The sequence below is a fragment of the Oceanobacillus bengalensis genome (assembly GCF_003628445.1).
GTDB lineage: Bacteria > Bacillota > Bacilli > Bacillales > Amphibacillaceae > Oceanobacillus > Oceanobacillus bengalensis.
Window position 1 is genome coordinate 115,343 of record NZ_RBZO01000003.1, and the last position, 57,671, is coordinate 173,013.

General features: G+C 36.5%; 53 protein-coding genes, 2 tRNA genes, 3 pseudogenes and 2 other annotated features (1 of these 60 cut by a window edge). Of the genes and pseudogenes, 4 read left to right on the forward strand and 54 right to left on the reverse strand.

Annotated elements, in window-relative coordinates:
- Window positions 1-64: 64 nt before the first annotated feature.
- The 29 genes and pseudogenes from yajC to D8M05_RS03405 form a co-directional block, all read right to left on the reverse strand.
- A complete protein-coding gene (gene yajC, locus D8M05_RS03265) occupies window positions 65-325 on the reverse strand; it encodes a preprotein translocase subunit YajC (RefSeq protein ID WP_121128603.1) in 261 nt (86 codons plus the stop codon).
- Between the two features lie 31 nt (window positions 326-356).
- Window positions 357-1,496 (reverse strand): tRNA guanosine(34) transglycosylase Tgt, encoded by a 1,140-nt coding sequence (tgt, locus tag D8M05_RS03270; RefSeq protein ID WP_121128604.1) that lies wholly within the window; start codon window positions 1,494-1,496, stop codon window positions 357-359.
- Between the two features lie 15 nt (window positions 1,497-1,511).
- The gene (gene queA / locus D8M05_RS03275) at window positions 1,512-2,540 is read right to left on the reverse strand and encodes a tRNA preQ1(34) S-adenosylmethionine ribosyltransferase-isomerase QueA (protein WP_121128607.1); all 1,029 of its coding nucleotides are present in this window, start codon (window positions 2,538-2,540) and stop codon (window positions 1,512-1,514) included.
- Window positions 2,541-2,575: 35 nt separating this feature from the next.
- Window positions 2,576-2,773: a DUF2905 domain-containing protein gene (locus tag D8M05_RS03280; protein WP_121128609.1), complete on the reverse strand. Its 198-nt coding sequence runs from the start codon at window positions 2,771-2,773 to the stop codon at window positions 2,576-2,578.
- Between the two features lie 2 nt (window positions 2,774-2,775).
- Window positions 2,776-3,774 (reverse strand): Holliday junction branch migration DNA helicase RuvB, encoded by a 999-nt coding sequence (gene ruvB / locus D8M05_RS03285; protein WP_121128611.1) that lies wholly within the window; start codon window positions 3,772-3,774, stop codon window positions 2,776-2,778.
- Window positions 3,775-4,280: 506 nt separating this feature from the next.
- Window positions 4,281-4,886: a Holliday junction branch migration protein RuvA gene (ruvA, locus tag D8M05_RS03290; RefSeq protein WP_121128613.1), complete on the reverse strand. Its 606-nt coding sequence runs from the start codon at window positions 4,884-4,886 to the stop codon at window positions 4,281-4,283.
- Window positions 4,887-4,979: 93 nt separating this feature from the next.
- Window positions 4,980-5,714 carry a YebC/PmpR family DNA-binding transcriptional regulator gene (locus tag D8M05_RS03295; RefSeq protein ID WP_121128616.1) on the reverse strand — a complete coding sequence of 245 codons (735 nt, stop codon included), beginning with the start codon at window positions 5,712-5,714 and terminating at the stop codon, window positions 4,980-4,982.
- A gap of 131 nt (window positions 5,715-5,845) precedes the next feature.
- Window positions 5,846-6,379 carry a YhcN/YlaJ family sporulation lipoprotein gene (locus D8M05_RS03300; protein ID WP_121128618.1) on the reverse strand — a complete coding sequence of 178 codons (534 nt, stop codon included), beginning with the start codon at window positions 6,377-6,379 and terminating at the stop codon, window positions 5,846-5,848.
- Between the two features lie 73 nt (window positions 6,380-6,452).
- The gene (gene nadE, locus D8M05_RS03305) at window positions 6,453-7,193 is read right to left on the reverse strand and encodes an NAD(+) synthase (protein ID WP_121128620.1); all 741 of its coding nucleotides are present in this window, start codon (window positions 7,191-7,193) and stop codon (window positions 6,453-6,455) included.
- A 470-nt stretch (window positions 7,194-7,663) separates the two neighbouring features.
- Entirely contained in the window at window positions 7,664-8,569 is a 906-nt protein-coding gene (gene safA, locus D8M05_RS03310; protein ID WP_245985171.1) for a SafA/ExsA family spore coat assembly protein, read from the reverse strand.
- A 171-nt stretch (window positions 8,570-8,740) separates the two neighbouring features.
- The gene (gene pheA / locus D8M05_RS03315; protein WP_121128624.1) at window positions 8,741-9,595 is read right to left on the reverse strand and encodes a prephenate dehydratase; all 855 of its coding nucleotides are present in this window, start codon (window positions 9,593-9,595) and stop codon (window positions 8,741-8,743) included.
- Between the two features lie 26 nt (window positions 9,596-9,621).
- Window positions 9,622-10,905 (reverse strand): GTPase ObgE, encoded by a 1,284-nt coding sequence (obgE, locus tag D8M05_RS03320; RefSeq protein ID WP_121128626.1) that lies wholly within the window; start codon window positions 10,903-10,905, stop codon window positions 9,622-9,624.
- A gap of 11 nt (window positions 10,906-10,916) precedes the next feature.
- Complete coding sequence (locus D8M05_RS03325; RefSeq protein WP_183072689.1) at window positions 10,917-11,423, reverse strand: Spo0B domain-containing protein; 507 nt, start codon at window positions 11,421-11,423, stop codon at window positions 10,917-10,919.
- Window positions 11,424-11,523: 100 nt separating this feature from the next.
- The gene (gene rpmA, locus D8M05_RS03330; protein WP_121128630.1) at window positions 11,524-11,814 is read right to left on the reverse strand and encodes a 50S ribosomal protein L27; all 291 of its coding nucleotides are present in this window, start codon (window positions 11,812-11,814) and stop codon (window positions 11,524-11,526) included.
- A gap of 14 nt (window positions 11,815-11,828) precedes the next feature.
- On the reverse strand, window positions 11,829-12,161 hold the full coding sequence (locus D8M05_RS03335) for a ribosomal-processing cysteine protease Prp (protein WP_121128632.1): 333 nt from the start codon (window positions 12,159-12,161) through the stop codon (window positions 11,829-11,831).
- An 11-nt stretch (window positions 12,162-12,172) separates the two neighbouring features.
- Window positions 12,173-12,481: a 50S ribosomal protein L21 gene (gene rplU / locus D8M05_RS03340; protein WP_121128634.1), complete on the reverse strand. Its 309-nt coding sequence runs from the start codon at window positions 12,479-12,481 to the stop codon at window positions 12,173-12,175.
- 12 nt (window positions 12,482-12,493) lie between these two features.
- Window positions 12,494-12,669, reverse strand: a sequence feature (ribosomal protein L21 leader region).
- Window positions 12,670-12,735: 66 nt separating this feature from the next.
- Entirely contained in the window at window positions 12,736-13,596 is an 861-nt protein-coding gene (locus tag D8M05_RS03345) for a site-2 protease family protein (RefSeq protein WP_121128635.1), read from the reverse strand.
- Window positions 13,580-14,350, reverse strand: a complete 771-nt coding sequence (locus D8M05_RS03350; protein WP_121128637.1) for a M23 family metallopeptidase — start codon at window positions 14,348-14,350, stop codon at window positions 13,580-13,582. The genes D8M05_RS03345 and D8M05_RS03350 overlap by 17 nt, the downstream gene beginning before the upstream one ends.
- Window positions 14,351-14,876: 526 nt before the next feature.
- Window positions 14,877-15,677, reverse strand: a complete 801-nt coding sequence (minD, locus tag D8M05_RS03355) for a septum site-determining protein MinD (protein WP_121128639.1) — start codon at window positions 15,675-15,677, stop codon at window positions 14,877-14,879.
- Window positions 15,670-16,356 carry a septum site-determining protein MinC gene (minC, locus tag D8M05_RS03360; RefSeq protein WP_121128641.1) on the reverse strand — a complete coding sequence of 229 codons (687 nt, stop codon included), beginning with the start codon at window positions 16,354-16,356 and terminating at the stop codon, window positions 15,670-15,672. Before minC ends, minD begins: the two co-directional genes overlap by 8 nt.
- 72 nt (window positions 16,357-16,428) lie before the next feature.
- Window positions 16,429-16,956, reverse strand: coding sequence for a rod shape-determining protein MreD (gene mreD, locus D8M05_RS03365; RefSeq protein ID WP_121128643.1), 528 nt, complete (start codon window positions 16,954-16,956; stop codon window positions 16,429-16,431).
- Entirely contained in the window at window positions 16,953-17,834 is an 882-nt protein-coding gene (gene mreC / locus D8M05_RS03370; RefSeq protein ID WP_121128645.1) for a rod shape-determining protein MreC, read from the reverse strand. The genes mreD and mreC overlap by 4 nt, the downstream gene beginning before the upstream one ends.
- 12 nt (window positions 17,835-17,846) lie before the next feature.
- Complete coding sequence (locus D8M05_RS03375; protein WP_121128647.1) at window positions 17,847-18,887, reverse strand: rod shape-determining protein; 1,041 nt, start codon at window positions 18,885-18,887, stop codon at window positions 17,847-17,849.
- A 221-nt stretch (window positions 18,888-19,108) separates the two neighbouring features.
- A pseudogene (locus tag D8M05_RS03380) lies at window positions 19,109-19,312 on the reverse strand (JAB domain-containing protein); the annotation flags it as partial.
- Window positions 19,313-19,417: 105 nt separating this feature from the next.
- A pseudogene (locus D8M05_RS03385) lies at window positions 19,418-21,230 on the reverse strand (reverse transcriptase/maturase family protein).
- Window positions 21,231-21,405: 175 nt separating this feature from the next.
- The gene (gene ltrA, locus D8M05_RS03390) at window positions 21,406-23,226 is read right to left on the reverse strand and encodes a group II intron reverse transcriptase/maturase (protein WP_121128649.1); all 1,821 of its coding nucleotides are present in this window, start codon (window positions 23,224-23,226) and stop codon (window positions 21,406-21,408) included.
- Window positions 23,227-24,296: 1,070 nt separating this feature from the next.
- Window positions 24,297-24,782 (reverse strand): annotated as a pseudogene (gene radC, locus D8M05_RS03395) (RadC family protein); the annotation flags it as partial.
- A 200-nt stretch (window positions 24,783-24,982) separates the two neighbouring features.
- Window positions 24,983-25,870: an SPOR domain-containing protein gene (locus D8M05_RS03400; RefSeq protein ID WP_183072690.1), complete on the reverse strand. Its 888-nt coding sequence runs from the start codon at window positions 25,868-25,870 to the stop codon at window positions 24,983-24,985.
- Window positions 25,871-26,168: 298 nt separating this feature from the next.
- The gene (locus tag D8M05_RS03405; protein ID WP_121128655.1) at window positions 26,169-28,814 is read right to left on the reverse strand and encodes a valine--tRNA ligase; all 2,646 of its coding nucleotides are present in this window, start codon (window positions 28,812-28,814) and stop codon (window positions 26,169-26,171) included.
- Between the two features lie 51 nt (window positions 28,815-28,865).
- Window positions 28,866-29,100 (reverse strand) — a binding site (T-box leader).
- Window positions 29,101-29,290: 190 nt separating this feature from the next.
- On the opposite strand from D8M05_RS03405, the gene D8M05_RS03410 reads away from it, so the two are divergent.
- Complete coding sequence (locus tag D8M05_RS03410; protein WP_342772231.1) at window positions 29,291-29,488, forward strand: hypothetical protein; 198 nt, start codon at window positions 29,291-29,293, stop codon at window positions 29,486-29,488.
- On the opposite strand, the gene D8M05_RS03415 is transcribed toward D8M05_RS03410, so the two are convergent.
- The 7 genes from D8M05_RS03415 to hemA form a co-directional block, all read right to left on the reverse strand.
- A complete protein-coding gene (locus D8M05_RS03415) occupies window positions 29,485-30,489 on the reverse strand; it encodes a protein kinase family protein (protein WP_121128659.1) in 1,005 nt (334 codons plus the stop codon). The genes D8M05_RS03410 and D8M05_RS03415 overlap by 4 nt on opposite strands.
- 82 nt (window positions 30,490-30,571) lie before the next feature.
- On the reverse strand, window positions 30,572-31,657 hold the full coding sequence (gene spoVID, locus D8M05_RS03420) for a stage VI sporulation protein D (RefSeq protein WP_121128661.1): 1,086 nt from the start codon (window positions 31,655-31,657) through the stop codon (window positions 30,572-30,574).
- Between the two features lie 706 nt (window positions 31,658-32,363).
- Window positions 32,364-33,632, reverse strand: coding sequence for a glutamate-1-semialdehyde 2,1-aminomutase (hemL, locus tag D8M05_RS03425; RefSeq protein WP_379543146.1), 1,269 nt, complete (start codon window positions 33,630-33,632; stop codon window positions 32,364-32,366).
- A gap of 42 nt (window positions 33,633-33,674) precedes the next feature.
- Window positions 33,675-34,661, reverse strand: coding sequence for a porphobilinogen synthase (hemB, locus tag D8M05_RS03430; protein WP_121128665.1), 987 nt, complete (start codon window positions 34,659-34,661; stop codon window positions 33,675-33,677).
- A gap of 1 nt (window position 34,662) precedes the next feature.
- On the reverse strand, window positions 34,663-35,436 hold the full coding sequence (locus D8M05_RS03435) for a uroporphyrinogen-III synthase (protein WP_121128667.1): 774 nt from the start codon (window positions 35,434-35,436) through the stop codon (window positions 34,663-34,665).
- The gene (hemC, locus tag D8M05_RS03440) at window positions 35,436-36,365 is read right to left on the reverse strand and encodes a hydroxymethylbilane synthase (protein ID WP_121128669.1); all 930 of its coding nucleotides are present in this window, start codon (window positions 36,363-36,365) and stop codon (window positions 35,436-35,438) included. The genes D8M05_RS03435 and hemC overlap by 1 nt, the downstream gene beginning before the upstream one ends.
- A gap of 163 nt (window positions 36,366-36,528) precedes the next feature.
- Window positions 36,529-37,902 carry a glutamyl-tRNA reductase gene (hemA, locus tag D8M05_RS03445; protein WP_121128671.1) on the reverse strand — a complete coding sequence of 458 codons (1,374 nt, stop codon included), beginning with the start codon at window positions 37,900-37,902 and terminating at the stop codon, window positions 36,529-36,531.
- A 234-nt stretch (window positions 37,903-38,136) separates the two neighbouring features.
- Here hemA and D8M05_RS03450 point away from each other — a divergent pair, with 234 nt between their 5' ends.
- Entirely contained in the window at window positions 38,137-38,619 is a 483-nt protein-coding gene (locus D8M05_RS03450; RefSeq protein WP_121128673.1) for a LiaI-LiaF-like domain-containing protein, read from the forward strand.
- Window positions 38,620-39,185: 566 nt separating this feature from the next.
- On the opposite strand, the gene yihA is transcribed toward D8M05_RS03450, so the two are convergent.
- From yihA to D8M05_RS03520, 13 genes are all read right to left on the reverse strand, one after another.
- Window positions 39,186-39,767: a ribosome biogenesis GTP-binding protein YihA/YsxC gene (gene yihA, locus D8M05_RS03460; RefSeq protein WP_121128677.1), complete on the reverse strand. Its 582-nt coding sequence runs from the start codon at window positions 39,765-39,767 to the stop codon at window positions 39,186-39,188.
- A 3-nt stretch (window positions 39,768-39,770) separates the two neighbouring features.
- Entirely contained in the window at window positions 39,771-42,086 is a 2,316-nt protein-coding gene (gene lon / locus D8M05_RS03465; protein ID WP_121128679.1) for an endopeptidase La, read from the reverse strand.
- Between the two features lie 251 nt (window positions 42,087-42,337).
- Window positions 42,338-43,615 (reverse strand): ATP-dependent protease ATP-binding subunit ClpX, encoded by a 1,278-nt coding sequence (gene clpX, locus D8M05_RS03470; RefSeq protein WP_121128681.1) that lies wholly within the window; start codon window positions 43,613-43,615, stop codon window positions 42,338-42,340.
- Between the two features lie 347 nt (window positions 43,616-43,962).
- The gene (gene tig / locus D8M05_RS03475) at window positions 43,963-45,249 is read right to left on the reverse strand and encodes a trigger factor (protein WP_121128683.1); all 1,287 of its coding nucleotides are present in this window, start codon (window positions 45,247-45,249) and stop codon (window positions 43,963-43,965) included.
- A gap of 136 nt (window positions 45,250-45,385) precedes the next feature.
- On the reverse strand, window positions 45,386-46,363 hold the full coding sequence (locus tag D8M05_RS03480) for a DUF3196 family protein (protein ID WP_121128685.1): 978 nt from the start codon (window positions 46,361-46,363) through the stop codon (window positions 45,386-45,388).
- 121 nt (window positions 46,364-46,484) lie between these two features.
- Window positions 46,485-46,558: transfer RNA gene (locus tag D8M05_RS03485), tRNA-Arg, on the reverse strand.
- A gap of 5 nt (window positions 46,559-46,563) precedes the next feature.
- A tRNA-Gly gene (locus D8M05_RS03490) sits at window positions 46,564-46,637 on the reverse strand.
- Window positions 46,638-46,842: 205 nt separating this feature from the next.
- Window positions 46,843-47,352, reverse strand: a complete 510-nt coding sequence (locus D8M05_RS03495; protein ID WP_121128687.1) for a metallophosphoesterase family protein — start codon at window positions 47,350-47,352, stop codon at window positions 46,843-46,845.
- On the reverse strand, window positions 47,345-47,947 hold the full coding sequence (locus D8M05_RS03500) for an XTP/dITP diphosphatase (protein ID WP_121128689.1): 603 nt from the start codon (window positions 47,945-47,947) through the stop codon (window positions 47,345-47,347). Before D8M05_RS03500 ends, D8M05_RS03495 begins: the two co-directional genes overlap by 8 nt.
- An 18-nt stretch (window positions 47,948-47,965) precedes the next feature.
- Entirely contained in the window at window positions 47,966-48,715 is a 750-nt protein-coding gene (gene rph / locus D8M05_RS03505; RefSeq protein WP_121128691.1) for a ribonuclease PH, read from the reverse strand.
- A gap of 196 nt (window positions 48,716-48,911) precedes the next feature.
- Window positions 48,912-49,994, reverse strand: coding sequence for a GerMN domain-containing protein (locus D8M05_RS03510; RefSeq protein WP_121128693.1), 1,083 nt, complete (start codon window positions 49,992-49,994; stop codon window positions 48,912-48,914).
- Window positions 49,995-50,091: 97 nt separating this feature from the next.
- Window positions 50,092-50,919, reverse strand: a complete 828-nt coding sequence (racE, locus tag D8M05_RS03515) for a glutamate racemase (RefSeq protein ID WP_121128695.1) — start codon at window positions 50,917-50,919, stop codon at window positions 50,092-50,094.
- A gap of 31 nt (window positions 50,920-50,950) precedes the next feature.
- Window positions 50,951-51,337 (reverse strand): MarR family winged helix-turn-helix transcriptional regulator, encoded by a 387-nt coding sequence (locus tag D8M05_RS03520; protein ID WP_121128753.1) that lies wholly within the window; start codon window positions 51,335-51,337, stop codon window positions 50,951-50,953.
- Window positions 51,338-51,686: 349 nt separating this feature from the next.
- Here D8M05_RS03520 and D8M05_RS03525 point away from each other — a divergent pair, with 349 nt between their 5' ends.
- Window positions 51,687-51,911 (forward strand): helix-turn-helix domain-containing protein, encoded by a 225-nt coding sequence (locus tag D8M05_RS03525; RefSeq protein WP_121128697.1) that lies wholly within the window; start codon window positions 51,687-51,689, stop codon window positions 51,909-51,911.
- 129 nt (window positions 51,912-52,040) lie between these two features.
- Here D8M05_RS03525 and D8M05_RS03530 read toward each other — a convergent pair whose 3' ends face one another.
- The 4 genes from D8M05_RS03530 to D8M05_RS03545 form a co-directional block, all read right to left on the reverse strand.
- Complete coding sequence (locus D8M05_RS03530; protein WP_121128699.1) at window positions 52,041-52,487, reverse strand: acyl-CoA thioesterase; 447 nt, start codon at window positions 52,485-52,487, stop codon at window positions 52,041-52,043.
- Between the two features lie 190 nt (window positions 52,488-52,677).
- Window positions 52,678-53,442, reverse strand: a complete 765-nt coding sequence (sdhB, locus tag D8M05_RS03535) for a succinate dehydrogenase iron-sulfur subunit (RefSeq protein WP_121128701.1) — start codon at window positions 53,440-53,442, stop codon at window positions 52,678-52,680.
- 20 nt (window positions 53,443-53,462) lie between these two features.
- On the reverse strand, window positions 53,463-55,214 hold the full coding sequence (sdhA, locus tag D8M05_RS03540; RefSeq protein ID WP_121128703.1) for a succinate dehydrogenase flavoprotein subunit: 1,752 nt from the start codon (window positions 55,212-55,214) through the stop codon (window positions 53,463-53,465).
- A gap of 29 nt (window positions 55,215-55,243) precedes the next feature.
- Window positions 55,244-55,864 carry a succinate dehydrogenase cytochrome b558 subunit gene (locus D8M05_RS03545; protein ID WP_121128705.1) on the reverse strand — a complete coding sequence of 207 codons (621 nt, stop codon included), beginning with the start codon at window positions 55,862-55,864 and terminating at the stop codon, window positions 55,244-55,246.
- 300 nt (window positions 55,865-56,164) lie between these two features.
- Here D8M05_RS03545 and D8M05_RS03550 point away from each other — a divergent pair, with 300 nt between their 5' ends.
- Window positions 56,165-56,602 carry a YslB family protein gene (locus D8M05_RS03550; protein WP_121128707.1) on the forward strand — a complete coding sequence of 146 codons (438 nt, stop codon included), beginning with the start codon at window positions 56,165-56,167 and terminating at the stop codon, window positions 56,600-56,602.
- Between the two features lie 52 nt (window positions 56,603-56,654).
- Here D8M05_RS03550 and uvrC read toward each other — a convergent pair whose 3' ends face one another.
- Window positions 56,655-57,671, reverse strand: the 3' portion of a protein-coding gene (gene uvrC, locus D8M05_RS03555) for an excinuclease ABC subunit UvrC (protein WP_121128709.1). It continues 765 nt past the right edge of the window; only the last 1,017 of its 1,782 coding nucleotides appear in the window; the start codon falls outside the window, past its right edge — the gene reads right to left on this strand; it ends in the stop codon at window positions 56,655-56,657.

The following is a 57,671-nucleotide window of genomic DNA, read 5'->3' on the forward strand; positions in this document are numbered from 1 at the left end:
AACTTCTTTTACTGGTTTTCTATGTAATTTTTAAGCTACATATAACCTCAAGTTTGATAAAAGATTAACGTTGCTTCACTTCACGTATCGCAGAACGATCATACGTAAGCTTTGTACCATTTTCAGTAATTAGAACAATCGTACCTTCATCTAGCGCATGAATCGTAGCATGAAAGCCGCCAATCGTTACTACTTCATCACCTTTTTGTAGGTTGGTTTGCATTTCTTGAACTTTCTTCTGTCGTTTCTGTTGTGGACGAATCAATAGAAAATAGAAGATAACAAACATTAATATAATTGGTGCCAATGAAACTAACATTTCCATTCTTTATTCCTCCCTTCTCTTAAAATATACTTTAAAAGTTCTTTGCATTCGGCTTATTTAAACCGTATTGTTCAAAGAATTCCTCTCTAAAGTCCCCAAGTCGATCTTCACTAATGGCAGTTCGTACTTGCTCCATTAATTTTAACAGAAAATGTAGATTATGATAAGTAGTAAGTCTGAAACCAAACGTTTCATTACATTTTATCAGATGTCTAATGTATGCTCTTGTATAATTCCTACAAACATGACAGTCACAATTTTCATCAATTGGACTAAAATCACGCGCATATTTCGCATTTCTAACAACAAGTCGGCCATTTGAAGTCATACATGTTCCATTTCGAGCAATTCTTGTCGGTAACACACAGTCAAACATATCTATACCACGAATTGCTCCATCAATCAAGGAATCTGGTGAACCTACTCCCATTAAATAACGAGGCTTGTTAGCTGGCAACCATGGTGTTGTAAAGTCAAGTACTCGGTTCATCACATCTTTCGGTTCACCAACTGAAAGCCCACCAACAGCGTACCCAGGAAAATCGAGTGAAACTAAATCCCTTGCACTTTGTTTTCTTAAATCTTCAAATTCTCCACCTTGTACAATGCCAAATAAACCTTGATCGTTTTTACGTTCATGTGCAGTCAGACATCTTTCTGCCCAGCGTGACGTTCTTTCTACGGAGTTCTTCATGTATTCATGTGTAGCAGGGTATGGTGGACACTCATCGAAAGCCATCATAATATCCGAACCTAATGCATTCTGAATTTGCATCGCTTTTTCAGGAGATAAGAAAAGTTTATCACCATTTAAATGATTACGAAAATGAACGCCTTCTTCTTTTATTTCCCTCATGTCACTTAGACTAAACACTTGGAAACCACCTGAATCAGTTAAAATTGCTCCGTCCCAATTCATAAACTTGTGAAGTCCACCTGCTTCACGAATAATTTCTTCTCCAGGTCTTAGCCATAAGTGGTAAGTATTGGAAAGGATAATTTTCGCACCCATATTTTCCAATTCTTCTGGACTCATTGTTTTTACCGTTGCAAGTGTCCCAACTGGCATAAATGTTGGTGTATCAAAGGAACCGTGAGGTGTATGAACCCTACCAAGCCTTGCACCTGTTTGTTTATCGGTTTTAATTAATTCGTACGTAATTGCTGTCATATCATTCGTCCTCTTCTAAAGAATTAACATCGCATCGCCAAAGCTGAAGAAACGATAGCGTTCCTTCACCGCTTCATTATATGCTTTTAATATCGTATCACGGTCAACTAAAGAGCTAACTAGCATAATAAGTGTAGACTTGGGTAAATGGAAATTCGTAATTAAACCATCAATTGCTTTAAACGTATATGGAGGATAGATAAAGATATCGGTCCACCCACTAGTCTCTACAAATTTACCGTCATAATCTCTTGCAATCGTTTCAAGTGTTCTCGTTGAAGTTGTCCCAACAGAGATAATTCGACCACCTGATTTTTTTATCTTGTTAAGCGTTTCTGCTGTCTCTTTACTCATATGATAAAACTCTGAATGCATTTTATGCGCTTCAATTGTTTCTACACTTACTGGTCGGAAAGTTCCTAGTCCAACATGCAACGTGATAAATGCGATTGTGACACCCATTTCCTGTATCTCTTCTAGTAATTCGTTTGTAAAATGGAGTCCAGCAGTAGGCGCTGCAGCAGAACCTTCTTCTTTTGCATAAACCGTCTGATACCGGTCTTTTTCTGATAATTGTTCTTTAATGTATGGTGGGAGCGGCATTTCGCCTAATTGGTCTAGAACTTCATAGAAAATTCCATCATAGGAAAACTCAAGCACACGTCCACCATGCTCTTTATAATCCTTACAAGTAGCCTTTAACAATCCATCACCAAAGACTAGCTCTGTACCAACCTTTACTTTTTTAGCTGGTTTCGTTAGTACTTCCCATGTATCCTTTTCTTCTTGATGAAGTAATAATACTTCAATCTTGGCTCCTGTGTCCTTCTTTACACCGTACAATCTTGCTGGAAGGACCTTCGTATCATTAAGAACGAGGCAATCTCCTTCTTTCAAATGATTCTTAATATCTGAAAAATGTTGATGCTTGATTTCTTTTGTTTCCCGATTTAGTGCCATTAACCGTGAAGAGGCTCGGTCCTTCAATGGTGTCTGTGCAATAAGCTCCTCTGGTAAATGGAAATCAAAATCCTCTATATTCATGATGCTATCTCCTAACTTTTCTCTAAAGCTCTCCTTTAACGTGAACTCGTAAAAATAGACAAAACAATTGTTAAAATGACGCTAACAACAATGGAGGTGACAATTGGAAAATGAAAAGAAAAATTTCCTACTTGAAAACGAATATCTCCAGGTAATTTCCCTATAAAATTCCAAATGATGCCTATAACAAGGAAAATAATACCTATTACAATAAAAAGTTTTCCCAAGTTCATGCTTACTCATGCCACCTCAGACCAAAATGTTGATATGCTTTCGCAGTAACTATTCTTCCTCTTGGTGTCCGCTGAATAAAACCAATTTGCAATAAATAAGGTTCATAAACGTCTTCAATCGTTTGTGATTCTTCACCAATGGTTGCAGCAATTGTGTCTAACCCAACTGGCCCCCCATTGAAACTTTCAATCATCCCTTTTAAGAACTTATGATCCGTATGATCTAGTCCTGCATCATCTACTTGTAACATTTCGAGTGCAGTGTTAGTCGAAGCTAGACTTATTGCTACTTCCCCATTTACTTGAGAGATATCACGTATCCTTTTGAGTAATCTATTAGCAATTCTTGGTGTACCCCTTGATCTTCTAGCAACCTCTAACGCAGCTTCCTTTGTTATCGACGTATTAAAAATCTCTGCAGTTCTTTCGACAATGGAGCATAAGTCTTTCGTTTCGTAAAACTCTAATCTACTTAACACACCAAACCGGTCACGGAGTGGTGCGGATAATAGTCCAGCTCTTGTTGTTGCACCAACTAATGTAAATGGTGGAAGATCAATACGAACAGATCTTGCACTAGGGCCTGTCCCAATAACAATATCTAGGAAGAAATCTTCCATTGCCGGATATAATACTTCTTCCACTGTTCGTGGTAGCCGGTGTACCTCATCAATAAATAAGACATCGCCTGGTTCAAGAGATGATAAAATAGCAGCAAGATCACCGGCACGCTCAATAGCAGGACCTGACGTTGAACGAAATTGAACGCCCATTTCATTAGCAATGATAGCTGCCAATGTCGTTTTACCCAATCCAGGTGGGCCATATAATAAGACATGGTCAAGTGGCTCTTCACGCATTTTTGCAGCTTGAATAAAAACCTTTAAATTTTCCTTCGCTTTGTCTTGCCCAATATACTGGTTTAATGTTGTCGGGCGAAGACTTTGTTCAATCGTTTGATCCTCATCTTGTAATTCTCCTGTTACCATCCGTTCATCCACCTGAATCACCCCCTTCTTAATTTCAACTGTTTTCTATTAGAAATTTATTTAACTACTCAAAGGTTACTACGTAGTTGATATAAAATGCGCAGTAACTTGAGAAAAAGTATGTCCTACCGTTCCGGCAATACACTTCGCTTTCCGTGGGCGGCTGGTGAGCCTCCTTCGTGCTAACGCACTACGTAGTCTCACCTAGGCCTATCCTCCCACAGGAGTCTACGTGTATTGCCTCCACTAGGATTGTGCTATTCAACTTACTAATAATATTATTGCTAGTATGTGGTTGATTGGAGCGGAGGGCAGCCAGTCGACTCCTGCGGGAAAAGCACGTGTCTGAAGACTCCAGAAGAAGCGCTCTTTGCTTCTTTGGAGGCTGAGGCCGTGCCCTAAGGTGCGCGTACTGGCAGCCCGGAGCGGAAATCAACAAAGCACTTATTGCGCATTTTATATCTTTCACGTCACAACTTATATTAATTGCCATATAAAACAAAATTTGTGCAAAAATCCTATTTTTTCATAAGCAAGGCTAGTGCTTTTCGAATTAGTTCATCAACATTTTTATTATTTTCTTTTTGTAGTTCTGGTAAAATGGCTTTAATTTCTCTATCCACATACCCTAATGATTTTAACGCTTCTTGCACTTCATTTAATGCTTTTTCATCCATTAGACGATCACTAAAGAGATTATCTTCTGGATTAGCTACAGTAAATTTCTGTATCAATTTACCTTTCAAATCTAAAATAATCTGTCTTGCTGTCTTTTTTCCTACGCCAGGAAAACTTGTTAGAAACTTATCGTCTTCTCTCTCAATAGCAGAAACAAATCCTTCCATGTCTACTGAACCTAAAATAGCAAGTGCACCTTTTGGGCCAATCCCAGATACCGAGATTAATTTTGTAAATAAATACTTCTGATCCTCATTTTTAAAACCATAAAGTGTTTGCGTATCTTCCCTAACATAATGGTATGTATGAATTAAAATTTCTTCATCTAAAGATGCTTGAAATGCAAATGGATTGGGACAAACAAGTTCATATCCAACACCACCGACATCAACAACTACAGATTCATCTAGAATAGTTGAAAGAATTCCTCTAACATATGCAATCATCTTAAGTCCCCTCTCCTCATTCTAACATAATACCTTATAACGAATAAACTTCTATTCCTTTTGTAGAAATAGAAGTTTGTCCATTCGTTCATTTTATTCATTCGATTCTTCTAAATTATGATGAATATCTTGTGTATCTTCATTATCTTCAAGTGTTTCTATTAGTGTATGCATTTTTTCTTCGTCTTCTTCAGATACGCTATTATAATTTTGCGGAAAGAGTGTTACTTCACTTTCCTCTATTTCATACCCTTTGTCAGTTAAGTAATTGACTACATCCTGGAAATTCTCTGGTGCTGTATAAATTTCATAGGCGCCATCTTCTGTACTAATATCATCGGCACCAGCTTCTAAAGCGTCCATTGTAATCTCATCTTCGTCTATCGCACCGTCTTCGTTTGTAATCAGTATATAGCCCTTGCGATCAAACATAAAGGACACACTACCATTTTCCCCTAAGTTTCCACCGTTTTTCTTGAAGGCATGTCTTACATCTGCCGCTGTGCGGTTTCTATTATCTGTTAACACATTAACGATAACCGCAACGCCTCCTGGACCATATCCTTCATAAGTAATTTCTTCAAAAGTTGCTCCATCAAGGTTACCTGTTGCCTTTTTAATCGCACGGTCTATATTATCATTAGGCATATTATCTGCCTTTGCTTTATCAACTGCTGTCCGAAGCTGCGCATTTGTTGAGATATCGCCACCACCTTGTTTAGCAGCTGTATAAATATTTTTTGCATGGCGCATGAAGATTTTCCCTCTTTTTGCATCTTGCGCGCCTTTTCTCTTTTGTATGTTATGCCATTTAGAGTGACCAGCCATAAGCATACTCCTCTCGGGTAAATTTCCTATCTAACTATACCAAATAAATGGAAGATAGAAAAGGAAAAACCTTTGCAGGATGCAAAGGTCAAGGAAAGCGGACAAAGAGAATTTGTTAGGGAACCCATATTTTATTCAAAAATCTCCTCGATATTGTCACCTATTTCATGTGATTCATTTCTTGCATCATAATCTTTCATCCTGTTCCAGTGTATATCGTCGGTATATACAATGATTTCCTTATCGATATCTGGTACAATTCGACGGATCTTTTCTTTGATTTCTTCCGTATCTGCCTCATTGTAATACTCTCTTAACATCACTGCTACAATGATACGATCATCTGTTGAAGCTACCTGTGCTTGAATAATGTCCTTGTCTTTCCTCAGTTCCTCCGTAATGAATATTGTTTCGTCATTCGTAAACGGGTCTGTATAATCCCCTTCATAATCAGAAGCATTTACTCCTCTTTGCTCACTTTGTGGATAGCCACCCTTTTCTCCGATTGATTCTTCCTGACGATCTAGACTCCCATCCTGTTCCAATGGCGTATCGTAATTAATTGGTTGTGTATTATACTGCTTCGTTTCACTTTCAGCATTATCATTTCCACAAGCGGTCAATATAAAAATTAGACCGACTAATAATAATTTCCTCAAATACATAAATATAACCTCCCTTATGTATAGTTTGCATTGGGGAGGCTGTTTTACTCAGTAAATTTCAGGCAATAAACTACTAGCTACGTTTAAATTGTGGCAACCCGTTGCGCTTATGCGCCGAACGTTTATGCAGGTTTTCAATGATTTCTTTATCTTTTTGCGGAATATCCCCGCCATTTAAGTAAGCATCAATAATCGCGTAGGTTGTTCCCATTTCATCCTCATCTGTTTGATTTTCCCAGAGATCAGCACTTGGAGCCTTTGTAATAACTTCCTCTGGTACTTCTAAGTATTTAGCCATTTCTCTTACTTCTGTTTTTGTAAAATCAACAAGCGGTAGAATATCCACCCCACCATCACCGTATTTGGTAAAGTAGCCAGTATACCATTCTGCTGCATTATCCGTTCCAACAACTAAATAATTATAGTTGGTTGCTAGTGTATATAATGCACTCATTCTTAATCGAGCCCTTAAATTGGCACCTGCAAGCTGTTCACTTGCTTCATGGAATTCACCTTTTGCATTTAATTGGTCTTTAATATGGGCATACATCTTTTGATGCGTTTCGGTAAGGTCTAGTGTTAATGAATCAATGCTACATTTTTCAATTACACTTATTCCATCCTTAAGATGTTCCGGTTTCGTATAAATCGGAAGTAAAACACCCAACGAATGTTCAGGTGCAGCTCTTTTAATAAGGTTGGCAACAACTGCGGAATCAATCCCTCCACTTACACCTACTACAAATCCTTTTGCACCCGACTCCTCTAACTGCTTCCTTAACCAATCGATAATTGCTTCTACATGTTTTTGCATTAGAATACATCCTTTCGTATAAATAACATATCCACAATATTATCATTAATTCTGTGGTTTCTACAATAATTGCAGGATATATTTGGTAATATGAAACTTTTTCAACTATTATACGAAAATAGAGCTAGTACAGAACTAAAACCTTCCACTCTAAAGACGAACGATTATAGGATAAGAAACTTAGATCGTTAGCTTTCTATAGCTGAGGGGTCAGTAGCATTCCATCGTACGAAGAAAAAGCGCTCTTCTTTTTCAAGGAGTCGACTGCCCTCCCCTCCAATCAACAATTATAATGATGCTAACCATGATTTAGTAAAGAGCAAAAAATAGTGAAGTGTGTTTCCGGAACGAGTGCTTCACACAGTATCGAATTAAATACGTCCACTATTTACACAAAATACTTTTGTCCCAATCACATATTTCTTATACAAAAAATAAGAGACGTAAAATGATAACGTCTCTTATTCCCCTTATTCATTCGATGATTTATGATTATCTTCGTTTTTCCTTTGCATAGGATCAAAATTAGGATAGGTTGGTGGCGTAGGGTAAACAGAATCCATATTAAATTGAGGTGGGAATGTTTGCACAGTATTTTGCCCGCTATCAAAGCCCTGTTCCATATTAAAGTCCTGTGCTGTATGATATTGCAAAGGGACTTCCATAAAGCCTTGCCCGACATTTGATGAACCGCCGCACCCACAATCCCCTCCAATTGGTTTAGCAGTCTCAGCAGGCATATATGCTTCAGGCATCACTTGAGGGAATGGTACATATGGATAACACGGATGTACATGGTAACAGCATGGATAATGTGGCATCGGCATTGGCATCGGTTGGAAGATTGGTTGTTGTTGAATTGGCATTTGCGGCATTGGTTGCTGCTCTATTGGCATTTGCAACTGTGGTGTTGGTTGTTGTTTTACTTCTTCTTTTACCTCTTCTTTTACTTCTTCTTTAACGGGTTCCTGATAACTTGGCATTTGTGGGAAATTAAATTGAAAATCTTGATCAAAAATAGGCATTTGCATAATTGGCTGTACCGGCATTTGTGGCTGTGGCTGAACTGGCATCTCCGGTTTAATTACCATTTGTTTTTCTTTATCATCTTCCTTAATAACTGGTAACGGTTTTGGTGACGTATCTTTGTACGGTAGCTTTGTTTCTTTTTTTACTTCCTTTGGTTTCTCTTTAACCATTGCATTCTCTTTTTTAACCGCTTTTGAAGAACTAGGTATTTTAATTTTCATACCTGGCATAATCATATCCGGACTAGCTAAATGGGAGTTAAGTTGTTTTACTTCCTCAAAATCTACTCCATATTTGTTAGCTAATTCCCATAATGTATCTCCTTTTTGTACGATGTGTATTTTCAAAACGAACCATACTCCTTTCATTTTATTATGCTGGGCTAATTACTCTATCAACATATGCAAGTAAAACTTAAAAGTTGACCAGAACATCAAACTTCACAGTAAAGGATCTAAAAACAAAGAAAAGACCGTTAATCCAATTGTAATTAACAGTCTTCGTATTAATTGTACTTCTTATAAATTCATTTGATATACCGGATATGTACCAAGTACCGTTACTTGGCAACCTAGGGCCTCTAATTCAGCTTTCACACCAGGAAATAACACATCATCATACTGCTGTTCAACATCGATAATAAAGAAGTAATTACCTAATCCCGTTTTTGTTGGACGAGATTCTATTTTTGATAAATTCATTTTTCTCCAAGCAAATGCAGATAATATCTGATGCAGCGCACCAGACTTGTCATTTGGCAGTGAAATTAATAATGTTGTCTTTTCGCCTATTGCCTTATGCTTTATCTTTAGGAGTTGCTTGTTCTTCGTTAGAACAACAAATCTTGTGTGATTATTTGGATAATCATGTATGTTCTCTTTTAGAATCCTTAAGTCGTATTCATTTGCTGCAAGGCTATTTCCGATAGCTGCAATTGATAGTCCTTCACTGTTTGAAACCAATTCTGCCGCTTTACCAGTAGATGATGTATAACGTATCTGCGCATTCGGCAATTCCTTATGAATAAATTGATGGCACTGAGCAATTGCATGGCTGTGGGAATGAATTCCCTCAATATCCATTAAGTTACCTGTAAAATCACGACGGATTAATAAATGTTGTTGTATTGGTACAACGATTTCAGCCATAACTGGTAATCTAACTTGATGTACAAGATAGTCAACTGTCAATTGAACAGTACCTTCAATGGCGTTTTCTAGTGGAACTACACCAATATCTATTTCATCACTATCGACCGCATCAATGCATTCTGGTATCGTAGTGAAGCTTACCTTTTTTTCCCCATTAAAGGCCGTATCAACTGCTAATTTCGTAAATGTCCCCTTTGGCCCTAAATACCCTATCGTAGTCAAAAAACTCCCCCCCAAATACTTTTCCATTATTCAACGAAGTCAAATTCAAAATCCAATAAGCGAACTGTATCTCCGTCTTTTGCGCCACGCTTCCTAAGCGCTTCATCTACACCCATTGTTCGTATTTGCCTAGCAAACCTCTGAACGGCTTCATCTCTTGCAAAATCAGTCATTTTAAATAACTTCTCTATTTTAGAACCAGACAATACATAGGCACCATCATCATCCCTTGAGATTTCAAATGGGATTTCTTCTTTCTGATATCTGTATACCACTTCTTTTTCGATATCTTCTTCAATTTGTGGCGCAAGCTTTGGTATTTCCTCCAGTTTATCAGCAATAGCAAATAAGACCTCTCTTAATCCTTCTTTCGTAAGTGCTGATATTTCGAAAACAGGAATTCCTTCTCCAATTTGTTCTTTGAACGCTTCTAGGTTTTCTTTTGCGTTGGGCATGTCCATTTTATTCGCCGCTATAATTTGCGGTCTATCCATTAGCTTTGGATCATATTCCTTTAATTCACCGTTTATTGTTACAAAGTCTTCGTATGGGTCTCTTCCCTCTATACTTGCCATATCAATGACGTGAACAATTAATCTTGTACGTTCAACATGCCTTAAAAACTGATGACCTAAACCAATACCTTCATGTGCACCCTCAATCAAACCAGGTAGATCGGCCATAACAAAACTCCGATGATCCGCAGTTTCAACCACACCAAGATTAGGTGCTAGCGTTGTAAAGTGGTAATCAGCAATTTTAGGTTTTGCGGCACTAACAACAGATAGAAGCGTTGACTTCCCTACACTTGGAAATCCTACAAGCCCTACGTCAGCAATTACTTTTAGTTCTACTTTTATATTTCTCTCTTGGCCAGGTTCACCATTTTCAGCGAAATCCGGCGCAGGATTTCTCGGTGTTGAGAAACGGGAATTCCCCCTACCACCTCGACCACCTTTTGCAATAACTGCCTGTTGTTCGTGGTCCGTTAAATCAGCAATTATTTCTCCAGTATCTTCGTCTATCACTGTTGTACCAGGAGGCACAGAAACAACAAAGGGTTCAGCATTTCTGCCATGCTGATTCTTACTCATTCCATTTTCTCCACGTTTTCCTTTAAAATGGCGTTGATAACGGAAATCCATTAATGTATTTAGACCTTCATCCACCCTGAAAACAACATCCGCTCCGTTACCACCATCTCCACCAGCAGGACCACCTAGTGGAACGTATTTTTCTCTTCTATATGCAACAAGACCATTTCCTCCGTCTCCTGCTTTTACATATACACTGACCTGATCGACAAACATTTCGATTCACCTCATCCATTTCTTGGAAGCTCAAAACGACAAACTATCTTTTCTTCATGTACTGATACATCAATATCTTTACTCATAATTTCCTTATTTATAATAATTTCTTTAAATTCTCCATCAAAATAAAAACACAATTCATTTTCCTTTATATCTAATTGAATTTCATATAATTCCAATGGATTCGTATAGTTTTCCATCAAATCGATTATCTTGTTACATTTTGTTAAGATAAAATCATCCACCATAGATAACGACCTATCGATATGTATGTTATACGCTATTCTAAGATTATCATAACGATGATTGAAATGAATAAGCCATAAGGTAAATTTCGGGGCATGCAATTGGATTAATTTACGCTCTTCTTCAAAATGTGAAAATAACTCTGTCATTTTACTTTCTGCAGTATCCTTCTTCCCCATGGATAAATATCCCTGTATCAATTGCAAATGATTTAAAAGATCATGACGATAATTTTGTAACAGACGAACAACTTCTAATTCCTCCATCATTCCTACCTCCATTATTATGAAAAGTATAGCAGAAAGACAAAGAAAGTTCATTAAATAAAAAACTCCAACCAACAAATTGGCTGGAGTTTTTTATTTTAAATTATGCTTCTTGGGCAACAGGGTAAACACTAACTTTTTTACGATCGCGACCATAGCGTTCGAATTTCACAACACCGTCAACTTTCGCAAAAAGAGTGTCATCACCACCACGTCCAACGTTCTCACCTGGATAGATTTTTGTACCGCGTTGGCGATATAAAATTGATCCACCTGAAACGAATTGACCATCAGCGCGTTTAGCACCTAAACGTTTTGATTCAGAATCACGACCGTTTTTTGTACTACCTGCACCTTTTTTCTGTGAGAAAAACTGCAAATCTAAACGTATCATAAGTTGTGCACCTCCTATTTATTTTGTATTTTAATGAACTGACCATATTCAAGTTCAATCGACTTTAGCGAAATAAGCATTCCTTCAAATAAGAGTTGCACTTTACTCATTATTGTAGAATCAATCGAGTTTGGTATGGTTACCCGTAGATATCCACCATCAGTGCCTTGCTCTATATTTAAATCAATGTCACACAATTCCATAACTGCATTAACACTACCAATCGATACAGCCGAAACTCCTGCACAGACTAAGTCATAACCATATGGACCACTATCAGCATGTCCAGTCATTTCAAATTCTGATATTAAATTGTCTTTTGACCTTAACACAGTTACACGAATCATGGCTAATTTCCTTATAAGTTAATTTTTTCAATAACTAATTTTGTATAAGGTTGACGGTGACCTTGCTTACGATGGTAGTTCTTCTTAGCTTTGAATTTAACAACAGTAATCTTCTTTTGACGACCATGTTTTTCAACTTTAGCCGTTACTGTAGCACCTTCAACGAAAGGAGTTCCAACTTTAACATCTTCCCCACCTACGAAAAGTACTTTATCAAAAGTTACAGATTCAGCAGCATCAGCAGAAATTTTTTCTACAAAAATTTCTTGACCTTCTTCAACTTTAAGTTGTTTTCCACCTGTTTCAATAATTGCGTACATACTTGCACCTCCTTAATAACTCAGACTCGCCATACAGGTAACATTCGTTTTAAATTGTCTAGCTCCGCCCCGAAAAATTAGCTCGACCTCCCTCATCTCATGCTACGATAAATCAACATCGACTCAGGTACAGTCCGTTCGGTGCTTATGCTTTTCAAACAACCTGTTCTGTGCGGTTGTAGCACTGGTGCTACTTTAAATAACATATAGATGTTATCATCTTAGGAGAAAATTGTCAAGGGCTGGTAGTTTTTTCATCTGCTAAATACATCCCCAATGGTTTGATTATGCTGATTTTCATGAAAAAAATGGTGTAGGCAATCATTTTCATCAATCATTGTGCGAGGGGCTTTAGAATTTTCGATATAAATAGGATGCTTCATTTCTCGCCTGAAACGGGAAAAAACATCCATAAGCGTACTTTCATATGGGACAGTAATTGGATACACATTTTGAAAGGTTGTGCTACCTTCATAACGTTTAAGTAAGAAGCGAATAAACACATAATACCTTTGTTTCCATTCTTTTCTATTCTCTGACAAAAGAAAAATCATGATTAAAAATGCGCTTAAAGTAAAAGGCAATACAAAGAATTGAACAATTAGTAAGATAATACTTACTACAATAGAAAAAAGTATAATAAAATGGTAAGCCTTTTTATACGGTAGATTACGAGATACAAATAAGAATAATAGCTTGCCCCCATCTAAAGGCCAAACAGGCAATAAGTTGAATAAGAGGATAATTGTATTATAATATAATGCTAATTCTACTATACTCGTGGGTAATAATTGGATCGACGAAAGAAGAAAAAGGAATACATAGATAAACACATGTTGAATTGGCCCTGCAACCGTTACAAGAATTTCCTCACGTATCGGCCGATTCCCATGTTCATCTGTATCCAATACCCCCCCAAACACCCATAAAACAATACTTCTTATTCGCCATTTAAGATATGTGGCCATCGCATAATGACCAATTTCATGAATGAGTACGATTAATAGAATCACAATTAATTCCACGAATGTACCAGTAATATAAGAAATAAAGATAAAGACAATTAATATGGGATGGATGTGAATACTTGGTAAATACTTAAGGAGTCTCGTCAACTTGTATCACCTGTACGGGATCAATATATTTATCATCCATTTCGATAGAGAAGTAGACCATTTCATTCTCGCTCGTCGGTGTAAACTCGCCAACTTGCTGATTATTAGTGACATACTGATACAAATGAACATCGATATTACTTAAGTGCCCATAGCTAGTGGTTGTACCATCCGCATGTTGAATAACTACCGTTTTATTTGTGTTTCGATCTTTACCTGCGAATACAACGATACCCTCTTGCATCGCAGTTACTTCCGCAGTTTCACCAGGAGAAATCATTATTCCTTTACCATTCACTTGGAATGACTCTGAAATACTCCCACTGACAGGTAAAGCAACTGAATTTTCAGTACTAGTAGTGACTGTTTGGTCCTTCTGCGGGGTGAATGCCAAAGGTTCTCCAAAAGTTGTACGATACCAGTTATTCACTTTAGCAAAAGGAAATTCTTCTGATAAAGCACTGCTTGTCCAGTCTTTAGGTTTACTTAACAATTCTGAATCATTTTGATGTAAGATGGCAACACCAAAAAACAGCATAACAGATAGCATTCCTTTAACTGCAATTCCAGCAACCACATTTTCCCCGCGACGACTTGTTGCATGATCGTCCGTAACTAAAGGGTAAAAACCATGTTTTTCCTCATCTTGAGGAATCGACGGATAAACACGTTTCGTTTGATTACCTTTTGGAACTCCACGCATCCTTTTACGTTGTTCAATTGACTTACGTACTTTTCTTATGCCTCTATCCATTGTCCTCACATTCCTTCTTAATATTTGTACAAGTATATGTGGTGATATAGAAACATATGATAAGTAAACTTTCTTTCAGGTGTTTCGTTATTAGTCAAAACCCTTATCGTATTGTTTTCGAAATTGATTTAAAATGAGACGTAAGATTACACGCAGAAAAGGTATTTTGGCTTATGATTTTAAATTCAGGAACGGAGTCCTCGAGGAAGAGAAAGTAACTTGATAAGCGTTCTCTAGATAAAAACGGAACTCAAAATCAGAATTTGTAACTTGATAAGCGCTCTCTAGATGAAAATGGAGCTCAAAAACAGAATTTGTAACCTGATAAGTGTTCTCAGATCAATTTATTTCCAAATCTTTTTAATGATTACCCTAAGTACATCTAATTCGTATTTTATACATTTTACGTCATAGCTTATATTTAATAAAAAGCAACAATCCTTTAGGAAGCCACCTTAGTCAATCATCCCGTTTTGGTACATATAAAAAGATGTAATGAAAGAATTATTTTCATTACATCTTTTTATTAAGATCTTATTCCAAAGAATTTTTTCACTTTCTGGAATACACCCTTCTCATCCTCTAAAGATTGCAATGGAACGGTTTCACCTAAAATTCTTCTTGCAATATTTCTATAGGCAATGGATGCTTTCGAATTAGGATGTATTGCAACAGGTTCACCCTTATTTGAAGCCTTAATCACTTCGTCATCATCAATTACAATCCCTATCAAATCAATAGAAAGTAATTGAACAATATCATCAATATCTATCATATCTCCAGTTTTGACCATATGATTACGAATGCGATTGATGACTAATCTTGGTCGCTCTTGCATTTCTTCTTTTTCTAACAAACCTATAATTCTATCAGCATCACGAACACTAGATTTTTCAGGTGTTGTTACAACAATTGCCCGATCAGCACCAGCAATTGCATTTTGGAATCCCTGTTCAATACCTGCTGGACAATCAATAATAATATACTCATACTCTTGCTTTAACTCATTAATGATCGTCTTCATACCCTCTGTTGTTACTGCTGTTTTATCACTTGTTTGTGCTGCTGGAAGTAATGACAAATATTCAAACCTTTTATCTTTAATCAGTGCTTGTTTCAGCTTACATCGACCTTGAATAACGTCAACAATATCATATATGATCCGATTTTCTAAACCCATAACAACATCGAGGTTTCTCAAACCAATATCAGTATCTATTAAACACACTTTTTTATCCATTAATGCTAGAGCTGTTCCAATATTAGCTGTTGTAGTCGTCTTACCAACTCCACCTTTACCAGAGGTAATTACGATTGCCTCACCCATTTTGAATTCTCCTTTCGAATCTGCTTATTTCTTTCCTTTTATGTGAAAGAACTTGCAGCCTGTCAATAATGATTTTATCTTGTTCTTCATCAATAAGACCACATTCCATATACACACCATCAGATTCATAATCTGGAGCCCTACTTAAATAATCTGCTATTCTAAGTTGAGTTGGTTTCATATAAGAAGCCACAATAAATGCACTCCTATCACCATCCACACCAGCATGAGCAATTCCATATAAATGTCCCATTATAAATATATTTCCAGTTGAAACTACCTTACCACCAGGATTCACATCACCAATCAGTAGAAGGTCTCCATCAATCTCTAATACTTGACCAGAACGAACGATTCGATTAACCAATTTCATCTTACTTTCTTCTATCCACTTTAACGCATCCTCTTTACGAATAACATCAGATTCTATGGAATGAATTTCGAACCGGTTCTCCTCGTTAAAAATCTTTCTTAAATCCTTTTCTTGTTCTTCCTTTAAGTATCTATTCCCCAATTTCACTTTCACGGACACAATCGGTTCATCATTTTTAGGTCTACTTGAAATTATTTTGTCATGAAGTTCATTCATTGCCTGATTAAATGAACAGGATTCGTCGATAAAAAGGGTAATTCCTTCCCTTGTTCCCTTTATTGTTATTAACTGTTTCGTATCATGCACGATAAGTTCACCTCATTAACATCGCTAAGCAGTCAGGTTCATTCACTAGTTAACGCTAATTATTATAAATGATTATTTCCAATTCGTTTCACTACCCCACCTCTTAAGTCGTTTCATTAAGATAGGGTATAAGATAATAAAAAATACTAGATTCAATCCGATGGTTGGCAATAATCGATAAAAAAGATAATCTTTCCAAAACATATCAATAATTCCAACAATAGTGTATGAAATATAAATTAATAAATCACTCATACCTACTCCAACGATACCCATTAACAACAAAACAAATAAATTCACATGCAGTAATTTTTTCAAAACATGAATAAGGTAGACTACCGCGGCATAAGAAAACATGTAGACGCCCAGTATCCCAGTGTATACAACATCAACCAGTAACCCAAAAATAATTGCGTACATAACAGAGTAATATGTATTTTCTCTATCATAGTATAATGTTATAAACACTAAGCCAACAAGCAACCAGTGGGGGACAATTAATAATTCTCCCATAACAATATCGGAAGGTAGAAAATCTGTTGCTACACCTTCCAATATTAGTAGTAGAAAGAGGAATAAAGGGATATATACACGTTTCATTCCTCTTCCTCCTCTATAAAGTCACTTTCTTCCACAACGTCAAGAGAACGGTCTAATACCATTACTTGATTTATTTCATACATATCCGCAGAAGGTTCAACTAATGCAGTTCGTGTTAATCCATATTGATCTGGGACAACTTCCTTTACGGTACCAATAATCAAACCAGCTGGAAAAACACCTCCCATACCCGATGAAACAATTAATTCTCCTTCTTTTATATCTTTATCAGATTCCTCAATGATTCGAAACATAAGTGTTTTCGTTTCATCATCATATCCTTCAATCATTCCGAAGATATCTTGCTCATCTTGTCGTGATATGGTGGCAGAAATTCGATTAAATTGGTCAAATCCTGTTAGCAATTGAACTTTTGACGTAAATTCATTGGCGGTTTGAATTTTCCCTACCATTCCTTCAGCAGTTATCACAACCATATTCGCGTTGACGCCATCTTGTTTTCCTTTATCAATCACCACTTCATTCAACCATTGTTCAGGTGATCGTGAAATAACCGTTGCTTGAATCGGTTGATAATCTCGAAGTGAATCGGTTAATGTGAGATTGTTTCTTAATTCATTATTTTCTTCCTTTAATTCCTGCACTTCATATATTAATCCTTTGTACTGCGCTAGCTGTTCCTTTAAAATTTCATTCTCACTATATATATTTCTAAATTCATCAATATTTGAAAAGATATTCGTTACAAAATCAACAGGAGTATGAATGATTGTTTGCACCCATCCAACAGTATCATTAATCATTTGTTCCGCTATTGACACATTCGCTCTATCTCTTAGTGAGTATCCAATTAATACGACAAGAACAATAAATCCAATTAAAAATATTAGTAATTTCTTATTTCGAAAAAAAGACACGATTACACCCTCTTAATCAATGGAAGGACGAATAGAAACATTTGGATGGGATTGAAAATGTTTTATATAATCCAGGGATTTACCAGTACCGATTGCTACGCTATCCAATGGATTTTCGGTAACAAATACAGGTATTTTTGTTTCATCACTTATCACTTTATCTAAATTTTTTAATAGAGCCCCTCCACCAGATAATACAATACCTCTATTCATAATATCTGCTGCTAATTCTGGGGGCGTTTTTTCTAATGTATTCTTAACTGCCTCTACTATTGCTTCTACTGTATCTTGTAATGAGGTAGCAATTTCTCTTGCAGTTACTGTCACTGTTTTCGGTAAACCAGTTAGCATGTCCCTACCACGAATATCCATCTCCAGATTTTCTGTGACTTCACCTGCAGTAGCAATATCCATCTTGAGCGATTCTGCAGACCTTTCCCCAATCAATAGACTATACTGTTTTCGTATATAATTGATGATTGCCTCGTCCATGTTATCACCTGCAATACGAATGGATTCACTAGTAACCACACCGCCAAGTGAGATTACCGCAACTTCAGTTGTCCCACCACCGATATCAACAATCATACTGCCGGTTGGTTCCCATACAGGAAGTCCTGCACCAATTGCAGCTGCAAATGGTTCCGTAATCGGAAAGGCGTCCTTTGCGCCAGCTTGTTTCGTTGCATCAATTACGGCTCTTTCTTCCACCATTGTAATCCCCGAAGGAACACAAACCATCACATTGGGCTTTTTAGCAAACACAGAGCGTTTTTTCATTGCTTTTTGTATGTAATATTTCATCATAACAGATGTTGTATCATAATCGGCAATGACCCCGTCTTTCATTGGCCTAATCACCGCAATATTTCCTGGCGTTCTGCCTATCATATTCTTGGCAGCACTACCAACTGCTTCAACTTCACCAGTTTCTCTATTTCTTGCAACTACTGAAGGCTCTCTTACTACGATCTCTTTTCCCTTCACAAATACTAGCGTATTAGCAGTACCCAAGTCTATTCCTAAATCTTGAGATAAACTAATTTGTCCCAAATAAATCTCCCTCTCCAACTAACCATTATCTCATTTTACTATATCGATTAATGTCATTTGTTGCAAACACACAGATTAACTATTCATCTTTATTTTCAACATGAATATGAATACTATGTATATAATTTCAATAAGCGCCACATTCAATTGCATAATCGAAAAATGGCGCTTCTATGTTTATTCTATATAATTATACGAAAAAAACACGAAAATAGATAGTGTTAAACGTAGCCTTTTTCTTTTAGTGACACAAATTTTCTATCTCCAATAATAATATGATCTAATAATTCAATGCCAATCATCTTTCCAGACTCTACTAACCGTCTTGTAACATGGATATCTTCCTGTGAGGGCGCAGGATCCCCAGAGGGGTGGTTATGCACTACGATGATAGAGGCTGCAGACCTTTTTACTGCTTCACGATAGTAGGGTGAGAACCCGGTGCCTTAGTATATTACTATACTAGTTTTCCAAGAACTCCCCTCCAAACCGTACGTACTCTTCTCAGAGTATACGGCTTTCCATTTACTTTAATCTAACTTACCATTATGCAAATCGTGATGGCATGACACACATAACGCCATTGTTTTACGTCTGCTGGCTATTATTCTTTGCTCCCATTTTTTTCTTGCCTTGTAAATCTTTCAATTTGTGAATGTGATGCATTTCAAGCGGCACGCTAGACACAGCACAACATTCACACTTTTTGGCAAGTAAACGGTCAATCATGCTCGTTCGCCCTGAATAAACTAATGTATTTTCAACTGTATCGACATTTGGTTGTTTGATCTCATCGTTCTTTTCCATTCGCTGCATCGTAAAATAGACAATCTTAATGCCTTCTTTCGTTTCATATCGGACCCCAAATTCCCCGTTAACGCTAAATTTATTGATAGTTTTACTAACGGTAGACTTGTATTTATTCGCGTACGTTTTAACCATGCTATATTTCATCGTTTGACGAAAAGACTGTAAAACATGAACATTACTAGCAATGCGATAATAATTGTAGTAGCCATCTATTTCCGAATTGTACGTTCTTAAAATTTTGAGGTCGTCATTATGAACCAAATATGGGCGATGAATGGGTTTCCAACGATTATTCGGTCCTATTGTTAACGCATTCAACTGTACTAGCTTTTGAATATACTTTTCAAGAGGAACAAAGAGCTTTGTCTGATAGTTAAACTTTCGCTTTTTAGTTCCATTTGGCATTTTTATTCGATGCCAGTCTCTGACCACACGAATGTCATATCCAAGAAAACGGGCATTTTTCTTGCTATGAGTAATCAATGTTTTCTCAGCACTTAATTCCAGTCTTAATTGTTCTTTTAAGAACAGTGTTAAGTCACGTTTAATCTGTTCAGCTTCCTTTTTGCTTCCGATGACGCCAAGTATAAAATCATCCGCATAACGTACGTATTTTAAACGGCGGTAGTATGGATCAAAAAGCTCTTTACTATCATGGCTTTGCAGTTCCTTATAAAGGGATTTTAATTCTTTTAACCGTTCTTCCTTTTCTATCTGGGTTAATGCAGTCCAATCACGTTTATTTTTGCTTTTGCGATAATTAATCTTCGAGGCAAGATTGTGATAGGGTAAATTGTGTACTCGTTTGTCACCTTTGTTATAGTGTTCAATATATTGCTCCACATATTTATCAAGTTCATTTAAATAAATATTCGACAACAAAGGGCTGATAATTCCACCCTGTGGTGCACCACTATATGTTTTGTGGAATACCCAATCTTCCATATAACCCGCTCGCAGAAATTTCCAAATTAAATTAATGAATTTTTCATCACGAATTCGGCTTCGCAAAATGCTAATCAACACGTGATGGTCTATATTATCGAAGAACCCTTTAATATCACCCTCAATAAACCATTTCGTTCCCGTAAACGTATTACGGACTTCTATTAACGCTGTATGGCAGCTAAGATTTTGTCTGAAACCATGAGAGTGTTCAGAAAACTGTGGTTCATAAATACTTTCAAGCAAACGCCGAACGACTTCTTGGATTAGTTTATCCTCAAAAGTAGGAATACCAAGTGGCCTTGTTTTCCCGTTTTTCTTCGGGATATACGTCCTTCGTGCTGGAATAGGTTGATACGTTTGATTTCTTAATTTCTCTATGAGCTTTTCAATACGTTTTACACTTATGCCATCAATCGTATCTTCATTGATCCCTTTTGTATTACTGCCCTTATTTTTGTACAGTTTCGCATATGCTTCAAAATAGAACTCTTTGTTGTACAAGTTGCGATATAGCCTTTCAAACACATAGTTTTCTTCTTTTGCTTTGGCAGTTAGACGATTTAATACTACTTTTGGAATTCTCATAGAGCCTCCGCTCCTTCCCAATTTGGTATTAACACTGTAAACTGCTCCCCTTTGCCATGTACTAGGCTTTCCCTAGCTCGGACTAGTCGGGTAGGTCAGAGGTGTTACCACCTCTTCCCCCCCTAAGAACCGTACGGGTGGGTTTCCCCACATACGGCTCAAGCCATCATTTATCTCAAACAGTTATATAATTAAATTTACCGAATACCTTTTCTATTAATCTAATACCTTCTTTACTTGATGGCTCGACGTTATTTCCTCTAAAATACTCTCTAATTCTATTAAGTTGTTTTCCACCACCGTATTTTTCCAAAAGTTGATGATGTTGAATATGACAACTTGTATGGAGTAATTCAAAATTATAATATTCGTCTTTTCCTCCAAGCATTTTAGGTACTTTATGATTCGTTTCGAGGCTTTCTTCTCCAACTAATGATTGTTTACAAACTCTACATTTATATTTCTGTTTCTTTGCAATCTTTTGTCTGCTGTTAATATTAAAACGATTGAATTGTTTCTCATCTCGTTTCTCGAAGTATTGTTGCAGACTTGGATTATCTGGTGAATTTGTGAATTTAATTATTATATGTCTTGTAATTGGAATCCACGTCATTCTTGTTAATTGATTTCTTTCATTTTGAGGGTCTGTTAATATCCATTTATCTTTACTTACACCTGTGTGATCTGGTTTGAAGTATCGTGTTATTCTCCATTTCCAAGACTTTTTAGGATGTAAGCTTCTAAGATGTTTCATAGTTTTAATCCAGATATAATGGTCCATCTTATTGTAAATTTTCTTTGAAACAACTGATGACCAATAATATCCTGTCCCTCTAATGATAGGATTTAATTTATAAATCAGTTCACGTACAGGTCTACCTTTTAATTCCATAAACGTTTCCTTAATGGTTTGTTTTACCTTTCTAATACTTGCTTCAGATGGTTTGATTAGAAGTTTTAGTCCGTCTTTCGTACCGTATTGTTTTAAGTTAAATCCTACAAAATCAAATCCATCTGTGATGTTTGTAATTTTCGTTTTATCTTCCGCAAGCACTAACCCTCTTTTACATAGGTATGGTTTCAAATTTTCATACATTGATATGGCTTCTTCTTCTGTTTTGCACAGTATGACGAAGTCATCAGCATATCTTGTAATAGCTACTGAATTTTTATCTAGGATAAATCCATCTCTTTTGTTGTAGATGTATTTTATACCTAGTTCTTTTTCCATACCATGAAGTGCAATATTTGCCAGTAAAGGAGATACGATTCCGCCCTGTGGAGTACCATGATTAGTTTCATTAAAGGTTTCATTGTCAATAAATCCTGCTCTCAACCATTTAGAGATTGCTTCTTTTGCAGGAAATCTAATCAACTTATCTAGGATATGTTGGTGATTTAGATTATCAAAACATCCTTTGAAGTCCCCTTCAAATATCCATGTGCGTTTACTTTTTGAGGAAAGCTTCGTAAAAAGGTTTGCAATGGCATCATGTGTACTTCGTTTTGGTCTAAAACCATAAGAAGTAGATTCAAATTTCGCTTCCCATTGTGGTTCAAGAGCATTTTTGACAACATTTTGATAAATTCTATCCTTTATTATTGGTATTCCAAGCGGTCGTAACTTACCGTTTTTCTTTGGAATGTAGGTTCTTCTTGCAGGTTTTGGTCTGATAGAACGAATATTATAATCTTTGATTCTGTTATATAAATCAATTCTTTCTCTAGATGTTAGTGCTTTATATCCATCTACCCCTGCTGTACGTTTACCTTTATTTACTTGTGTTACTCTTCTGATACTTAATAGTAGATTTGCTTTGCTTCTTAACATTAGACGTTGGAGTTTTCTTAGTTTTCGATGTTGTCCTAACTGTTCAGCACGAAAGATTCGTTGTCGAAGTTTCTTCACATATTTATGGATTTTCACCCAATTTAGTGTTTCCCACTGCTCCATATGTGGAGAAACAGCCGACTCATTATTAATAATGGTATTCATAACTTGTTCCTCCTCAATAAGATTCTTCTTTTCGCTTTCTTTTGTGTTGATGACCTTGTGGAAGTCTGCCCTCTTTCGAGTGGGACAAATTTTGAATCCCTATCCAGTGAGTTATATCAAATCATCGACTTTCCTCTTGGTTTTCACCTTACTGGCATTCGCTTTCTCCACAATCCTTTACCCGCTATATGTTGTAGTCCTCTTACGATTTCCCTACCATTTACATGGAACACAACGGGCTTACCAAGTTCCGCTAATCATAGATACGAATGAGTTAAGCATCCTTCTTTACACCGACGGATATAGGGTCATTACACGACTGTCCATAGATTCAGTCCTTCCAATCCGTAAAATAAGCTTGTTACAACCACAGTACGCTTACTGGAGCTCACGATGATTACAAAGGTTCAGCTTTAAGCTTATGCATTCTCATTCTTTCCCTTGCCCCGTATTATCTCTGTGTAAAACAATACGTTAGACATTACCTCATGCAACCCACCTTCCAATTACTTAGAACGCAGTTTTGGTTGGGAATAGCTCAATGACTAAGCTATCTGGATTGATTACCAGCACTATTAATTAGCGACTTCTTGTCGCACCTACGAGAGCTCCGTTACCATATCAGATATTCAGTGTCTACACACATAGCCTGTAGGCATTCTGACTTAGGTAATCCCCATTTAGATTTATAAAGACTAGTCGCATGTATAGTGTCGGATATGACGTTCACTCGTTACCTTTATATGAAAGTTGGGTGAAATGGTATCACATCATCATTCTCGAAGTCTTTAAGAACAATGCACATTTCAAATAGCGTAAATCATGACCTCCCGCTAAAGGCCCCCGTAGTCCCCCTTGAGCTGTCATTCAAGCAGTTTAGCCTTTATCCTTATTTATACGATTCATCTCGCCATTCAGTCGTACTTCGGTCATTAAGTAACTTATGGCTTTTCCAACATGCTACACTCCCTGATTAGTTTCCCTTTCAGATAAGTTGGCTGATGATAGGGTATAACTTGTGATATTTCCCTACTGCTGTGCGAAAGCAGATTCTTTATAAACCCTTATGGGCGCACGACCTCGCGTGGATGTACAATCGAAGCATTTAGGCTACCAATGAATATGGTTTGCCTGTGGATAACTTGGTTTTTCGTATTTAAAAATAAAACTACAAAATGCTCCTGCTTCAATGTCCGCATTTCTTCCATAACATAGTTAGCACCATCTTCTGGTGAACGAATAATATATCTCTCAAGCGGCCGATATTGATTCATCCGTTTACCTATTTCAATAGCCGAAAGGATGCTTACCCCCTTCGCAATACCTATTCCCTTAATAGAAACAAGTTCTTCTATCGTTGCATCACTTAACAGCTTGAGGCCTTCAAAATGCATTAATAAACGATTAGATAAATCCATTACAGATTCTTCTTTTGTTCCACTCCCTAATAAAATAGCAAGTAGTTCCTGATTTGATAAGTGATTTGCACCTAATTGTAATAATCTTTCCCTTGGGCGATCTTCTTTAGGAACATCTTTAATCATAATGGTAGACATATTGTATCTCCTTTCTAATAAGATACAATTATATTATCGATAACACCTCATGAAGACAAATCAGTGAAACCTTCTTTTACATGTATTTTGGTTAATAGATTATCAAAAATGGATATGTAGAAATGAAAATTCTACAACCCTTTTATGTAAGGAATTACAAAAACAGGAAATTTTTACATCTCCTGTTTTTCTCCGAACACTTATTTATCTAATAGTTTTTCATATTCCATCAACAAATGAAGTAATACCTGTTGCGCTTCTCGTCCACTGACTTCCTCTATTGCTTTGGTTTCTTCTAATAGTGTTGATAGTTTCTCTGATCCTTCAAGATTTGTTTCAAAATGCGCCTGTGTCAATGTATTATTCTCACTTACCAATTGCACTGCACTTAACCAAGACTCCCTGAAATGTTGTAACCATTCATTCTCTTCCTCTGTTAGCTCTATTTCATAGGAATTCGTGGACCATTCTTTTACAAAGATATCATGGTCTGCTGTACTTAATTCAGTAGCTATCTTTTCAGCCTGTTCCTTTGTTTCAGATACACCGACAAGTAGAAAGTATTGATTATCTTTCTCCCAAATTAATGTAGGTGCTCCTGCTTGTTGGAATTGTGTTGCCCATTCTTCTGCATTCGCCATTTCCGAAAAAACACCTGCTTGTAAAACAAATGCCTGTATGGAATCTATTGAATAAACAGATGTTCCGATTGGCTTATCTGTATCATTAACAGCAACCTCTTCATCTGCATTAGACACGGGTACACTTGTTAGCGCTTGACCAGCTGATCCATCTTCAACATTCACAAATACTTGAAACATAATGACGCTAAGCACTAGGCCAATTATAATTGCAGAAGTAATTGCAATAGCAATCGGTTTAAACGTACTAAATTTACTAGATTTCTTAAAAGGCTTTACCTTCTTTAAATCCGTCTTTCTTTCATAAGCGGGAATTTGGTCATCACCTGACTCCTTGAGGGTTGCTGCTGCTTCCTGGTTCGAGGTATGTATATTTTTTGCTTTATGTTCAATAATTTTTGTAACTTTACCGTTTTGTTTAACAATAATAGATTTGCGCTTGTCCATTATTCTCCCTCCTACTGCTAGAGTCGTTAGTAATACTCTAGCATAGAGCATGTAAAAAGTAAGACGAATACTGTCAATACAACGAAAAATCGTTCTACATACTTTGTGCTATTTCGAGGAATTTTTCTAGACTAATTTATAATTATTTCATGTGGACATCGTCATTTATTTGGCATATTTAAATAATCATATTTTCTCTAGGCAGAATGATAAATGTTTTGTCCTAATCACTATTTTTTTGTCATATTTTCAATGTGAAAAGGCGGAAATCCACTATGTGAATTTCCGCCTTCTTCTATTATCCTCTTAATTCAGTTATTCTAGCTTTTACTTTTGCTTGCTTATCAAGATAATCGGCTTCTTTTTGTTTTTCAGCATCAACTACAGCCTGTGGCGCTTTGCTTACAAAGCCCTGATTACCTAATTTTTTCTGAACTCTTTCCACTTCTTTTGTCCATTTTTCAAACTCTTTCTCTAATCGTTTGATTTCTTTGTCAAAATCGATTAGACCCTCAAGTGGAAGATAAATTTCAGCACCAGTAACAACTGCTGACATTGCTTTATCTGGAACTTCAATCTTCGTATCAATTGTTAACTCACTAGGATTACAGAAATGTTCCAAATAAGTTCGGTTACTTTCTAATTCTTTAACGAGTGCTTCATTTTCTGCCTGAACAAACATGCTAACTTGTTTAGACATTGGTGTATCCACTTCTGCACGAATATTGCGGACTGATTTAATGATAGAAACAAGTCGCTTCATTTCATTTGATGCTTGTTCATCATGAAATGATTGATTTACTTCTGGCCATTTCGCAACTGTAATAGACTCCCCTTTTGTTGGAAGCTTTTGCCAAATTTCCTCGGTAATAAACGGCATAAACGGATGTAACATGCGCATCGTTTGATCAAGAACATAAGCTAATACAGAACGTGTCGTCTTCTTCGCCGCTTCGTCATCACCATAAAGTGGCAGTTTCGCCATCTCAATATACCAGTCACAAAGCTCATCCCAAATAAAATTGTACAAGTGACGGCCAGCTTCACCGAACTCATATTTATCAGTATTCTTTGTCACATGCTCGATTGTTTCATTCAATCGAGTTAGAATCCATTTATCTGCAAGCGACTTTTCACCAGATAAATCAATGTCCTCATACGTGAATCCTTCCATGTTCATCAGCGAGAAGCGAGATGCATTCCATACCTTGTTGGCAAAGTTCCAAGTGGACTCTACCTTTTCCCAATAGAATCGTAAGTCTTGACCCGGAGTCGAACCCGTTAACAAGAAGTATCGTAATGAGTCAGCTCCATATTTTTCGATAACGTCCATTGGATCAACACCATTACCTAAGGACTTACTCATTTTTCTACCTTCAGAATCACGAATTAACCCATGCATTAATACATCTTTAAATGGTCTTTCACCTGTGAATTCCTTTGATTGGAATATCATTCGTGCAACCCAGAAGAAAATAATATCGTATCCAGTTACAAGCACATCGGTTGGGAAGTATCGTTTGAAATCTTTAGATTCCGTATCTGGCCAACCCATCGTTGAAAATGGCCATAAAGCTGAAGAAAACCAGGTATCTAACACGTCTTCATCCTGTTTCCAGTTTTCGATATCTTCTGGAGCTTCTTTTCCAACATAAACCTCAGCCGTTTCTTTATGGTACCATGCAGGAATTCGATGTCCCCACCAAAGCTGCCTTGAAATACACCAGTCACGAATATTTTCCATCCAACCTAAATACGTACGTTCAAAACGCTCAGGTACAAAGTTTACTCTATTTTCACCTTTTTGCATTTCAACAACTTCATCAGCTAGTGGTTGCATTTTTACAAACCATTGTGTGGATAGATAAGGTTCTACAACTGCGTTACTTCGTTCAGAATGACCGACCTGATGTGTATGCTCTTCAATCTCAAACAGAACACCCATTTCTTGTAAGTCTTTTACGATTTGTTTACGGCATTCAAAGCGATCCATACCCTCATATTTGCCTGCATTCTTATTCATTGTACCATCTTCATTCATTACAAGAACCCGTTCCAAATTATGGCGGTTACCAATTTCAAAGTCATTCGGATCATGTGCTGGAGTAATCTTCACTGCCCCAGAACCAAATTCCACGTCTACATATTCATCAGCAACAATTTTAATTTCTCTACCAACAATTGGAAGAATCACTGTCTTACCAATCAAATGTTGGTATCTTTCATCTTTCGGGTTTACAGCAACAGCAGTATCACCTAACATTGTTTCTGGGCGGGTTGTCGCAATCTCAATCGTCTCATCACTATCCTTAATTGGATACTTCATGTGATAAAACTTACCTTGAACTTCTTTATAAATTACTTCAATATCTGATAAAGCAGTTTTCGTTTGAGGGTCCCAGTTAATAATATATTCCCCGCGGTATATTAATCCTTTTTCATAAAGCTTTATAAAGACTTCTTTAACCGCATCTGCTAAACCTTCGTCTAATGTAAAACGTTCTCTAGAGTAATCGAGTCCAAGACCTAATTTTTCCCATTGTGAACGGATGAAAGCTGCATATTCTTCTTTCCATTCCCAAGTTTTCTCTACAAATTTCTCACGACCCAGTTCATAGCGATTGGTACCTTGTTCTTTTAATTTTGCCTCTACCTTCGCCTGTGTTGCAATCCCTGCATGATCCATACCAGGTAACCAAAGGACATCATATCCTTGCATACGTTTCATTCGTGATATCGTATCTTGCATCGTTGTATCCCATGCATGACCTAAATGCAATTTCCCAGTTACATTTGGCGGCGGAATGACAATGGAAAACGGCTCCTTGTCAGGATCACCTGTTGCTTCAAAAAATTTACCATCCAGCCAAAATTGATAACGTCCTTTTTCAACCTCTAAAGGATTATATTTTGGCGGAAGTGATGTCTGTTCTTTTTCACTCATTTCTTTTACCTCCTAAGAATGTAAAAACTAAAAAAACCTTTTCATCCTATAAAAAAGGACGAAAAGGGTTTAATTTCCGTGGTACCACCTTTGTTTACAAATCACAAATAATCGTAATCTGTACACTTCATCAAATAACGGCTTGTCACCGGCTCCTTCTACTTTCATTTCAAAGAAGCTGCATCAAGGGCGACCTTCCAAAATAATCATTCCTAGGAAACTTTCAGCTCAAGTGTTTCCCTCTCTTAAGGTGTTATTTTGTACTCTTCCCCATCTTCGCATTTCATATTAATTGCGTGTTCAAGATCTGTCATTTTTCACTTGACCTTTGGAACAACCTAATTATTAACAAATTTAATATATATTGTATAGCTAAGCCGCCAGAACGTCAACTATTTTCATTGTAACCTGCACAAATTACCTTTATACATACATATTATAAAAGAAAGTAGAAAAAGGTGAATGAAAAAAATGAGGTGATATCATTGAGTAGACCTTATCGATACAAACTCCCTCCATGGGCTAGGCGTTGTATCTTTATCGCAGAAAGAGTAACATTACCAATTTTAATTTTCCAATTTATTCGAACCATTTTGTATGTTACGATGTTTGATTTAATACTGTTAGGAATTCTAATTGGTGTACTTATCACTTTTTATATGAAATGGATTTAGTCTTCGTCATCAAAGTTAACTGTCTCATATTCCTTGGCTACAAAGGCTGAAAAAGCTAAACCAAATCTAATTACCCTAAACTCTCGTTGCAACTCTTGAACAAGTGAGATCATGGAGTACTTAGATGGATCATCTATGTATTGTTCAATGACTTTTATATATCTTGCTGGGTTTAATAAATATACTGATAATAATTGGAGCTCCGAAAGGCTCAATTCATTAATCTTAGAATACACTGGGAACGATTCAATAAATGATTCCACCTGAAAGTCATAATTCCTACTTTCCTTCTCAAAAAAAGTAACTAAGTCCATTATTCCATTATTATAAGCTGCTTGTTCCCAATTTAAAAAATATGTACTACGGATAACTGATTGATCTAAATTCAGGTGACATAGTGAATAATTCCACTTCATTTCATCCTGATCAAAATCAACAAACTGATCAATTCTTTTATTAATTTCGCTCCATGCATATTCCATATCACGAAATTGTGTACAAACTAGAAGTTCAATAGGCGCCATATAGCTGCTTTTTTCAAATAAAGTAACTGCAGTATGTAATTGTTGCATTGTTTTCTTACAAAATTCTTGAAAGGAAAGAAAGCTACTTTCCCACTTCTCTGTTGCAACGGTTTGAGACCTTTTTGTTTTCGCATGAATCGTTGCTAGTTCTTGATAAAAATTTTCAATAAATGCTTTATCCATAGATGTTCTAACTTCATCAATCCAGGGAGATAGATAGTAGATCGACTGATTTTGTGCTTTATAAAGTTTACCGTCTGTTGTTAAATACACTGGCAAAATAGAATATAATTGATTTGAATAGGCTAGGTTATATACGTTCTCCCAGTTAGATATTGTTTCTTCAGTCAGCATACTTTTTTTTAAAGCATAGGAGCGACTGTAATCGGTCACTTTAAAAAGACTAGGAGTTATTTCTTCAATTTGTTTTACTTCGATTTGAAATGCATTCAATACACTTTCTACTCCTTCACGCATCTATATCACCACCTATTTATATTAGTTATACCCCTTGCAAATTACCAAGGGGTATAACATCTGGATACACTCCTATTCTTTATTAGGAACTCTTTAATGGAATATAAAGTAATTGCCCCTCCGAAACATCAAAATCGTCCTCTAAACGATTTTGTTTTATTAACTGGAGTGCACTTACTTGAAAACGCTCAGCAATCGATTCAATCGTATCATCTTTTTGAACGATGCAGAGCTTCATCTTTATATATTCTTCTTCTTTACTACTTCTAAAAATATCTGCTAAGTAACTTATATCTGGATCTTCCGCTTCCCTCTCTTCGGCCACATCATCGTAAGTTGAATCATTCTCAACATACGATTCAACGCTTTCACTTTCTAATTCTAATGGATCAGTTGCTTCTTCCAATTCTGCTTTTCCAAAGAAATCGGATAGTGATTGTGTTTTTTCTTTATATAGCCATCTTCCATCGTTATTATCTTCTGTTTCATCTTGTTCTACTGCTAATTCTTCAGATAATGCCGGAGCGGGAGTGCCTAATAGGTCATTTGGGTCATTTAAAGTCGTATCGTCCTTCGTTTGTTTAATTTCAAATTCAAATGATTCCTCTTCCCTGTCCGTAGAAACTTGGGCCTGTTCCTCCTCAACCACGTCACTTACTACTTCCTCTTCTTCTATTTCTTCTACTTTTTCTTCTACTGCTTCATCAAATCGGGGCTGTTCAACTTCTTGATTAATGCCGTGTATACAAATTGTGGAATATAACTTTAATTGATCCTCACCAGGCAATTCGTAGTCAAACGATTCTACATTAACTGTTACAGCACTTAAATCTGACACACGGTAAGTAGGAACAGAAATCTCTACTGGAAATCGATGAGAAAATGAAAAAAGCCCATCTTCATCCTCATTTACCTTTTCAACATATCGTTTCGCTTCAATCGCATCAAAATCTGTAATTGGTTCCTCTTCCTCCATTTCATCATGAACAATCTTCTCATATTCGCCCTGTAATTCTATTACTCCTCGAATTGAAATATAGTCATTAAAAGTCTGAATAGAAATCTCCGGTTCTAACGCAATTCCTCTCAACTCAGCTACTTCCTGTCCCTTATCAAAATAAAGGGATTCATTTAATTCAAAACTAAATACGGAATTGTCTAAAGACACATGACTTCCTCCCTTCTAAAGCATTCATACAATATATGCTTTATATGTCTTAGTTATCTATATGAACCTTGTATTATGGTTATGCATGGAGAAATAAACCTAATTCACGTTTTTAAGGGTCATTTCGAAATCCAGAGTTGATACAAATTGTGGAATTACTTAATTCAGGATAGTCTTAAACACGCCGTTCCGGAAAGACACTTCGCTTTTCGCGGGCGGCTGATGAGCCCCCTTCGTGCTGGCGCACTACAGTGTCTCATCTAGGCCTCTCCTCCCGCAGAAGTCTTCGTATCTTTCCTCCACTAAGAATCCGCTCTACTTTTCTTAACTAGAAATATGATGATTATGCAAAATAGGATATCCAAAACGTGTTTTTATGGACTATAGTCTAAAAAATATCTAGAGCAGCTATCTAAGCGTAGGCAGAATACGAAGACTCCTACGGGAACAGCACGTGTCCGAAGACCCCGCAGGAAGTGGTTTTCTTCCGAGGAGGGCTGAGGCCGTGCCCGTGGAAAGCGAAGTATTCTGCCGGAGCGAAAGGCAGGGCTTAACATTAATAAATGTAAGCGAGAGTTACACAATACTGAATTAAAGAGATCAACACTCTATATCATTTCTGATCAAAACAAGCGTTTCCAAAATTGATCTAAAAGAAAAAAAGGTCCTCTCATTTGGCGCATGAGATGACCTTTTGCTTGTACTTTTATTTTTCAATTTTTGCAAATGCTTTACGAACTGCTTGAATTGTTTTTTCAATATCTTCATCCGTATGAGCAGTTGATAAGAATAGACCTTCAAATTGAGATGGTGGTAAGAAAACACCCTCTTCAATCATCGCACGATAATATTGAGAGAAATAATCTAGATTGGATGTTTTTGCTGTTTCAAAGTTTATAACAGGTTCATTTGTAAAGAACACACCAAACATCGATCCAGCACGATTAACATGAAGAGGAATATCATACTCTTTTGCCGCTTCTTTATACCCTTCCATTAATCGGTCAATCTTCTTATTAATTTCTTCATAAGAAGCTTCATTTAATGCAGAAAGTGTTTCGTATCCAGCAGACATTGCTAGTGGATTACCAGATAATGTCCCTGCTTGATAAATTGGACCTGCTGGAGCAATTTGTTCCATAATTTCCCTTTTCCCTCCAAACGCACCAACAGGAAGTCCACCACCAATTACTTTCCCTAAACAAGTTAAATCTGGAACGACATCAAAATGACCTTGAGCTGAATAATAACCTACACGAAAACCAGTCATTACTTCATCAAAAATTAATAAAGTTCCATTTTCTTCTGTTACTTTTCTTAATTCTTGTAGGAAGTTCTGCTGTGGAGGAATAACCCCCATATTTCCACAGACAGGTTCTGCGATTACTGCAGCAATGTTTTCTCCGTATTTTTCAAAAGCAACACGAACACTTTCAATATCGTTATAAGGAACCGTAATGGTATTACTTGCAACCGATTTAGGTACACCAGGGCTATCTGGTAAACCGAGTGTTGCTACACCAGAACCAGCTTTAATGAGCAAGGAATCTCCATGTCCATGATAACTTCCCTCAAATTTCAAGATGATATCTCTACCTGTATATCCTCTTGCTAATCGGATTGCACTCATCGTTGCTTCTGTACCTGAATTCACCATTCTTACCATCTCTATGGAAGGGACACGGTTAATAACTAATTTAGCAAGTTCATTCTCAAACTTAGTAGATGCACCAAAGCTTGTACCTTTTTCAATCGTTTCTTTCAATTTTTCAACTACACGTTCATCTGCATGCCCTAAAATAAGTGGGCCCCAACTCAGAACATAATCAATGTATTCATTGCCATCTACATCAATAATTTTTGACCCTTTACCTGACTCCATTACGATTGGATTCATTCCTACTGATTTAAAAGCCCTAACTGGCGAATTGACACCACCTGGCATCAAGTCTACCGCTTCCTTATACACATCCATCGATTGTTTGAAATTCTTCAACGTTCATCACCTCTGGTTTTATTAATTTTCTTTAAGCCATTTTGCAACATCTTTTGCAAAGTAAGTAAGAATAATATCAGCACCAGCACGCTTCATAGATGTTAGCATTTCTATTACTAATTGCTTTTCATCAATCCATCCGTTTTGTGCCGCTGCTTTGACCATTGCATATTCACCACTAACGTTATACGCAACAACAGGGACATCTACAAGATTCCTGACATCTCTAACGATATCAAGGAAAGAGAGTGCAGGCTTCACCATAATAAAATCTGCACCTTCCTCTATATCTGATTCAGCTTCTCGTAATGCTTCTAGACGATTTGCTGGATCCATTTGGTACGTTTTACGATCGCCAAACTGTGGTGTACTATCTGCCGCATCACGAAATGGACCATAGAATGAGGATGCATATTTCACTGCATAGGACATAATCGGAATATTTGTATAGCCTGCTTCATCTAAAGCTGCTCGTATGTATGCAACAAATCCATCCATCATATTGGATGGTGCAATAATATCAGCACCAGCCTTCGCTTGGGACACTGCTGTCTTTGCAAGTAGTTCCAGCGATTCATCATTATCTACATCATGATCATGAATGACACCACAATGTCCGTGTGAGGTGTACTCGCAAAGACATGTATCAGCTACAATTAATAAATCAGGAAATGCTTCCTTCACCATTCTTGTTGCAACCTGAACAATTCCATCATCAATAAATGCGCCGGTACCAATCTCATCTTTCGCTGTTACAACCCCAAAGAACATAATAGATCGTATCCCGAGGTTATAAACTTCTGTTACTTCATCAAGCAATAAATCCATGGAAAATTGATAGACACCTGGCATGGACGTGACTTCATTTTTTATATTTTCTCCCTCAATCACAAACATCGGATAAATAAAATCTTCCACACGCAAATGGTTTTCTCTTACTAACGATCTTATTGAACTGGACGATCGTAATCTTCTATGACGTTTAAATGCAATAGTATTCTTTTCCATCTTACCGTTCTCCTTTACTTATGTAATCAATCATACAACGAATCATCCCGTCAATTGTATATTCATTATTTGGTGCTAAAATTTGTTTAAAGCCAAGTTCAATTGCACGGTCTTCTGTCGTTGTCCCAATACAAACAATAGGACCAGTTGTAATCGTATCATCAGCCATCTTATAAAATGCATCTACAGAGGACGGGCTAGTAAACGTAATAAAATCATAATCAGATGTTATTACCTGGTTTAGAAGAATTCTATTCTCTAAATGATAAACCGTCTCATATACGACCATTGAATCATACACTATTCCAGCCTTACCAAACTCTATGGGCAGTGTATCTCTTGAAAGATTTCCGCGAACCAGTAATACCTTTCCTACCTTTTCATTGTCTCGTAGAAATTCACGAGCTAACGTCTCTGCATTATAAGTTGAAGGAATAAAGTCAGCAGATAGGCCGTAACATTTCAAGCAATCTTCCGTTTTATGACCAACTACTGCTATTTTTAATTGGGATAACTGCTTTATTAGAGTAACTGACTGTTCCTTCATCATTTCAAAAAAACATTCCACACCATTAGCACTTGTAAAGATGATCCATTCATAAGTAGAAAAGGTAGCTAATTTTTGATCATTGTCAGCCTGATTTTTACATGAAATTTTTAGAAGAGGAACTTCAATAGGGATTGCCCCAAATTCTAGAAGCTTATTTGAGAACACTTTTGAGCCCTTCTCTTCTCGGGTAATAATAATTTTCTTTCCATGCAGTAAATCAGACATTATATGTCAAGCTCCTCTTTTACCTTCTCAACGATATCTTTAGCGCCTTGACTAATTAATTTCGATGCAGCTTCCTTCCCTACTTCTTTCGGGTCTGTTCCTCTGACTGTTTCCTTGAGGATTGTTTTTCCATCTGGTGTTCCAACGATTGCAGTTAATACAATATCATCCTTTTCCAAATACGCATATCCACCAATTGGAACTTGACAGCCACCTTCTAATAAATTCAGGAACATTCTTTCCGCTGTTACTGTTCTTGTTGTATATTCATCATTTATTGTTTCTAGAATTTCACGCATTTCATGATCATCTTCCCTACATTCAATCGCTAAAGCACCTTGCCCTACTGCCGGAACAACAACTTCAGGTTCAATGTATTCTGTGACAACGCCCTCACTCAATCCAGCACGTTTAAGACCTGAAGCAGCTAAAATAATGGCATCATAGTCTTCTTCTTGTAGTTTACGAATTCTAGTTTCAATATTTCCACGAATCCATTTAATATTAATATCTTCTCTTGTAGCTAAAATTTGTGCAGCACGTCGTAGACTGCTTGTACCAACAATAGCTCCTTTTGGTAACTCCATTAACGGAATGTTATTCTTAGAGATAACCGCATCCCTCGGATCTTCTCTTACAGGAACACAAGATATCACTAATCCCTCAGGCATCACAGAAGGCATGTCCTTCATACTATGTACCGCAAAATCTATTTCTTTATTATACATGGCCTGTTCTATTTCTTTAACAAAAAGACCCTTGCCACCAACTTTTGATAAGGTTACGTCTAATATTTTATCACCTTTCGTAACAATTTCCTGTACTTCAAACTCATTTGGAATTCCTGCTTTCTTCAACTGTTCTATAACCCATCTTGTTTGGGTTAATGCTAGATTACTACGTCTAGATCCTACTACTATTTTACGCATGTATAATCCTCCTAAACTGAAAATGCTCTTAAATTTCTATAGGTTATAAGTTCCAATTACCATTTTAACCTTTTCTTCTTTTATAGGGAAAGAAAATGGTTACAGCTTACAAACTGATCTAAAAAGCCAGAAAGCTAGTGCCTTCTGGCTTTTCAATACTCCTTTAGACAGTTGGTATTTCTTCTAAGTGAGGAAATGACACGTATTCCGTTCTCTGCATCGACATTAACGTTTCATCTTTTTTTACCTGCTTTTCAAACTCTTCCTTTACCTCTTCCTCAATACCAAAAATATCCACAAATAATTGCAATGATTCTTCAGCCTTGCTACTTCCAGCAAGCTCTTTCGCCTGTGTAATTGGTACTTTGAGCAACTGATTTACGATACTCTTCGTATGCTTGTTTAACACTTTTTTCTCTCTATCGGTTAAATCAGGCATTTTTCTTTCTATACTTTTCATCGTTTCTTGTTGTATGACTAAAGCTTTATTTCGTAGAGCAGAAATAACTGGTACAACACCTAGCGTTTTTAACCATTCTTTAAAAACAACAATTTCATTTTCTAATAAAATTTCGATTTGCTCAGCTGCAGCTTTTCGGGCTTCTAAATTACTATCTACAATCCCTTGCAAATCATCGATATCATATAAATAGACGTTGTCTAAGTCACGAATCGTTGGATCAATATCTCTCGGTACAGCAATATCAACTAAAAATAGAGCTTTCCCATTTCGTTTTGCTTGAATTCTCTCCATGTCTTGTTTCTTTAGTACAACGGATTTAGAACCAGTTGAGCTAATTAATATGTCAGCATCTTCTAGAACGTCAAGTAAATGATTTAGCGGTTCTGCTTTTGCTTGGAATTTGTTTGCCAGTTCTTCAGCCTTTTCTAGTGTACGGTTAATAACCGTTATATTGCGTACACCAGAGCCTTGAAGGTTTTTTACAGCTAGTTCCCCCATTTTCCCAGCACCAACAATTGCTACGTGTTTTGTTTGAAGATCACCAAGCATTTTCTTAGCTAGCTCCACTGCAGCATAACTAATGGATACTGCATGCTCACCTATAGCTGTCTCATGGTGTGCACGTTTTCCAAAGGTGATTGCTTGTTTAAAAAGTTCATTAAAAATAGTACCGGTTGTTTTCACCTTCTGAGATGTAAGAAAGGCCTGTTTGACTTGGCCTAATATTTGCGTTTCACCAAGGACCATCGAGTCAAGTCCAGTTGAAACACGGAATAAATGCTCTAATGCCCCATCATCTTCTGTAATGCGTAAATAGGGAGACAGTTCTTCTTTCTCCATATGAAACCATTCAGCTAAAAAGTTCTTAATATAATATCTACCAGTATGGACTTGATCAACCACCGCATATATTTCGGTTCTGTTACAAGTAGAAATAATTACATTTTCTAAAATGGCTTTTTGTTTATTCAAATCTATAATCGCGTCCTCTAGTAATTCATCTGAAAATGCGAGTTTCTCCCTAATTTCTACAGGGGCTGTCTTGTAGTTTAAACCAACTTTTAAAATATGCACTTTTCCTTACCCCCAACAAAATCTATACAAGATGTTATAATTATTTATCATTGCTATTAAATTAAACTAATTATTATTATTATACCATGTCTATTCACTTTCAACATGCAAAAGTGTGAACAGAATGAAACAATTTGGTAAAATAAAACGTATATAAATGAACTCGAATGTACTTTATCATACAATAGAAGTGGAATCAAGAAATCAATACGGTTGTAGAGGAGGCTAATCACCCTGAAAAAACAGAACACATTATTCGCTTATCTTTTAATTGGTATAGGAGTCTTTTTCCTATTAAGACAATTAAAGATTCCGATTATTACTAACTTTTATTCCTGGCAAAGTTTACTTATTATTATTGGACTTGTGCTATTAATATATAGCTACACCACCAAAAGCCATCAAAATCTTTTCATTGGTACCATTCTTTTAGGCTTCGGAATCCACCTACATGGTTTAAAACATTATCATTTTTGGATTGAACATTGGGCAGTTTATCCATTAATTATTGGGATTGCTTTTGTTGTTCGGGCTTTAAAAACAAAAAAAGGATATGTTACAGGATTCCTCCTTATTGTTTTTAGCTTACTCATCCTATTTTCGGCTAACCTTTCTCCGTATTTCTACTGGATCAATGATGTTATTCATTCACTTGAAACATATTGGCCCGTTATCTTAATTGTTATCGGTATTTATATATTGTGGAAACGAAAGTAATTCTATAGATAGTATACTTCTATTTCAGCAAAAATAACCCTTAACACAGTAAAAAGACAGCTTTGCCATTGAAGCAAAACTGTCTTTTTATCTATCGTTGTTTTTTTCGTAAAGTTTGTTACTTTTTATACTTCGCAGTTGATATAAAATGCGCAATAAGTGCTTTGTTGATTTCCGCTCCGGGCAGCCAGTACGCTTTCCGCGGGCACGGCCTCAGCCTCCAAAGAAGCAAAGAGCGCTTCTTCTGGAGTCTTCGGACACGTGCTTTTCCCGCAGGAGTCGACTGGCTGCCCTCCGCTCCATTCAACAATGATAATAGTGCTAAACCATGATTTATTTGAGTAAAGAGCAATTAGTAGTGGAGGAAACACACGCAGACTCCTGCGGGAGGATAGGCCTAGGTGAGACTACGTAGTGCCTTAGCACGGAGGAGGCTCACCAGCCGCCCGCGGAAAGCGAAGTGTGTTTCCGGAACGGCGTGATTAAGCAAATCTCTTTAAATCTACGTCGCATTTTATATCAATAGTGTAATTAACAACAATCTTTCAGAAAACAGACTTGTCTAGTTATAGATACTTCTTCAAGAGCGTCCAGGCTTCATCTTTTCCTTCCGCTGTTTCTGCTGAGAACGGAAGTAAGATATCCTCTTCAGCAATTTGTAACGTTTGTTTTGTACGTTTTAAATGTTTCGCCCTTTTACTCTTCGGTACTTTATCTAGTTTAGTTGCAACAACAATAACCGGTAGTTCATGATATTTTAGAAATTCGTACATTTGAATGTCATCTTTTGTTGGTTCGTGACGGATGTCTGTTATCAATAGAGCTACTTTGAGATTCTCTCTTGTTTCAAAGTACTCCTCCATCATGCCTCCCCATTTTTCCCGCTCTTTTTTGGAAACTTTAGCATAGCCATATCCAGGAACATCAACAAAGTAAAATGCTTCATTGATTTTATAAAAGTTTAACGTTTGTGTTTTCCCTGGCTTTGATGATGTTCTCGCTAAATTCTTACGGTTAATTAATTTATTTATAAATGATGACTTTCCAACATTAGAACGACCTGCAAGGGCAATTTCTGGTAAACCCTCATTAGGATATTGCTTTTTACTTACCGCACTTATTACAATTTCTGCTTGTGTTACTTTCATTTTTTACTCCTCCACTAGTGCATGTTTTAATACTTCATCTAAATGCCCTACAGGAATAAAAGTTAAATCTTCATGGACACTCTCTGGAATATTTTCAATATCTTTTTGGTTATCTATAGGGATGATAATTGTCTTTAATCCCGCACGATGTGCACCTAATGATTTTTCCTTTAATCCTCCGATTGGCAGTACTTTACCTCGAAGTGTTATTTCACCTGTCATACCCACATCCCGTTTGACAGCTCGACCAGATAATGCAGAAACAAGAGCTGTCGCCATCGTAATACCTGCAGAAGGTCCATCTTTTGGTGTTGCTCCTTCTGGAACATGGATGTGAATATCGTATTTTTCATAAAAATCCGGATCAATTTGCAGTTCCTCAGCACGTGATCTAATATAACTAAATGCCGCTTGAGCAGATTCCTGCATGACTTCTCCGAGCTTTCCAGTCAATGTTAGTTTACCTTTTCCAGGATAATGACTTACTTCTATCGTTAAGATATCTCCACCAACAGTAGTATATGCTAGTCCAGTTGCTGCGCCGACTTGATCTTCCTTTTCCATTAAACCAAAACGGAAGATAGGTTTTCCCAGCAATTCTTCTAAGCTCTTATCTGTAACAATGACGCGTTTTTTCTCTTCTGAAATAATAATCTTGGCTGTTTTCCTACATAATTTTGCAAGTTGGCGCTCAAGTCCTCGCACACCCGCTTCCCTTGTATACATGCGAATTAATTTTAACAGAGCATCATCACGAATTTGCAGTTTACTTTTCGTTAATCCGTTTTCTTTTAATTGCTTTGGTAACAAATGGTCTTTTGCAATGTGAAGTTTTTCTATTTCTGTGTAACCTGAAAGTGATATTAGTTCCATACGATCAAGTAATGGTCCTGGGATTGTATTAACGTTGTTCGCTGTTGCAACAAATAAAACCTTAGACAAATCATACGGTTCTTCAATAAAATGGTCACTAAAATTACTATTTTGTTCTGGATCTAAAACTTCAAGCATTGCTGCAGATGGATCACCACGGAAATCATTTGACATTTTATCAATTTCATCAAGCAAGAATACAGGATTCGTCGTTTCTGCCTTTTTCATTCCTTGAATAATTCTTCCAGGCATGGCACCAACGTACGTTCTTCGGTGCCCTCTAATTTCAGCCTCATCACGAACACCACCCAGAGACACACGAACAAACTTACGATTCACTGAAGTTGCAATCGATCTAGCAAGAGAAGTTTTTCCGACACCTGGAGGCCCAACCAAGCAAAGAATTGGCCCTTTTAATGAGTTAGTTAACTTTTGTACAGCTAAATATTCTAAAATACGTTCCTTCACCTTATCCAAGCCATAATGCTCGGTATTTAAGATATCCTCTGCGTATTTAATATCAATCGTGTCTTTTGTCTTCTCCGTCCATGGTAATGCTAGCAACCAATCGAGATAATTCCGAATAATAGAACTCTCTGCAGAACTTTGTGGAACTTTTTCATACCTTCCAACTTCTTTTAGGGCGACTTTCATTACATTCTCAGGCATATTAGATTCTTTAATCTTTTCTCTTAATTGTTCAGTTTCCCCTGTTTTTCCTTCCTTTTCACCAAGTTCTTTCTGAATTGCCTTTAATTGTTCACGGAGGTAGTACTCTTTTTGTGTTTTCTCCATGGATGTTTTCACTCGTTGACCAATTTTCTTTTCTAAATCCAATACTTTCTGTTCGTTAGAAATGAGCTGAACGAGCTTTTTCATTCTTTCTGTAACCGCTTGAATTTCAAGAATATCCTGTTTTTCTTTAACCTTTAACGACAAATGGGAAGCAATAATATCTGCTAACCTACCTGGTTCTTCAATATCACTAACAGTCGCCAATGATTCCTGCGTTACTTTTCTAGAAAGTTTTAGGTATTGTTCAAATTGAGAAAGCAAAGATCGCATTAATGCTTCTTCTACATGGGTCTCACCGTGTATATCTTCCATTTCCTCGATTTCAACAATAAATTCTTCTTCTGAATCTACAAAACGCTGAATTTCACCACGATACAATCCCTCAACTAATACGCGAATGGTTCCATTCGGCAATTTTAACATTTGATTTACCTTGGCTAATGTCCCAATTTTATAGATGTCATTTGGTTCGGGCTCATCAAGGCTAACCTTTTTCTGTGCAGCTAGAAAGATTGTCTGGTCGTCCATCATTGCTTTTTCTAATGCAGCAACAGACTTGTCTCTACCTACATCAAGATGTAAAACCATCGTTGGAAACACAAGAATTCCACGTAATGGTAGGAGGGGGACTTGAATTATTTCCTTCGGCATGATGTGTACCTCCATATATATGTCTATATTATTGTCATGTTATTAAAGTTTATAGAAAAAGTTTTCATTTGTAAACTAAAGCATTCTAGGAATGTGAGTAACAAAGTATTTGTTTAGTTAGTATTCGCTGAAGTAAATTATATAATCAAAAAAGAGACTAACGATAGCTCTAGTTCTCTTTTTTAAGAACTATTTTGCCAAAGTTAGTCTCTTTTCACATCGTTAGATTGAATTCAAATTTGTACTTAAAATCATGCACTTTCCTTAGGAAGTTTCTTTATTCCTTCTTGAACTGTACCATCACTAAATACAAGTGTTGGACTACCATCTTCATTGGCAACTGTTTCTTTCGTTATGACACATTTGTCAATATCATCTCTTGATGGTAATTCAAACATAACTTCTAGCATAATTCCTTCAATAATGGATCTAAGTCCTCTGGCACCAGTTTTACGCTCAATTGCTTTCTTTGCAATCTCTAGGAGCGCGTCATCTTTAATTTCAAGTTCTACACTATCCATTTCAAAGAGTTTTTCGTATTGTTTTACAAGCGCGTTTTTCGGTTTCGTTAGAATCTGAACGAGTGCATCTTCATCTAATGGCTCAAGACTTCCAATAACAGGTATTCTACCAATAAATTCTGGAATTAAACCATAGCGTAACAAATCCTCTGGTAATACTTGAGACAGCAATTCACCCATTCCCAAATCCTCTTGTTTAGAGTTCGAGCCAAAACCGATTACTTTCTTACCAAGACGGCGTTTAATAACTTGATCAATCCCATCAAATGCTCCGCCTACGATGAATAGAATGTTTGTTGTATCGATTTGGATAAATTCCTGATGTGGGTGTTTACGGCCGCCTTGAGGTGGAACACTTGCTACTGTTCCTTCAAGTATTTTAAGTAATGCTTGCTGTACACCTTCACCAGATACATCACGTGTAATAGAAGGGTTTTCAGATTTACGTGCTACTTTATCAATTTCATCGATATAGATAATTCCCTTTTCAGCTTTTTCTACATCGTAATCAGCCGCTTGAATTAATTTTAGTAGAATATTTTCTACATCTTCCCCAACATAACCCGCTTCTGTTAAAGAAGTAGCATCCGCCATTGCAAACGGAACATTAATAATTCTTGCTAATGTCTGTGCTAGTAACGTCTTCCCACTTCCTGTAGGTCCAATCATAGCAATGTTACTTTTTGACAATTCTACATCATCATTGCTTTTCGGAGAATTAATACGTTTATAATGGTTGTAAACTGCTACAGATAAATTTTTCTTCGCTTTTTCCTGACCGATAACATAATCATCTAATATGTCACAGATTTCTTTCGGTTTTGGAATTTCTTTTAATTCCATTTCCTCTTCCGTACCTAATTCTTCTTCTACAATTTCTGTACATAACTCAATACACTCATCACATATATAAACGCCAGGACCTGCAACTAGCTTTCTTACTTGATCTTGGCCTTTTCCACAAAACGAGCATTTTAATTGTCCTTTTTCTTCGTTAAACTTGAACATAACCTTTTCACCCCTACATATCCTAAAAATCTAGGCTTAAACTTATAGACATCATATCAGAACAACATCAAAAAACAAAATAAAATACATTGTGCTACCGATTTGAATATTCTCAAGAATAAGTTTTACTTGTATTAATTATCTTTTAATTATTCAAAAAGTCAAATCATATTACTTATACTATATGACAGTTTCTAAATTTAAGTCGCTTTTCTTGTAATTCGGTATCCTTCTAAAGCAATTATATCTATGTATTTAAGAAAGTTTTCGTATAAAGTATATAAAACAAGGTGCGAAGTAATTCGCACCTTGTTTATGCACTTATATTGCTATGATTGAACCTAACTTTACAGTGCCTTACTTTGATCTGCTAAGAATTCAATCGCTTTTCTCATAAGGATGTCACTTTCAATCGCTTCTGTATTTCCACCAAGCATTGGAATTAATTGACCTGCTTCAATTCCATACATGGAAGCCATTTTCTCAAGCTCTTCGTTAATATCTTCTTCAGATACTTCTAGATTTTCCGCTTTTGCAATCGCTTCTAACGTTAGATTTGTTTTAACACGCTTCGCAGCATCTTCTTTCATTTGTTCTTTTAATGCTGCTTCGTCTTGACCTGAGAATTGTGAATACATTTCTAACGTCATACCTTGCATTTGTAAACGTTGTTCGAACTCTCTTACCATTTGTTCTAATTCCGTTTCGACCATCGCTTCAGGAATTTCTACTTGTGCATTTTCAGATGCCTTTTCAAGTAGTTGTTCACGTTTTTCGTTTTCAGCTGCTTGTTTTTTCTCAGCTTCAAGCTCTTCTTTTTTCTTATTCTTCAATTCTTCTAGTGATTCAGCTTCGTCATCGACATCTTTAGCAAATTCATCATCTAATTCAGGTAGTTCTTTGAACTTGATTTCATGAATTTTAACCTTAAATGTTGCAACTTTTCCAGCTAAATCTTCCGCATGGTAATCCTCAGGGAAAGTTACTTCTACTTCTGTATCTTCCTCTGCTTTCTTTCCAACTAATTGCTCTTCAAATCCAGGTATGAATGAACCAGAACCGATTTCTAGTGAGTGATTTTCACCTTTTCCACCATCAAAAGCCTCTCCATCCATGAATCCTTCAAAGTCAATTACCACTGTGTCGCCATCTTGGACTTCGCCTTCTTCTTTTACAACAAGTTCTGCATGACGTTCACGGATTTTCTCGATTTCTGTATCAACATCTTCATCTGTTACTTCTACAGATACCTCTTCCACTTCTAGGCCTTTGTATTCACCAAGGGTTACTTCTGGTTTCACTTCTACTTCAGCAGTAAAGATTAAATCTTTTCCTTTTTCAATTTGCTCTATATCGACATCTGGTTGTGCAATTGGGAAGATATTCGTTTCGTCAATCGCTTTACGATAAGCGTCTTGTAGAACGACATCTACTGCATCTTGATATAGAGATTCAACACCAAAGCGTTTTTCAAAAAGTCCACGTGGCATTTTACCTTTACGGAATCCAGGCACTTGAATATCTTTAACAACTTTCTTAAATGCCTTATCTAATGCAACATCAAATTCTGCAGCTGGCACTTCGAATGTTAGTACCCCTTTATTACCTTCTTGTTTTTCCCATTTAGCTGACATATATTTTCCCTCCAAAATCTATTATATCCATTTTATAATTATGTACATGACTATAATTACTATATATTCCTCTAAAATGCAACCATCTTATTATATCATAATTCATAAGGCTTTCAAGCATTTCTACTAAATCAATCTATTCTTCTATAATGCTTAGATAAAGTGATTCGCACATTTTTATTTGTTCGATATAAAAAGTGACTTCTTTATCATGAACCTGATCTAACAGTTGAATATTTAAATATTCGCTCCCAATTACTTCTAACGCCTTTCCAATATGCACATACTGATTATCGCTAGGCAAAATTGGGTACATTACATAAGTATATCGACTGAGCACCTTTTTTAATAATTGATATAATGATGGATTTTGTTGCTCAAGGTCTGTTATATAGCGAAGTGTTTCTATTATCATTTCACTTGATTCCAAGTCTTCCACATTGGAAGGATTTATTTGTTGGCTTATGCCAAATTTATGTATGTCTACTCGTTTGTCCCAATTCATATCTTTTAACCAAATGAAAATTGCTGTTTTTGTTATAGGGTGAACATTTTCATCAGTGAGTAGTGCTTCGATTTTATTGGTTGGCTGGGCTTTTAGCTTCCGTAAATTCTCCACTACTCTCCACTGCTCAGGATAATCGTTTTTCTCCATCACTTCAAACAACTGACTAAGTAGTTTATCCCCGGAGTCTACAGCAACGTCTATTCTCATCCGCTCACTAATTTCATAAAGCTGTTTAAATTGGTCACGGTATAGCTTTGGAATATCATGGTTCTGTAACTCATATTCTATTTTATCCATTAACAAATCATATTGATGGGTTTGAAATAGAATGGTTAAATAAATATGTACATAATTGTAATAGCTCTTGCCTGGGTATTGCATCAATTCTTCGCATAGACGCTCAGCCTCATTAAATCGCCCTAACTCCATTAAACAAATTAATTTACCAGTTACAATCTCATAATCATCTATTTGATATGCTAATAACTTATTTAACTTCGATAATGCGGTTTCATAACGCTTTTCTTTTAGTGCTGATAAACTCTCTTCTTCTAATGTTTTCTTCCATTTCGGAAAAAGAATAATATTATCATTCTCCATCTGCATCCATTCACCTCCTTTTGTTAGTGTAATTATATTATAGTACGATATATATTAGATATACATTCCCTAATAAATAAAAAAGTAAACAAAAAGAAACTCAATTATCCTTGAGTTTCCTTCTTAACGTCCCAGGAGAGATTCGAACTCCCGACCCACAGCTTAGAAGGCTGTTGCTCTATCCTGCTGAGCTACTGGGACAAATATGGAGCGGGTGAAGGGAATCGAACCCTCATCATCAGCTTGGAAGGCTGAGGTTTTACCACTAAACTACACCCGCATTTTTATATGAAACATATCGAAATTCCACTCAACGACCAACACACCTCGATATCTACTAACATATCTAAAGGGTAGATCGTTACTTAATTTAACGAACAAATAACATTATATTAAGAATCCATCTTTTTGTCAATGATTTTACTAAAAAAAACAAACGAAGCAAAACCATATTGCTTCGTTTGTAGTTTAGGTACGAGTGCCTTCTATAGTGAACCTTGGAAATTCATATCTTGAACCAGCTGTCCGTCTACTGTGTAAAACTGTACACTTATGCTTTGTACTGTTTCCCATTCCATTACAGCATAGGTTGGTTCTGGCCTATTTCTAGGCAATCGGATACTACCAGGGTTAATGAATAGCTGCCGATCAATTTTTTCCGCCCCAGCTATATGTGTATGACCAAAACATATAACATTCGCTCCAACTTCTTCTGCACGATATGATAATTTCATTAGATTCATTTTCACATTGTACAGGTGACCATGGGTTACAAAGAATGTTAGCCCATCTATGGTAATCACTTCTTCATTTGGAAACATTGAATCCATATCACAATTTCCTCTTACTTTGTAAAATCCTTCTAATTCATCTGTGTTAAAATCTAGTTCAGAATCTCCACAATGAATCAGGTTAGATATTTGATGGCGCGCTTTTATGGCGGACAATTCCTCTGTTAAACCATGACTATCACTTACGATTAATACCTTAGACATGTGACAAATCCCCCAATAAACCTTCCAATTGGTCAATTGCATTTTTTCGATGGCTTATTTGGTTTTTCTCCTCTGGAAGGAGTTCAGCTAATGTCTTAGAATATCCTTCTGGAATAAAAATTGGATCATACCCGAAGCCATTCACACCCATTTCTTCAAAAGCTATTCTGCCCTCACAATACCCAGTCCGAAATAAGGTTTCTTTTCCTGGAATAGCAATTGCTAACATGCAAATAAATCGTGCCGTTCGCTTGTCCATTGGCGTATTTTTTAATTCTTCTAATACCTTTGCCATATTGGCTTTGTCATCTTTATCCTCACCAGCATACCGAGCAGAATATACACCAGGCCTACCGTCCAACGCATCAATGATTAACCCTGAATCATCTGCTAAAACCGGAATATCTAAATAACGAGAGATCCCTTCTGCTTTTAAAGCAGCATTTTCTTCAAATGTTTTTCCGGTTTCTTCAATATCAGGGGTGAATCTTTCCATTTCTAGTAGTGACTTTGCTACAATATTCCCTTTAGCAAAGAAAGTTTTAAATTCCCTAGCTTTACCTTTGTTTTTTGTTGCAATTACAATTTCTTTCATGATCCTACCCCTTACTTATTATCGTATTGTCTCTCCAACACGGCTTGCTAAGTCTCCAATGGTTGCTTTTTGAATTTCAAAAATTTGCTCCAACCCTTCCGAAGCTAACATCAACATTGTTTTTAATTGATCGACAGTAAAAGTAGCTTCTTCACCTGTTCCCTGTATTTCTACAAATTCCCCTGAACCAGTCATCACAATATTCATATCAACATTTGCCCCAGAATCTTCCTCATAGTTCAAATCTAATATTGCGGTATCATCTGCTAAAATACCTACAGAAGTAGCAGCCAAAAATTCTTTTACTGGCATTTGTTTAATCTTCTTTTTTTCTAATAATTGACCAAAAGCTAAAACGACTGCAACAAAAGCTCCGGTAATCGATGCCGTTCTTGTACCACCATCTGCTTGAATAACATCACAATCAACCCAAACTGTGCGTTCCCCAAATTTATCTAAATCTACTACAGAACGAAGCGCTCTACCTATTAGACGTTGTATTTCCATCGTTCTACCACTAACTTTACCTTTAGAGGATTCTCTTATATTACGCTCGGCTGTCGCCCTAGGTAACATAGAATATTCCGCTGCAATCCAACCTTTACCCTGTCCGCGCATAAATGGAGGAACACGTTCTTCAATACTTGCATTACAAATTACTTTTGTATTACCAACAGTAATTAAAACGGAACCTTCTGGATGACTAATATAATTTTTTTCAATTGTAATTGGTCTTAGACGATTATTTTCACGATGATCATTTCTCATATGTATAAACTCCTCCTTATTACAACCATTAGCTTACCATATTTTATACAAAAGGAACACGCACATACAAATCAAAAGAAAAGTGGAAGCGCCCGTTTAAAGACGTACGGAGGTGAGGGAAGTCTCGCTAGTCGTTGGTCCGCTTGCGCTAGACAGCAAAAGAAAAAGAAGAGGCTTATAATACTCAGCCTCTTGTTTATAGTTTTTCAGTTGGATTATAAGATTGTTTCGTTACTGGTTCATCATAAGTCTCACCGTTTTCACTTACTAATTGGTCAACATTTTCAACTTTTACATCTACAGCTTCAACACCTTCTTGTTCTGTTAACGTTCGTACAAGTGTTTCCATCACTTCATCTGCAATCACTGACTGTTCATCTTCCATTAATATGTTCTCGTTGAACATTAATTGTAATACACCATCTTCAAGTGTAGGTTCATTTGCTAGAACTGCATCAGAATTAAATACGTGCACAACGTTTGAGTTCAAACCAGGTCCTTCCATTAATGCTTGTACGATGGAGGAATAAACATTCTCCTCATTTGACTCAACATACTGTGTAACAGGAACATAATAACGATTTTCATTATGTTCTGCGGGATAATACATCGTTACTGCTTCACTTTCGAGCAAATCAACTGCATTTGCTTCTGCTACATTAATTCCATTCGCACGTGAATATCCATCACCCATTGGTGTTCCGTTTACAGGCATTACATCTTGAGGATGACCATTAATCCAAAGTTGAACCTTATCAACATTTTCAAATTGGGTAAGTGTATGTGTTATTGCCTCCAAGATTTTAACTTCTTCGGTTGGTTCATAATTTTTAAATTCCTCAGAAACATCTACAATTAATGTTCCTTCTTCATTTACATTCACACCTAGTATCTCTGTTCCTTCAGGTAATACTGCCTGAAAACCATTCGGTAACATCGAAGTCACAGGGCCCCCAATAACTAAATGCTCTAAGACCTGTGTTGCAACTTCCTTCGATTCGAGTTGTGGTAACTCAAGTGTTTGAGCAGCTAACATCCCATTCTTATCAAGTAAATATAGTTCTCTAGGTACCATTTCAGATACCTGTTCAGCCTCTTCATCCACAAGTTCCTCTGTTCCTTCAGTTGAAGATACATCTTCTATATTATCAACTGCTTCTGCATCTTCTTGCGGTGGATCCATTTCTTCATTTTTTATCGATTGCTCCCCCTGAAAACACCCTGATAATAAGATTGACACAGTTATTGCACCTGTTAATAGATAGACTTTCTTTTTCATGCCTATACCTCCTACGATGGTTTGTACTATTATATATACGAGCCTTCAGGAAAAATAGACCATTCTATATAAAATAGACATAAAAAAATCAGGTATTTTATTTTAATACCTGATTTTTCTTTATAGATGCTTTCTCCATTATTACCGAATTTAATTTGGAATCTTGAAAAATTGTATTTGCAATTTCAATAAATATTGTAAGTTCTCCAGTAGTGTAAAATTGATGAGTCGGTGTTCGCTCATCCGTATTTAAAAGCTGATGAACTTCTAATATTGTACTGGTTTCCCTAGCCGTTTCTTCACTGGAAGATATAATTGTAACATGCTCACCGATTACATCCTGTATGATTCCTTTGATTAAGGGATAATGCGTGCACCCTAGTATTAACGTATCCATATGGTTTTGTTTTTTCATAGGTGATAGCGATTCCCTTACAACTAATTCGGCTTCGTCACCAGACAGAATTCCTTTTTCGACGAGTGGAACAAACATTGGACATGCTAAAGCATTCACATGAATGTCTCCATTTATCCTTTCTAGGGCCATCGTGTACGCATTACTTTTAACCGTGCCTTCGGTTCCAATAACGCCTACATGGTTATTTCTTGTGGCCTTAATAGCAGCACGTGCACCCGGTTGTATCACGCCAATAACAGGAATATCTAATTTTACTTGCAATTCCTTAAGCGTATATGCTGTTGCCGTATTACAAGCAATAACAAGCATTTTAATATCCTTTTCTAATAAGAACTCAACCATTTCCAATGTAAATGTTCTTACTTCTTCTGGAGATCTTGATCCATACGGGCACCTTGCAGTGTCGCCTAGGTAAATTAATTTTTCTTTCGGTAATTGACGCATTAACTCATGTGCTACCGTTAATCCGCCTACACCTGAATCTATAACCCCGATTGCTCTGTCCAACAAAATCGCCTCTTCTAAAAATGTTATTATGTTATTTTCCACTTACAGCTTTCATTCGTTCATATAATAAATCTAATAACCTATTTAAGTGCTCCATATCTTCATCAGAAATATCATCCAACACATCACCTAAGAAAGCCTGTCTTTTCTCAATAACTTCGTGGATGATTATTTTCCCTTTTTCTAATAAATGTATACGAACAACCCGTCTGTCCTTTATATCTCGAACTCTTTCAACAAGTTGATTCTTCTCCATACGATCCACAAGATCAGTTGTTGTACTAAAAGCTAAACTTATTTTGTTAGAAAGTTCACCGATTGTTAAATCTCCTTCTTCTAAAAGCCATTGTAATGCAACAAACTGAGGAGAGGTAATAGGATAATTATTTAAGATTTTTCGGCCATTTTGTTTAATCATTCCCGAAATATATCGTAGTCTCTTTTCTGTTTTGACGATGGATTCAACTGTTACATCTTTATTCAAGCAAGTACCTCCTCAAGGTAATTCTAAAAACTTAGTTTATCATACTTTTTTAACATCTCTCTCGTTAGGCTTATAATCTATGATTCAATCCAAAAGAATGTTCCCATAATATAAATTTCATTTTTATAATTATAGCAGAACTTCAGGCTTTACCGTTATTAAAAGTATCTTAAAAAAGTAACACGAAGATGTGCGCACTAATTTTCATACTCGACATAAGCTATAGTGACTAAATAATTTCCCTTCATAATGCGGTTCTACAAGAGCAAGGAGGGGTTAACATTTGAAGGATAATGACTACAGACCGAAGCAATTATTAACGAAGCGCGAGAAGGAAGTATTCGAACTGTTAGTACAAGACAAAACGACAAAGGAAATTGCCCAGGAGTTATATATATCCGAAAAAACAGTCCGTAACCATATTTCAAATGCTATGCAAAAATTAGGAGTCAAGGGGCGATCACAAGCCGTAGTTGAACTTCTTCGCATGGGAGAATTAAAGCTTTAAACAGACTATTTCACCTTGCTTAGAATGAAACTATATGAGGTAGTCTTAAAGACTTCCTTTCATCACTGATTAATCAGTAATGAATAAAGAAAACCGACTTTTATTACAAAAGTCGGTTTTTAAATTTGTTTATTTACTATTTAACAATCTTTCCTTCATTGTATCGGTAAGTGCTTTAGGGATTGCCGTTTTCACATCAATATAAACTAACCTTCCTCTACCCGTTAACGTAACTTCACCGTTTTCATTTACAGCCATATAATGTATATCTACAGATGTATTACCTACATGGTTTGCTTTGACATACAAATGAATTCTATCATTGAAAAACATCTGCTTTTGATAATCACATTTAAGGTCTGAAACAATCACTGCACCTTGGTCACGCTTCATCTCATCAGCCAATCCTAATTCATTCATAAAATCAATTCTACCTTCTTCAAAGTAAATAAATGCGGAAACATTATTTACATGGCCATACATGTCTGTTTCTGAAAAGCGAATTTTAATTGGAATAGAGAAGCGAAATTCAGACTTCCAAGAATCAAAGTCTTCTATATAATCAATAGATTTCATACTGACCTCCTAATAAAAAGTGACTTTTCCAAATTAGAAAAGTCACTTTTTTGATCACGTAAATGTTGTGATAATTTTAATCCTCATGATAGGCATATCTAGCTCTAAAAATGTAGTGAACTTCACTAACCTATGACAATCTAACAGTTCGACATGTCAAACTTCCTTTAGCGCTCCTAAGCTTTTGTTCTTAATGCGCATTGTCGCTTCCAAAGAAGTTTTTAAATGCTTGAATATTGGTTGCGCGGTTCATTGCAGCAATAGAAGTAGTTAAAGGAATACCTTTTGGACAAACTTGAACACAGTTTTGTGAATTACCACATCCACTTATTCCACCTTCGTCCATTAAACCTTCTAGACGCTCACTTGCATTCATTTCCCCTGTTGGATGTGAATTAAATAGACGAGCTTGTGAGAGTGCGGCTGGACCAATAAAGTTCGATTTATCGTTAACATTTGGACATGCTTCAAGACATACACCACATGTCATGCATTTCGATAATTCATATGCCCATTGACGTTTCTTCTCTGGCATACGAGGTCCAGGTCCTAAATCATGCGTTCCATCAATTGGAATCCATGCTTTCACTTGTTTCAATGCATCAAACATGCGCTCACGATCTATAATTAAATCACGAATAACTGGGAATGTTGACATAGGCTCTAAGCGTATAGGTGTTTCTAATGTATCCACCAATGCAGCACATGATTGTCTAGGTGTTCCATTGATTACCATTGAACAAGCACCACAAACTTCTTCCAAACAGTTCATATCCCATTGTACAGGTGTTGTCTTTTCCCCTTTTGCATTGATAGGATTTTTACGAATTTCCATCAATCCGGATATAACATTCATATTTTTACGATATGGAACATCGAATGCTTCATCATAAGGAGTAGAATCCGGACTATCTTGTCGAGTGATTATAAACCTAACCGTCTTTTGCTCAGCCATTTTACTTTACTCCCCCTATTTTAGTGTTTTGTTGTATAGTCACGAACACGTGGTTTAATCAAAGATAAATCCACTTCTTCATAACTGAATACTGGTGTATTGTTCTTTGCATCATATTCAGCAATTGTTGTCTTCAACCATTCTTCATCATTTCGATCTGGGAATTCAGGTTTGTAATGTGCACCACGACTCTCGTTACGGTTATATGCACCAATCGTAATAACACGAGCCAAATGCAACATATTCTCTAATTGACGTGTAAACATAACTCCTTGGTTGCTCCAACGTGATGTATCGTTGATATTAATATTTTCAAAACGCTTTTGTAATTCTTGAATCTTTTCATCTGTCTTTAATAGTTTCGCATTATCGCGAACCACTGTAACATTATCTGTCATCCATTCCCCTAGTTCTTGATGGATTTGATAAGCATTTTCAGTTCCATCCATATTGATAAGTTTTTCAAAGTTGGCTTCTTCTTCTTCCACCAACGAATCAAATAGATCTGATGAAAGATCTTCAACGTGTTTATCAAGACCATCGATATATTCAATCGCTTTCGGTCCAGCCACAGAACCACCATAAATAGCTGATAATAGAGAGTTTGCTCCTAAACGGTTTCCACCATGTTGTGAGTAATCACACTCACCAGCAGCAAATATTCCAGGAATATTTGTCATTTGGTTAATATCAACCCAAAGGCCGCCCATTGAATAGTGAACAGCAGGGAATATTTTCATTGGTACTTTATGCGGATCTTCCCCTACGAATTTTTCATAGATTTCAATGATCCCACCAAGTTTAATGTCCAATTCTTTCGGGTCTTTATGGGACAGATCAAGGTATACCATGTTCTCGCCATTGATACCAAGTTTTTGATTAACACAAACGTCAAATATTTCACGTGTTGCAATATCCCGAGGAACAAGGTTTCCATATGCAGGGTATTTCTCTTCTAAGAAATACCAAGGCTCACCGTCTTTATAAGTCCAAATTCGGCCACCTTCTCCACGTGCGGATTCACTCATTAGACGCAATTTATCGTCTCCAGGAATTGCTGTCGGGTGAATTTGAATGAACTCACCATTTGCATATTTCACACCTTGTTGATACAGTTTACTAGCTGCTGAACCTGTGTTAATCATCGAGTTTGTAGACTTGCCAAAGATAATCCCAGGCCCACCTGTAGCAAAGATTGTTGCGTCAGAAGGAAACGCTTTAATCTCATGTGTCTTCATATCTTGGGCAACAATTCCTCTCCCAACACCTTCTTCATCAATGACAGCACTAACAAATTCCCATCCTTCATATTTCGTCACTAAACCTTCTACTTCATAACGTCGAACCTGTTCGTCTAAAGCATATAATAACTGTTGTCCTGTAGTCGCTCCCGCATATGCCGTACGATGCATCTGTGTGCCACCAAAACGGCGGAAATCTAATAATCCTTCTGGTGTACGGTTAAACATAACCCCCATACGATCAAACATATGTATAATACCAGGCGCCGCATCGCACATTGCCTTTACTTGTGGTTGGTTTGCAAGAAAATCTCCACCATATACGGTATCATCAAAGTGAAGCCACGGAGAATCTCCTTCCCCTTTCGTGTTTACTGCCCCGTTAATACCACCTTGCGCACAAACTGAGTGAGAGCGTTTTACAGGAACGATAGAAAATAAATCTACATTTACACCTGCTTCAGCAGCTTTAATAGTTGCCATTAGCCCTGCCAGTCCACCACCGACTACGGCTACTTTACGATTACTCATTGTACTCACTCTCCTTTTCTATCTATATATTAAACCCCAAATGCAAATTGAATTAATGTTCTTACCCCAAGATAACTAATAGCGAAAAATACAATAATACAAGCATAGCTTGCAATCTTTTGTGATTTAGGAGTTTGTGTTATGCCCCAAGATACTAGGAAACTCCATAATCCATTCGCGAAATGGAAGACTGCAGAAATCACACCAACAATATAGAACCAGAACATAAATTGATTTGTTAAAATACCTTCCATTAAGCTATAGTCAGCCTCTGCTCTACCTAAACCTATTTGTACACGTGTTTCCCATACATGCCAAACAATAAATACAAGTGTTATGAGACCGGTAATACGTTGCAGGGCAAACATCCAATTTCTGAAAAAGCCAAACTTCTTCGTGTTATACGAAGCGGTAAATGCAATATATACCCCTAATATTGCATGATACAAGATTGGTAGATAAATGATGAAAATCTCCAAAAGTAATACAAACGGAAGACTCCCCATAAATCCAGCAGCTGTATTAAAGCTTTCTTCACCATACACGGCAAAATGATTCACAATTAAATGTTGGGTCAGAAATATTCCAATTGGTACTACCCCGAGTAGCGAATGCAGTCTTCTGTTAAAGAATTCACGTTGTTCTGCCATGTTTTTCCCCCCTTAGTAGAATAATAGTCTTGATGTGTACAATTAAAAAGTAAAGCGCTTTTATTAAAATCATCGTTACTCTTTAAATTTGTACAATTTGTAAACATATTTATTGTACTTCTAACTGGTATAAGCGTCAAGAAAAGGACGTCGAAAAAAATTAATAATAACTACTTTTTTCATTATTTAGGTAAAGTAATATATTGAAAGCAATACTTGATAAATCATGAAATTAAATAGATAATAAGACAGTAAAAGTTTTGGGTTACGTGATTTGCATGTTAGAAAGGAATGACATCAATGTCAAAAAAACTAGAAAAACTACAAATTTCCGAGCTAAACCAGATGCATTCGTCTGGTGCTGGCTATGATGTCTTAAGGTATATTGGTCTACCTGATCTCCTTGGAAGAGAAGCAGAAACACTACTCTATTTTATGGGAAAAAACCTTGCGAGGAAATTTGAAATAAACACGTTGGATGACCTCTATTATATATATGAGCATTTGGGTTGGGGGAAATTAGAATTAGTAAAGGAAAAGAGAAACAAGCTCACATTCCATTTGATGTCGGATTCAGTTGTACTTCGACTTAAGGCACCTTTTGAAACGGATTTTAGGTTGGAGGCTGGCTTCTTAGCAGAAGCAATTGAAGGAATAAAAGAAACTGAATGTGAATGCATGGAAGAAATTAATCAGCGTATTCATCTTGTTAAATTCTCGGTTGTTTATACGAGTTAGAAGTAGAACGAACCAAATAAATAAGCTGTTGTTCATCAAATCGAACGACAGCTTATTTATTATCATCATTTAAATGTTCAATAATATCCTTTGCTGTATTTATTGGGATACCTAGCTTGGTTATTTCAGCTAATTCTGCCTGTTTTATTTCATCAATTGATTTAAAATGCTGAAGCAACAACTTTCTACGTTTCTCACCAACACCAGGGATTTCGTCAAGTTTAGAACCTACAACATGCCCACCTCTCAATTGTCTATGAAAGGAAATTGCAAATCGATGCACCTCATCTTGAATACGCTGGACGAGGTAAAATTCCTGCGATTTCCTTGATAACGGTACTACTGCAGGTGGATTACCATATAGTAATTCACTTGTTCTATGTTTATCATCCTTTGCTAATCCACATAAAGGAATATCAAGACCTAATTCATTCTCTAACACGTCTAAAGCTGCACTCATTTGTCCTTTGCCACCATCGATTACAATTAAGTCAGCAAGTGGCAATCCTTCTTTTAAAACTCTGCTATACCTTCTTCTAATAACTTCTCGCATCGTTTCATAGTCATCTGGACCCTCAACATCTCTAATTTTATATTTTCGATAATCTTTTTTACTAGCCTTCCCGTCTACAAATACAACCATCGCGGATACAGGGTCTGTTCCTTGAATATTCGAGTTATCAAATGCCTCAATACGGTGTGGTACCTCAATATTTAAACTATCACCTAGTTTTTCAACCGCTACAATCGTCCGTTCTTCATCACGTTCAATTAGAGAAAACTTCTCTGAAAGAGCAATTTTCGCATTTTCAGTGGCTAATTCAACTAATTCTTTTTTACGTCCTCTAAAAGGTGTATGAACACTCGTTTCTAATAGCTTCTCAAGTATTTCAACATCTGTACCAATCGGTACAAGTATTTGTTTCGGTTTAATATGCTGCTTGTGAAGATAAAATCTACCAACAAAGCTGAGAAATGTGTCTTCTGGTGCATCAAAGAAAGGAAACACGGAAACATCTCTTTCAATCAATTTCCCTTGTCTAACAAAAAACACTTGGATACACATCCA

What these genes read in the sequence shown, in the direction of transcription:
- yajC (WP_121128603.1), bottom strand. Translation starts at nt 325, where the DNA reads ATGGAAATGTTAGTTTCATTGGCACCAATTATATTAATGTTTGTTATC.
- tgt (WP_121128604.1), bottom strand. Translation starts at nt 1,496, where the DNA reads ATGACAGCAATTACGTACGAATTAATTAAAACCGATAAACAAACAGGT.
- queA (WP_121128607.1), bottom strand. Translation starts at nt 2,540, where the DNA reads ATGAATATAGAGGATTTTGATTTCCATTTACCAGAGGAGCTTATTGCA.
- D8M05_RS03280 (WP_121128609.1), bottom strand. Translation starts at nt 2,773, where the DNA reads ATGAACTTGGGAAAACTTTTTATTGTAATAGGTATTATTTTCCTTGTT.
- ruvA (WP_121128613.1), bottom strand. Translation starts at nt 4,886, where the DNA reads ATGATTGCATATGTTAGAGGAATTCTTTCAACTATTCTAGATGAATCT.
- D8M05_RS03295 (WP_121128616.1), bottom strand. Translation starts at nt 5,714, where the DNA reads ATGGCTGGTCACTCTAAATGGCATAACATACAAAAGAGAAAAGGCGCG.
- D8M05_RS03300 (WP_121128618.1), bottom strand. Translation starts at nt 6,379, where the DNA reads ATGTATTTGAGGAAATTATTATTAGTCGGTCTAATTTTTATATTGACC.
- nadE (WP_121128620.1), bottom strand. Translation starts at nt 7,193, where the DNA reads ATGCAAAAACATGTAGAAGCAATTATCGATTGGTTAAGGAAGCAGTTA.
- obgE (WP_121128626.1), bottom strand. Translation starts at nt 10,905, where the DNA reads ATGTTTGTCGATCAGGTCAGTGTATATGTAAAAGCAGGAGACGGAGGA.
- D8M05_RS03325 (WP_183072689.1), bottom strand. Translation starts at nt 11,423, where the DNA reads ATGATGGAGGAATTAGAAGTTGTTCGTCTGTTACAAAATTATCGTCAT.
- rpmA (WP_121128630.1), bottom strand. Translation starts at nt 11,814, where the DNA reads ATGATACGTTTAGATTTGCAGTTTTTCTCACAGAAAAAAGGTGCAGGT.
- D8M05_RS03335 (WP_121128632.1), bottom strand. Translation starts at nt 12,161, where the DNA reads ATGATTCGTGTAACTGTGTTAAGGTCAAAAGACAATTTAATATCAGAA.
- rplU (WP_121128634.1), bottom strand. Translation starts at nt 12,481, where the DNA reads ATGTACGCAATTATTGAAACAGGTGGAAAACAACTTAAAGTTGAAGAA.
- D8M05_RS03350 (WP_121128637.1), bottom strand. Translation starts at nt 14,350, where the DNA reads ATGGATAGAGGCATAAGAAAAGTACGTAAGTCAATTGAACAACGTAAA.
- minD (WP_121128639.1), bottom strand. Translation starts at nt 15,677, where the DNA reads ATGGGTGAGGCAATCGTAATTACCTCTGGTAAAGGTGGAGTTGGTAAG.
- mreD (WP_121128643.1), bottom strand. Translation starts at nt 16,956, where the DNA reads ATGAAACGTGTATATATCCCTTTATTCCTCTTTCTACTACTAATATTG.
- ltrA (WP_121128649.1), bottom strand. Translation starts at nt 23,226, where the DNA reads ATGAATACCATTATTAATAATGAGTCGGCTGTTTCTCCACATATGGAG.
- D8M05_RS03400 (WP_183072690.1), bottom strand. Translation starts at nt 25,870, where the DNA reads ATGGACAAGCGCAAATCTATTATTGTTAAACAAAACGGTAAAGTTACA.
- D8M05_RS03405 (WP_121128655.1), bottom strand. Translation starts at nt 28,814, where the DNA reads ATGAGTGAAAAAGAACAGACATCACTTCCGCCAAAATATAATCCTTTA.
- D8M05_RS03415 (WP_121128659.1), bottom strand. Translation starts at nt 30,489, where the DNA reads ATGCGTGAAGGAGTAGAAAGTGTATTGAATGCATTTCAAATCGAAGTA.
- hemL (WP_379543146.1), bottom strand. Translation starts at nt 33,632, where the DNA reads ATGGATGTGTATAAGGAAGCGGTAGACTTGATGCCAGGTGGTGTCAAT.
- hemB (WP_121128665.1), bottom strand. Translation starts at nt 34,661, where the DNA reads ATGGAAAAGAATACTATTGCATTTAAACGTCATAGAAGATTACGATCG.
- D8M05_RS03435 (WP_121128667.1), bottom strand. Translation starts at nt 35,436, where the DNA reads ATGTCTGATTTACTGCATGGAAAGAAAATTATTATTACCCGAGAAGAG.
- hemC (WP_121128669.1), bottom strand. Translation starts at nt 36,365, where the DNA reads ATGCGTAAAATAGTAGTAGGATCTAGACGTAGTAATCTAGCATTAACC.
- yihA (WP_121128677.1), bottom strand. Translation starts at nt 39,767, where the DNA reads ATGAAAGTAACACAAGCAGAAATTGTAATAAGTGCGGTAAGTAAAAAG.
- lon (WP_121128679.1), bottom strand. Translation starts at nt 42,086, where the DNA reads ATGCCGAAGGAAATAATTCAAGTCCCCCTCCTACCATTACGTGGAATT.
- clpX (WP_121128681.1), bottom strand. Translation starts at nt 43,615, where the DNA reads ATGTTCAAGTTTAACGAAGAAAAAGGACAATTAAAATGCTCGTTTTGT.
- tig (WP_121128683.1), bottom strand. Translation starts at nt 45,249, where the DNA reads ATGTCAGCTAAATGGGAAAAACAAGAAGGTAATAAAGGGGTACTAACA.
- D8M05_RS03480 (WP_121128685.1), bottom strand. Translation starts at nt 46,363, where the DNA reads ATGCAGATGGAGAATGATAATATTATTCTTTTTCCGAAATGGAAGAAA.
- D8M05_RS03495 (WP_121128687.1), bottom strand. Translation starts at nt 47,352, where the DNA reads ATGTCTAAGGTATTAATCGTAAGTGATAGTCATGGTTTAACAGAGGAA.
- D8M05_RS03500 (WP_121128689.1), bottom strand. Translation starts at nt 47,947, where the DNA reads ATGAAAGAAATTGTAATTGCAACAAAAAACAAAGGTAAAGCTAGGGAA.
- rph (WP_121128691.1), bottom strand. Translation starts at nt 48,715, where the DNA reads ATGAGAAATGATCATCGTGAAAATAATCGTCTAAGACCAATTACAATT.
- D8M05_RS03510 (WP_121128693.1), bottom strand. Translation starts at nt 49,994, where the DNA reads ATGAAAAAGAAAGTCTATCTATTAACAGGTGCAATAACTGTGTCAATC.
- D8M05_RS03520 (WP_121128753.1), bottom strand. Translation starts at nt 51,337, where the DNA reads ATGATTAAACAAAATGGCCGAAAAATCTTAAATAATTATCCTATTACC.
- D8M05_RS03530 (WP_121128699.1), bottom strand. Translation starts at nt 52,487, where the DNA reads ATGAAATCTATTGATTATATAGAAGACTTTGATTCTTGGAAGTCTGAA.
- sdhB (WP_121128701.1), bottom strand. Translation starts at nt 53,442, where the DNA reads ATGGCTGAGCAAAAGACGGTTAGGTTTATAATCACTCGACAAGATAGT.
- sdhA (WP_121128703.1), bottom strand. Translation starts at nt 55,214, where the DNA reads ATGAGTAATCGTAAAGTAGCCGTAGTCGGTGGTGGACTGGCAGGGCTA.
- D8M05_RS03545 (WP_121128705.1), bottom strand. Translation starts at nt 55,864, where the DNA reads ATGGCAGAACAACGTGAATTCTTTAACAGAAGACTGCATTCGCTACTC.
- D8M05_RS03550 (WP_121128707.1), top strand. Translation starts at nt 56,165, where the DNA reads ATGTCAAAAAAACTAGAAAAACTACAAATTTCCGAGCTAAACCAGATG.